Origin of the sequence: Roseobacter sp., assembly GCF_045106495.1 — a bacterium.
In the GTDB taxonomy this organism is placed as follows: domain Bacteria; phylum Pseudomonadota; class Alphaproteobacteria; order Rhodobacterales; family Rhodobacteraceae; genus Roseobacter.
The window spans coordinates 113,017-168,215 of the sequence record NZ_JBGCEQ010000011.1; the positions used below are offsets into that span (position 1 = coordinate 113,017).

The 55,199-nt window shown below is 57.5% G+C and carries 60 protein-coding genes (2 of these 60 only partly in view); 28 read left to right on the plus strand and 32 right to left on the minus strand.

Annotation, left to right across the window (positions count from 1 at the left end):
- On the plus strand, positions 1-95 hold the 3' portion of the coding sequence (locus AB8B75_RS09040) for a MarR family winged helix-turn-helix transcriptional regulator (protein WP_405361551.1). Its footprint begins 373 nt before the window's first position; the window shows 95 of its 468 coding nt (coding positions 374-468); the start codon falls outside the window, past its left edge; it ends in the stop codon at positions 93-95.
- A 21-nt stretch (positions 96-116) separates the two neighbouring features.
- On the opposite strand, the gene AB8B75_RS09045 is transcribed toward AB8B75_RS09040, so the two are convergent.
- Positions 117-950 (minus strand): spondin domain-containing protein, encoded by an 834-nt coding sequence (locus AB8B75_RS09045; RefSeq protein WP_405361552.1) that lies wholly within the window; start codon positions 948-950, stop codon positions 117-119.
- Positions 951-1,097: 147 nt separating this feature from the next.
- Complete coding sequence (locus tag AB8B75_RS09050; protein ID WP_405361553.1) at positions 1,098-1,907, minus strand: division plane positioning ATPase MipZ; 810 nt, start codon at positions 1,905-1,907, stop codon at positions 1,098-1,100.
- Between the two features lie 314 nt (positions 1,908-2,221).
- On the opposite strand from AB8B75_RS09050, the gene AB8B75_RS09055 reads away from it, so the two are divergent.
- On the plus strand, positions 2,222-3,049 hold the full coding sequence (locus tag AB8B75_RS09055) for an alpha/beta hydrolase family esterase (RefSeq protein ID WP_405361554.1): 828 nt from the start codon (positions 2,222-2,224) through the stop codon (positions 3,047-3,049).
- Between the two features lie 193 nt (positions 3,050-3,242).
- Here AB8B75_RS09055 and rpmE read toward each other — a convergent pair whose 3' ends face one another.
- Together rpmE and rplS are read right to left on the minus strand one after the other, a co-directional pair.
- Positions 3,243-3,464: a 50S ribosomal protein L31 gene (gene rpmE / locus AB8B75_RS09060; protein WP_298974744.1), complete on the minus strand. Its 222-nt coding sequence runs from the start codon at positions 3,462-3,464 to the stop codon at positions 3,243-3,245.
- 12 nt (positions 3,465-3,476) lie between these two features.
- On the minus strand, positions 3,477-3,860 hold the full coding sequence (rplS, locus tag AB8B75_RS09065; protein WP_405361555.1) for a 50S ribosomal protein L19: 384 nt from the start codon (positions 3,858-3,860) through the stop codon (positions 3,477-3,479).
- A gap of 424 nt (positions 3,861-4,284) precedes the next feature.
- Between rplS and trmD the strand changes: the two genes are divergently transcribed.
- Entirely contained in the window at positions 4,285-5,076 is a 792-nt protein-coding gene (trmD, locus tag AB8B75_RS09070; RefSeq protein ID WP_405361556.1) for a tRNA (guanosine(37)-N1)-methyltransferase TrmD, read from the plus strand.
- Between the two features lie 78 nt (positions 5,077-5,154).
- Here the strand turns inward: trmD and rimM are convergent, their stop codons facing one another.
- The 10 genes from rimM to AB8B75_RS09120 form a co-directional block, all read right to left on the minus strand.
- Positions 5,155-5,661, minus strand: coding sequence for a ribosome maturation factor RimM (rimM, locus tag AB8B75_RS09075; protein WP_405361558.1), 507 nt, complete (start codon positions 5,659-5,661; stop codon positions 5,155-5,157).
- The gene (locus AB8B75_RS09080; RefSeq protein WP_405361560.1) at positions 5,658-5,801 is read right to left on the minus strand and encodes a hypothetical protein; all 144 of its coding nucleotides are present in this window, start codon (positions 5,799-5,801) and stop codon (positions 5,658-5,660) included. Before AB8B75_RS09080 ends, rimM begins: the two co-directional genes overlap by 4 nt.
- A gap of 99 nt (positions 5,802-5,900) precedes the next feature.
- Entirely contained in the window at positions 5,901-6,266 is a 366-nt protein-coding gene (gene rpsP, locus AB8B75_RS09085) for a 30S ribosomal protein S16 (protein WP_405361562.1), read from the minus strand.
- 49 nt (positions 6,267-6,315) lie between these two features.
- Positions 6,316-6,612, minus strand: coding sequence for a chorismate mutase (locus AB8B75_RS09090; RefSeq protein ID WP_405361564.1), 297 nt, complete (start codon positions 6,610-6,612; stop codon positions 6,316-6,318).
- Positions 6,613-6,708: 96 nt separating this feature from the next.
- Positions 6,709-7,311 (minus strand): GNAT family N-acetyltransferase, encoded by a 603-nt coding sequence (locus AB8B75_RS09095; RefSeq protein ID WP_405361566.1) that lies wholly within the window; start codon positions 7,309-7,311, stop codon positions 6,709-6,711.
- On the minus strand, positions 7,308-7,832 hold the full coding sequence (locus tag AB8B75_RS09100) for a GNAT family N-acetyltransferase (protein WP_405361568.1): 525 nt from the start codon (positions 7,830-7,832) through the stop codon (positions 7,308-7,310). Before AB8B75_RS09100 ends, AB8B75_RS09095 begins: the two co-directional genes overlap by 4 nt.
- 2 nt (positions 7,833-7,834) lie before the next feature.
- Positions 7,835-8,170 (minus strand): NIPSNAP family protein, encoded by a 336-nt coding sequence (locus tag AB8B75_RS09105; RefSeq protein ID WP_405361570.1) that lies wholly within the window; start codon positions 8,168-8,170, stop codon positions 7,835-7,837.
- Complete coding sequence (locus AB8B75_RS09110) at positions 8,167-8,709, minus strand: GNAT family N-acetyltransferase (protein ID WP_405361572.1); 543 nt, start codon at positions 8,707-8,709, stop codon at positions 8,167-8,169. Before AB8B75_RS09110 ends, AB8B75_RS09105 begins: the two co-directional genes overlap by 4 nt.
- Entirely contained in the window at positions 8,706-10,205 is a 1,500-nt protein-coding gene (ffh, locus tag AB8B75_RS09115) for a signal recognition particle protein (RefSeq protein ID WP_405361573.1), read from the minus strand. The genes AB8B75_RS09110 and ffh overlap by 4 nt, the downstream gene beginning before the upstream one ends.
- A gap of 270 nt (positions 10,206-10,475) precedes the next feature.
- Positions 10,476-10,697 carry a hypothetical protein gene (locus AB8B75_RS09120; RefSeq protein ID WP_405361574.1) on the minus strand — a complete coding sequence of 74 codons (222 nt, stop codon included), beginning with the start codon at positions 10,695-10,697 and terminating at the stop codon, positions 10,476-10,478.
- A gap of 150 nt (positions 10,698-10,847) precedes the next feature.
- On the opposite strand from AB8B75_RS09120, the gene AB8B75_RS09125 reads away from it, so the two are divergent.
- On the plus strand, positions 10,848-11,402 hold the full coding sequence (locus AB8B75_RS09125) for a hypothetical protein (RefSeq protein WP_405361576.1): 555 nt from the start codon (positions 10,848-10,850) through the stop codon (positions 11,400-11,402).
- 45 nt (positions 11,403-11,447) lie between these two features.
- Here AB8B75_RS09125 and AB8B75_RS09130 read toward each other — a convergent pair whose 3' ends face one another.
- On the minus strand, positions 11,448-12,026 hold the full coding sequence (locus AB8B75_RS09130) for an FMN-dependent NADH-azoreductase (RefSeq protein WP_405361577.1): 579 nt from the start codon (positions 12,024-12,026) through the stop codon (positions 11,448-11,450).
- 130 nt (positions 12,027-12,156) lie between these two features.
- On the opposite strand from AB8B75_RS09130, the gene AB8B75_RS09135 reads away from it, so the two are divergent.
- Together AB8B75_RS09135 and AB8B75_RS09140 are read left to right on the plus strand one after the other, a co-directional pair.
- Complete coding sequence (locus tag AB8B75_RS09135; RefSeq protein WP_405361579.1) at positions 12,157-13,035, plus strand: LysR family transcriptional regulator; 879 nt, start codon at positions 12,157-12,159, stop codon at positions 13,033-13,035.
- Positions 13,032-13,949, plus strand: a complete 918-nt coding sequence (locus AB8B75_RS09140) for a DMT family transporter (RefSeq protein WP_405361581.1) — start codon at positions 13,032-13,034, stop codon at positions 13,947-13,949. The genes AB8B75_RS09135 and AB8B75_RS09140 overlap by 4 nt, the downstream gene beginning before the upstream one ends.
- Positions 13,950-14,024: 75 nt before the next feature.
- Here AB8B75_RS09140 and AB8B75_RS09145 read toward each other — a convergent pair whose 3' ends face one another.
- Positions 14,025-14,357: an ArsR/SmtB family transcription factor gene (locus AB8B75_RS09145; protein WP_405361583.1), complete on the minus strand. Its 333-nt coding sequence runs from the start codon at positions 14,355-14,357 to the stop codon at positions 14,025-14,027.
- A gap of 39 nt (positions 14,358-14,396) precedes the next feature.
- On the minus strand, positions 14,397-14,618 hold the full coding sequence (locus tag AB8B75_RS09150; protein WP_405361585.1) for a hypothetical protein: 222 nt from the start codon (positions 14,616-14,618) through the stop codon (positions 14,397-14,399).
- Between the two features lie 105 nt (positions 14,619-14,723).
- On the opposite strand from AB8B75_RS09150, the gene AB8B75_RS09155 reads away from it, so the two are divergent.
- The 6 genes from AB8B75_RS09155 to AB8B75_RS09180 all read left to right on the plus strand — a co-directional run bounded on the left by AB8B75_RS09155 (position 14,724) and on the right by AB8B75_RS09180 (position 18,385).
- Positions 14,724-15,617, plus strand: a complete 894-nt coding sequence (locus AB8B75_RS09155) for a LysR family transcriptional regulator (protein ID WP_405361586.1) — start codon at positions 14,724-14,726, stop codon at positions 15,615-15,617.
- 202 nt (positions 15,618-15,819) lie between these two features.
- Positions 15,820-16,152 (plus strand): AtpZ/AtpI family protein, encoded by a 333-nt coding sequence (locus AB8B75_RS09160; RefSeq protein ID WP_405361587.1) that lies wholly within the window; start codon positions 15,820-15,822, stop codon positions 16,150-16,152.
- 2 nt (positions 16,153-16,154) lie between these two features.
- A complete protein-coding gene (locus AB8B75_RS09165; protein WP_405361589.1) occupies positions 16,155-16,907 on the plus strand; it encodes a F0F1 ATP synthase subunit A in 753 nt (250 codons plus the stop codon).
- Between the two features lie 62 nt (positions 16,908-16,969).
- A complete protein-coding gene (locus AB8B75_RS09170; protein ID WP_011567586.1) occupies positions 16,970-17,194 on the plus strand; it encodes a F0F1 ATP synthase subunit C in 225 nt (74 codons plus the stop codon).
- Positions 17,195-17,279: 85 nt separating this feature from the next.
- Positions 17,280-17,810, plus strand: a complete 531-nt coding sequence (locus AB8B75_RS09175; protein ID WP_405361590.1) for a F0F1 ATP synthase subunit B' — start codon at positions 17,280-17,282, stop codon at positions 17,808-17,810.
- 5 nt (positions 17,811-17,815) lie between these two features.
- Positions 17,816-18,385 (plus strand): F0F1 ATP synthase subunit B, encoded by a 570-nt coding sequence (locus AB8B75_RS09180; RefSeq protein WP_405361591.1) that lies wholly within the window; start codon positions 17,816-17,818, stop codon positions 18,383-18,385.
- A gap of 82 nt (positions 18,386-18,467) precedes the next feature.
- Here the strand turns inward: AB8B75_RS09180 and AB8B75_RS09185 are convergent, their stop codons facing one another.
- On the minus strand, positions 18,468-18,944 hold the full coding sequence (locus AB8B75_RS09185) for a metal-dependent hydrolase (RefSeq protein ID WP_405361593.1): 477 nt from the start codon (positions 18,942-18,944) through the stop codon (positions 18,468-18,470).
- The gene (locus tag AB8B75_RS09190) at positions 18,944-19,714 is read right to left on the minus strand and encodes a FadR/GntR family transcriptional regulator (protein ID WP_405361595.1); all 771 of its coding nucleotides are present in this window, start codon (positions 19,712-19,714) and stop codon (positions 18,944-18,946) included. The genes AB8B75_RS09185 and AB8B75_RS09190 overlap by 1 nt, the downstream gene beginning before the upstream one ends.
- A gap of 255 nt (positions 19,715-19,969) precedes the next feature.
- Between AB8B75_RS09190 and smc the strand changes: the two genes are divergently transcribed.
- The gene (gene smc, locus AB8B75_RS09195; protein ID WP_405361596.1) at positions 19,970-23,425 is read left to right on the plus strand and encodes a chromosome segregation protein SMC; all 3,456 of its coding nucleotides are present in this window, start codon (positions 19,970-19,972) and stop codon (positions 23,423-23,425) included.
- Between the two features lie 92 nt (positions 23,426-23,517).
- Positions 23,518-23,874 carry a hypothetical protein gene (locus AB8B75_RS09200; protein WP_405361597.1) on the plus strand — a complete coding sequence of 119 codons (357 nt, stop codon included), beginning with the start codon at positions 23,518-23,520 and terminating at the stop codon, positions 23,872-23,874.
- Positions 23,875-23,998: 124 nt separating this feature from the next.
- On the opposite strand, the gene AB8B75_RS09205 is transcribed toward AB8B75_RS09200, so the two are convergent.
- From AB8B75_RS09205 to AB8B75_RS09215, 3 genes are read right to left on the minus strand one after another with little or no spacing between them, the layout of a single operon-like run.
- Positions 23,999-25,162 (minus strand): lytic murein transglycosylase, encoded by a 1,164-nt coding sequence (locus tag AB8B75_RS09205; RefSeq protein WP_405361598.1) that lies wholly within the window; start codon positions 25,160-25,162, stop codon positions 23,999-24,001.
- Between the two features lie 20 nt (positions 25,163-25,182).
- Positions 25,183-26,088: an adenosylcobinamide-phosphate synthase CbiB gene (gene cbiB, locus AB8B75_RS09210; RefSeq protein ID WP_405361600.1), complete on the minus strand. Its 906-nt coding sequence runs from the start codon at positions 26,086-26,088 to the stop codon at positions 25,183-25,185.
- On the minus strand, positions 26,085-27,038 hold the full coding sequence (locus AB8B75_RS09215) for a threonine-phosphate decarboxylase (RefSeq protein WP_405361957.1): 954 nt from the start codon (positions 27,036-27,038) through the stop codon (positions 26,085-26,087). Before AB8B75_RS09215 ends, cbiB begins: the two co-directional genes overlap by 4 nt.
- Positions 27,039-27,245: 207 nt before the next feature.
- On the opposite strand from AB8B75_RS09215, the gene AB8B75_RS09220 reads away from it, so the two are divergent.
- Positions 27,246-27,626, plus strand: coding sequence for a response regulator (locus AB8B75_RS09220; protein ID WP_405361601.1), 381 nt, complete (start codon positions 27,246-27,248; stop codon positions 27,624-27,626).
- A gap of 695 nt (positions 27,627-28,321) precedes the next feature.
- Positions 28,322-28,684 (plus strand): hypothetical protein, encoded by a 363-nt coding sequence (locus tag AB8B75_RS09225; protein ID WP_405361603.1) that lies wholly within the window; start codon positions 28,322-28,324, stop codon positions 28,682-28,684.
- Here AB8B75_RS09225 and AB8B75_RS09230 read toward each other — a convergent pair whose 3' ends face one another.
- On the minus strand, positions 28,685-29,869 hold the full coding sequence (locus AB8B75_RS09230) for a MalY/PatB family protein (RefSeq protein ID WP_405361604.1): 1,185 nt from the start codon (positions 29,867-29,869) through the stop codon (positions 28,685-28,687).
- A 100-nt stretch (positions 29,870-29,969) separates the two neighbouring features.
- On the opposite strand from AB8B75_RS09230, the gene def (AB8B75_RS09235) reads away from it, so the two are divergent.
- The 5 genes from def (AB8B75_RS09235) (at position 29,970) to AB8B75_RS09255 (ending at position 32,727) form a co-directional block, all read left to right on the plus strand.
- Positions 29,970-30,488, plus strand: coding sequence for a peptide deformylase (def, locus tag AB8B75_RS09235; protein WP_405361605.1), 519 nt, complete (start codon positions 29,970-29,972; stop codon positions 30,486-30,488).
- Entirely contained in the window at positions 30,485-30,988 is a 504-nt protein-coding gene (def, locus tag AB8B75_RS09240; RefSeq protein ID WP_405361606.1) for a peptide deformylase, read from the plus strand. The genes def (AB8B75_RS09235) and def (AB8B75_RS09240) overlap by 4 nt, the downstream gene beginning before the upstream one ends.
- Complete coding sequence (def, locus tag AB8B75_RS09245; protein ID WP_405361607.1) at positions 30,985-31,482, plus strand: peptide deformylase; 498 nt, start codon at positions 30,985-30,987, stop codon at positions 31,480-31,482. Before def (AB8B75_RS09240) ends, def (AB8B75_RS09245) begins: the two co-directional genes overlap by 4 nt.
- Before the next feature lie 89 nt (positions 31,483-31,571).
- Positions 31,572-32,477, plus strand: a complete 906-nt coding sequence (gene fmt / locus AB8B75_RS09250) for a methionyl-tRNA formyltransferase (RefSeq protein WP_405361608.1) — start codon at positions 31,572-31,574, stop codon at positions 32,475-32,477.
- Positions 32,478-32,490: 13 nt separating this feature from the next.
- Positions 32,491-32,727, plus strand: coding sequence for a hypothetical protein (locus tag AB8B75_RS09255; RefSeq protein ID WP_405361610.1), 237 nt, complete (start codon positions 32,491-32,493; stop codon positions 32,725-32,727).
- A gap of 1 nt (position 32,728) precedes the next feature.
- Here AB8B75_RS09255 and AB8B75_RS09260 read toward each other — a convergent pair whose 3' ends face one another.
- The 3 genes from AB8B75_RS09260 to AB8B75_RS09270 form a co-directional block, all read right to left on the minus strand.
- Positions 32,729-35,893, minus strand: coding sequence for an efflux RND transporter permease subunit (locus AB8B75_RS09260; protein ID WP_405361611.1), 3,165 nt, complete (start codon positions 35,891-35,893; stop codon positions 32,729-32,731).
- A 9-nt stretch (positions 35,894-35,902) separates the two neighbouring features.
- Positions 35,903-37,027: an efflux RND transporter periplasmic adaptor subunit gene (locus tag AB8B75_RS09265; protein WP_405361613.1), complete on the minus strand. Its 1,125-nt coding sequence runs from the start codon at positions 37,025-37,027 to the stop codon at positions 35,903-35,905.
- A 789-nt stretch (positions 37,028-37,816) separates the two neighbouring features.
- Positions 37,817-39,817, minus strand: coding sequence for a peroxidase family protein (locus AB8B75_RS09270; protein ID WP_405361615.1), 2,001 nt, complete (start codon positions 39,815-39,817; stop codon positions 37,817-37,819).
- A gap of 297 nt (positions 39,818-40,114) precedes the next feature.
- Here AB8B75_RS09270 and AB8B75_RS09275 point away from each other — a divergent pair, with 297 nt between their 5' ends.
- Entirely contained in the window at positions 40,115-41,185 is a 1,071-nt protein-coding gene (locus tag AB8B75_RS09275) for a saccharopine dehydrogenase family protein (protein ID WP_405361616.1), read from the plus strand.
- Between the two features lie 7 nt (positions 41,186-41,192).
- Here AB8B75_RS09275 and AB8B75_RS09280 read toward each other — a convergent pair whose 3' ends face one another.
- Positions 41,193-41,930 carry an aspartate/glutamate racemase family protein gene (locus tag AB8B75_RS09280; protein WP_405361618.1) on the minus strand — a complete coding sequence of 246 codons (738 nt, stop codon included), beginning with the start codon at positions 41,928-41,930 and terminating at the stop codon, positions 41,193-41,195.
- A 140-nt stretch (positions 41,931-42,070) separates the two neighbouring features.
- Between AB8B75_RS09280 and AB8B75_RS09285 the strand changes: the two genes are divergently transcribed.
- The 4 genes from AB8B75_RS09285 (at position 42,071) to AB8B75_RS09300 (ending at position 49,242) form a co-directional block, all read left to right on the plus strand.
- Positions 42,071-43,762 (plus strand): thiamine pyrophosphate-binding protein, encoded by a 1,692-nt coding sequence (locus AB8B75_RS09285; RefSeq protein ID WP_405361959.1) that lies wholly within the window; start codon positions 42,071-42,073, stop codon positions 43,760-43,762.
- Positions 43,763-43,873: 111 nt separating this feature from the next.
- Positions 43,874-45,118, plus strand: a complete 1,245-nt coding sequence (locus AB8B75_RS09290; protein WP_405361619.1) for an NAD(P)/FAD-dependent oxidoreductase — start codon at positions 43,874-43,876, stop codon at positions 45,116-45,118.
- A 507-nt stretch (positions 45,119-45,625) separates the two neighbouring features.
- The gene (locus tag AB8B75_RS09295) at positions 45,626-46,591 is read left to right on the plus strand and encodes a LysR family transcriptional regulator (protein ID WP_405361961.1); all 966 of its coding nucleotides are present in this window, start codon (positions 45,626-45,628) and stop codon (positions 46,589-46,591) included.
- Positions 46,592-46,821: 230 nt separating this feature from the next.
- Positions 46,822-49,242, plus strand: a complete 2,421-nt coding sequence (locus AB8B75_RS09300; protein WP_405361620.1) for an FAD-dependent oxidoreductase — start codon at positions 46,822-46,824, stop codon at positions 49,240-49,242.
- 48 nt (positions 49,243-49,290) lie between these two features.
- Here AB8B75_RS09300 and AB8B75_RS09305 read toward each other — a convergent pair whose 3' ends face one another.
- From AB8B75_RS09305 to AB8B75_RS09325, 5 genes are read right to left on the minus strand one after another with little or no spacing between them, the layout of a single operon-like run.
- Positions 49,291-49,590 (minus strand): DUF4387 family protein, encoded by a 300-nt coding sequence (locus tag AB8B75_RS09305; protein ID WP_405361621.1) that lies wholly within the window; start codon positions 49,588-49,590, stop codon positions 49,291-49,293.
- Positions 49,583-50,938: an acyclic terpene utilization AtuA family protein gene (locus tag AB8B75_RS09310; protein WP_405361622.1), complete on the minus strand. Its 1,356-nt coding sequence runs from the start codon at positions 50,936-50,938 to the stop codon at positions 49,583-49,585. The genes AB8B75_RS09305 and AB8B75_RS09310 overlap by 8 nt, the downstream gene beginning before the upstream one ends.
- Entirely contained in the window at positions 50,938-52,443 is a 1,506-nt protein-coding gene (locus AB8B75_RS09315) for a tripartite tricarboxylate transporter permease (protein WP_405361623.1), read from the minus strand. The genes AB8B75_RS09310 and AB8B75_RS09315 overlap by 1 nt, the downstream gene beginning before the upstream one ends.
- A gap of 1 nt (position 52,444) precedes the next feature.
- Complete coding sequence (locus tag AB8B75_RS09320) at positions 52,445-52,882, minus strand: tripartite tricarboxylate transporter TctB family protein (RefSeq protein ID WP_405361625.1); 438 nt, start codon at positions 52,880-52,882, stop codon at positions 52,445-52,447.
- The gene (locus tag AB8B75_RS09325; RefSeq protein WP_405361627.1) at positions 52,882-53,850 is read right to left on the minus strand and encodes a Bug family tripartite tricarboxylate transporter substrate binding protein; all 969 of its coding nucleotides are present in this window, start codon (positions 53,848-53,850) and stop codon (positions 52,882-52,884) included. The genes AB8B75_RS09320 and AB8B75_RS09325 overlap by 1 nt, the downstream gene beginning before the upstream one ends.
- 104 nt (positions 53,851-53,954) lie before the next feature.
- Here AB8B75_RS09325 and AB8B75_RS09330 point away from each other — a divergent pair, with 104 nt between their 5' ends.
- Positions 53,955-54,623 carry a response regulator transcription factor gene (locus tag AB8B75_RS09330; protein ID WP_405361629.1) on the plus strand — a complete coding sequence of 223 codons (669 nt, stop codon included), beginning with the start codon at positions 53,955-53,957 and terminating at the stop codon, positions 54,621-54,623.
- Positions 54,620-55,199: the start of a sensor histidine kinase N-terminal domain-containing protein gene (locus tag AB8B75_RS09335; RefSeq protein ID WP_405361630.1), read on the plus strand. Its footprint extends 803 nt past the window's final position; the window shows 580 of its 1,383 coding nt (coding positions 1-580); it begins with the start codon at positions 54,620-54,622; its stop codon lies beyond the right edge, outside the window. Before AB8B75_RS09330 ends, AB8B75_RS09335 begins: the two co-directional genes overlap by 4 nt.

A 55,199-nucleotide genomic window follows, 5' to 3' on the forward strand; every position in this document is an offset into this window, starting at 1 on the left:
GCAAACGCTTCGCGCCGGATGAGCTCATTGTATTGCGCAAGGCTCTGCGGGAACTGGCGCAGTTGCCGGTTGTGGGCAAATTGAAAGGCCCATGACTGGGCCTTTCATCTGTCGTTTTAGCTGCGCGTTTTGCGACGCTGGCGCCAAGCCAAAAAGCCCAAGGCGCCGAGCAACATGGGCGCACTTGCAGGAAGTGGCACCGGTGCGACCTTGCTGATCTCGATGGTCAGCAGATTGAAGGCACCCGGATCCGAATTGAAATCGATCAGAGCAGGGTTCAACGTATCGCCCGTTGCCAGCAAGACACCTGTTCCAAAGAGCTCGTTTGAAAGCGGCAAACCTTGCTGAATTCTGCCTTCGCCTGTGGGGCTGTCTGCAATGTCGACGCCTTGAATAAAGGCGGCGCCCTCTAACCCATTGGCTTCGGTTCCTGCGTCGTAGATCTGCTCGCCAGTCACGCTGATTTTGGTGTTTCCAGTGAAAGTACCGTTGGCGTCAAAGATCTGGTAAGCCAGCGGATTGTCGTTACCGATGAAATGGTCATTCGAAGGTAAGACCATGGAAAGGAAGGTGAAAAAGAGTTCCTCAGACGCATTCACGTCAATTGTGCCGGATACGCTTTCGCCTGGTTGGATCGGAGGCGGGCCGTCTGGGGATGCGAGAACGATAGGTTGGGAATCCGGGTCAATGGCCCGGCGTTCCGCCGCGATAGAAGAGGGCGCACCTGTTTCGGCAATTAGTTCCAAGCCTGGCGATGCAATGCCGCCCAAATCAAAAGCATCAAAGCTGCCGTCGTGGAAAGCGGTATATAGAGGCGTGATGGATAATCCTCCAGCCGCCTGATTGTTGGTTACTGTAATTTTCAGGGTGGCTGCATGCGCCGAGACGGCAAAGGTCGCCCCCGCGGCTGCCACAGCCAAAGCTAAAAGGTTTCTAGTTACAAATTTCATTTCTTACTCCTGTCAGGTGAGCCAGTCCCTAATGGATAGGCTGAGGCAGCCTAGGAGTCTGTGAGATCAACCTGTACTCACAGCTGCGTGAGAGACAGGTATCTACTCGTCTTGTGAAAAAAACTGAAATTTCCGTGAGGTAAAGCGTCAGAAGTCGATGGTCACACCGGGCAAATCCAATGCTTTCATCAGATCGCGCAGTTCCTGACGCGCGGCGACGTTGGAAATGTTCAACTGTTTCACGCCAATGTCCTTGAGATCAAGCAAGGTAAGCCCGCGCGGGAACAACTCGCGAAAAACCACGCGTTCGGAAAAGCCGGGTGCGATGCGAAAGCCAATGCGTTTGGAGAGGTTTCTGACCGCGCGTTCCATCTTTTCTTTGTTGACCATTCGCTGTGCGCCCATGCGATTGCGAACGACAACCCAGTCAATCGGCGCCAGCCCGGCCTGCGCACGCAGCTGACGTGCGTTCCAAACCATCTCGGAATAAACCGAAGGCCCAAGAATTTCGTCGCCAGTGGAATCCGTGTGCGCCAACAGGTCGAAATCAACAAAACTGTCATTGAGAGGCGTGATCAGCGTGTCCGCCAACGAATGAGCCACCTGGCTCAGCCGAGTGTGTGATCCGGGACAATCGATCAAGATGAAATCATTGTCTGGTCCCAGTGATGCAACTGCTGCTGACAAACGATGATCATAGATGTTTTCGTTCGGTTTCAAACTGTCTGCCGGGATGTCGGGCAATTCGTGAGTGTTCGGGCTGGCCAGATCCAATTCGGCATTTTTCAGAAACGCTTTGCGGTTCTCGGTATAGCGTCCGAAGGTACGTTGGCGTAAATCCAGATCCAGTGCGCTGACTTTGTGCCCCATGCGGACCAGCGCTGTTGCGACATGCATGGAAACGGTAGACTTTCCTGCGCCGCCTTTTTCATTTCCGACGACGATAATATGCGCCATTTGCCCGATCCTTTGCCCAGTTGCTTGGTGCAACCTTGTATTGCGGGATACTATATGTGGGGTTCGGTGTTTTGGGAAGATATCATCAGTCGGGAACCTCTGGAAATGTCCTTTAGGACAAAGTGTTGCAAGATGACCGATAAGGTATGTCACTGGCTGATGTCAGAGCTACGGCTTTCAGCATAAATGCCGAATAAACCTGCCTGCTTAGTAACCCACAGGTAGATTTGCAGCGCGTGCCGTGTTCTCGCAGAGGTGACTGGACTGTTGGCGCCCCTTCTGGCTGTTATGGCCACAGCATAGTGGAGCTTTCAATGCGCAACTGGATTTCAATTTTTCTGCTGACTGTTGTGATGGGACTGCCCGTCCGTGCACATGCATCCGCCGATACCTGTGGCAGTGCGGAAATACCCTGCATCGTTTCGACCGGTGATTACCATGTTCTGGTGCCACAGACAGATACGCCCAAGGGTATTGTGATGCATCTGCATGGGGGTGGTGGCACGGGCAAAGGCTTGTTGAAGTCAGGCATGGCGCGCGCTGCGCAGGCGCGAAACTACTTGTTTGTGGCGCCAACAGGATACCATCCCAATGCTCGATACAAGCGGAATTGGTCCGTACGCGCCGGTCAAATGCGATTTGAGCGCGATGACATCGTGTTTCTCAAAGAAGTGCTTTCGGATGTACGTGCGCGCCCCGGGATGGGCTCGGCTCCTGTTTTGCTGAGTGGCTTTTCACGCGGCGGTTCCATGGTCTGGGACATAGCATGCGCCGATCCGGAGTTTGCAGATGCCTATGCGCCCATGGCCGGTGCCTTTTGGGATGATTTGCCGACCTCCTGTGCCGGTCCGGTGAAATTGTTTCACACACATGGATGGAATGACCGCACGGTACCGCTCGAAGGGCGATCTTTTGCGGACGGCGCTATTGTCCAGGGTGATGTTTGGGCGTCTTTGAAGATTTTGCGCGAAACCAATGGGTGCCGAAATCGCCAACCCGAAAGCAGCAGTTATGAAGACGGATACTGGATGCGCCATTGGACAGATTGTGCGTCAGGGCAAATAGATCTGTTGTTGCACCAGGGCGGTCATGGTGCTCCGAAGGGGTGGTCGGAGCGGGTTCTGGATTGGTTTGAAGATTGATTGAGCGTGACGGTTCGCATGAGACATTTGTCGAATGCGCGTCAGCTCTAGTGGGTGCGATGCGGGTCGCGAAAAATATGTCAGATCATCTCTCCTCAATTCGGCTGCGGAATAGGTCCAACAAACGCAAGGCCAGAACCAAAAAGGCCGCCCTGAAAAGAGCGGCCCGATCTCATTCAATGGGGTGTCTGACTTAGAAGCCGAGACCTGCATATTTGTTTTTGAACTTGGAAACGCGACCACCTGTGTCCATCAAGCGCGATGTGCCGCCGGTCCAGGCAGGGTGCACCGACGGGTCGATGTCAAGCGACAGTTGGTCGCCCTCCTTGCCCCATGTCGACTTCATTTCCACGATCGTGCCGTCAGTCATTTTGACGTTGATTGTGTGATATTCGGGATGGGTATCAGCTTTCACGGGATAAGCTCCTTACGCGTCTTTTGCCGCAAGCGGCTTGTAGTTGGAATTCTCTGTGATACGTGCCGATTTACCGCGACGGCTGCGCAAATAGTAGAGCTTGGCGCGACGCACACGACCGCGGCGCACGACTGTGATGTTGTCAATGTTGGTGGAGTGCAGCGGGAACACACGTTCCACACCTTCGCCGAAGGAAATCTTGCGCACTGTAAAGGAGCCGGCAATGCCAGTGCCGTTGTTGCGTGCGATGCACACACCTTCGTAGTTCTGAACACGGGTCCGCGTGCCTTCGGTCACTTTAAAACCGACGCGGACAGTGTCGCCCGCGCGAAAGTCCGGGATCTCTTGCCCCAAAGCGGCGATTTGTTCCGCTTCAATCTCTGCAATCAGGTTCATCTGATCGTCTCCTATGATGCTCGTGGTTTGGCCACGAAGTTTTGCGCGTCTCAGAGCTTCCGGTCTGTTTTCGGGTCCGCGCATCGCGCCCGCCGGGAGAATTCAAACGTCTTTGCTTGCTTTGGTGTTCCGCATAAGCGGGGTATCCGAAGCCGCATAAGCGATTCCGAATTCGCGCGGTATAGGGGGGATTGGCTTTTGGATCAAGGGGCGTGTCCAGAACAATCACTAACTGGTCAGGGGCGAGACCCGGTTTCATTTGGTCAATCTTTCTGAAGCGGATGTCGAGTACGGCTGCTTGCAGGCATCAATGCGATCGACTTCTTTGAATTCGAGGCAGCAACCACTCCTGATTTCGATCTACAACCTTGTGTCTCAGGCTGCGAAACGCAATGAATGCGTAAAGAGGGCAGAACATTTCATTATGAGCGATACACCCAAATCATTTGGTCGAAAAACGATCCGCCCGATGCTGAAGCCGCGCGCTCTCATGGACACTGACGAAGCGCTGGTCGGGGTTTGGCAAGCCCGCGTTGTCACCCTGTTTCCGGATGCCTTTCCTGGTGTGCTGGGTCTGTCTCTGACGGGAAAAGCCTTGCAGGAGAACCGTTGGCAACTGCACACACATGATCTGCGCGAGCACGGGATCGGCAAACATCGCAACGTCGATGATACGCCTGCCGGCGGTGGCGCTGGCATGGTGCTACGTGCCGATGTCGTGGGCGACGCGCTGGCCGCGGCGCAGTCCTTTGCGCTTGGCCGGTGGCCGATTTTGTACATGTCGCCGCGGGGGCGCCCGTTTGATCAGACAATGGCGCAGGATTTGGCACGCTGTGACGGTGTGACCTTGCTATGTGGGCGCTTTGAGGGGGTTGATGAACGCGTTCTGGAACATTTCGGCATTACCGAAGTGTCATTGGGCGACTTTGTCATGACAGGGGGTGAACTGGCCGCGCAGGCCATGATCGACGCCACGGTAAGGCTGTTGCCCGGCGTTTTGGGAAATGCGGATAGTACCGTGGAAGAGAGCCACGCGCAGGGTTTGCTGGAACATCCGCAATACACACGCCCGGCCGTTTGGGAAGATCGGGCTATTCCAGATGTCTTGATGTCTGGCAACCACGCAGAGATCGCCAAGTGGCGGCGTGCCCGCTCAGAAGACCTGACAAAAGAGCGCCGGCCCGATTTGTGGCGCCGTCACGCCGGGGATGACTGAAGCGGATCAAATGAGACTGATGTAAAGGTCGGCCGCGCGTTTCGCGCGCCAAAATTCGTTTTATAACAAGCCAACGTCTTAAAAGAGCCCTTCCGGCGGATCCGCAATGATGCGTCCCGTGGCGAGATCAACCGTCGGGACTGCGGCCAGCGTAAACGGCAGCAGGACGGTCTCAGAAGAGTTGGGCCGCTGGATGTCCAACAGATCGCCCGCCCCATGGTCGAGTACGTTTTTCACCTGACCCAGCACGGTGCCGCCAGTGTCCATAACCGTCAACCCGATCAGATCCGTGTGGTAGTATTCATCATCTGGCAGAGAGGGTAACTGCGCGCGCTCCGCAAAGAGCTGGACGCCTTTCAAAGCATCCGCTTCTTCCTTAGTAGCGACCTCTGCTATGCGCGCGACAAACCCGTTTTTGATGGGGCGGATCAGGGCCAAATGAAACAAAGTCGTGCCATCTTCTGACGTTAAAGGGCTATATTTTTCAATATCTTCGGCCACTGCGCAAAAGCTCTTGATGCGCAGTTCTCCACGCACGCCATAAGACCCGCTGATTGCGCCGACACAGATCTTGTCTTCACTCATTCCTCTGCTCCAAAGCACAAACCTTCTGACATCTCGCCACCCCGATCAAGACATGTGTCGCGGTGCGCGGCCTGCTCAAAGAACATGCCCGCCACAAAGGCCACAAGGATCAGGATCAAAGATCGGATCGGTCTGAACATGAAGGGTCCCGGTCACAGTTGAAAATGGCGCTGACCCCATCAAGAGGTGTCGCGCCATTCTTGTCCAGCCCGAAGACCGGCTGGTTAGCCAGGGCCCGATTACTCGGCGCTGGCTTCCTCGGCTGGGGCGGCGGCTTTGGCCGCTTTCTCTTCTGCGCGCTCTTGCGCTTTCTTGCCAGGTGTTCCCTTGTTGGGGTTGTCACGCTTGGTTTTCTCTTTCAAACCAGCAGCTTCCAACATGCGGGACACACGGTCTGTGGGCTGTGCGCCTTGACCAAGCCAATGCTGGATGCGCTCCACGTCCATTTTCACACGCTCTTCGCTGTCTTTTGGCAGGAGCGGGTTGTAGGTGCCCAGTTTTTCGATGAAGCGACCGTCACGTGGCATGCGGCTGTCGGCTGCGACGATGCGATAAAACGGGCGCTTCTTGGAGCCGCCGCGGGCGAGACGAATTTTCATAGCCATGGTGTATTTCCTTTTGTGTTCAGTGCGTAAGGTGGGTTTCTGGCCACCTTCATTTTTGGTGTTTGTGGTGGTGCTGAATGACTTCAGCGATGATGAAGTTCAGAAACTTCTTGGCAAATTCCGGATCGAGATCCGCCCGGTTTGCCAAATCTTCGAGCCGCTCGATCTGCGCGGCTTCGCGCGCGGGATCTGAGGGGGGAAGGTCGTGGCTGGCTTTGAGTTTCCCCACCGCCTGCGTGTGTTTGAAGCGTTCGCCCAGCGTGTAGACGAGAATTGCATCCAGTCTGTCGATGGAGGCCCGGTGCTCCTTGAGCAGCTCGGCGGCGCGCGCAACGGCTTCGGTCATTTTGAGCCTCCTGACGGCGGAAATTCGCCATGCACAAAACGTGCACCACCTGTGCACAGGTTGTGCACCGCGCGGGTGCATTTGAATGGGATGAGATCAGTCAAGCGCCCATCCCTTTGGTTTGAAGAGCGGATCAGCGTAGTGGCTGATCTCCATGTCTATGCCATGGGCCAACTGGGTCCCGGCAAGCGCTTCGGGAGCCGGGTGGCGGTAGACTGAATCGTTGCCGTCGATGGTTGCGGCATCCGCGTCTTTGACCGCGCCAAGCCGTTCGGCCAGCCGGATGCTGTCCAGGTTTTTGGGGTCGATGTAGCTGACGGCCGTTTCCCAGCCCTTTTCGCCATAGAGATACCGGCGCACTGCATGGGTCGCCTCCAGCGCGTAGCCCTTGCCGTTCTTGTCAGGCCAGATCACCCAGGCGATCTCGGCTTCAGGCCATTTCGCTGGTTTCCAGCCACCGGCCATGCCATAGGTTTCATCCGTGTTCTGGTCGTGGATCATCCACATCCCGTAACCGCGGATCTGCCAATGGCCAATCTCGGCGGCATAGAGCATCCATGATTCATACGCATTCAGCGGCCCGCCCATAAAGCGCGCGCGATAGCTGGTGAAGGTCGCCTTGAAGTCCGGGTAATCCTCCGGCTCCGGGCCGCGTAGCACCAGACGTTTGGTCTCAAGCGTGGGGATCAGCGTGTTCATGCGATACCCTTGGGAAGGGGATGACGGTAGACAAATCCCGGGGTTTCAGGCTTGGGCTGCACCGCGTCTGTGTCCAGCACCGCGCCCAACCGTTCGGCCAGCGCGACGGATGCGTCATTGCCTTTGGCAATGTAGCTGACAATGATGTCCCATTTCAGCACGTCCCAGGCATGGGCGATGCAGGCTTGGGCGGCTTCAAAAGCAATGCCCTGACCCTCTGAGGCGGCATCAAACAGCACCCAGCCTACTTCTTTCTCCGGCCAGCCATGGGGATACCAATGCCCCACCATGCCCAGCGGCGCATCAGAGCCCTTGCGGGTGACGAAGAACATGCCAAAGCCGCGGATCTGCCAATGGCCGAATTCGGTGCCAAAGAAGTTCCACGCCTGCCGGGGCGTCATCGGGCCACCGGTATATTGCGACCGTTCGGTGGCGTAAAAACCCATGAAGGCTTCCGCATCTGACGGCTGTGGGCCGCGCAGGATCAATCGATCCGTGGTTATGGTGGGGATCTGGGTCACGATTACATCAGGCCCAGATCAGCAGGGCTTTCGCCTTCTAGCACGGGCCGGGTGAAATGGCGCTCATAACGGCGGATGCACTGGGTGCGTTCGGAATGGGCGTATGTGGCGATACAGGCGGGGTCACTTGCCATGGCCACGCGGTATTCTTCATAAGCCGCCAGCGAGGGGAAGCTGAAGCCGCACCACGCCAGATCTGAGGGGCCTTCAGAGGGCAGCCAATAGCCGTGATGAGTGCCGCCCAGCCGATTGACGTTATGAATCCACGCCTTGGCGTAGATTTCAAAATCCGCCAGTTTAGCCGGGTCAATTTCGTATTTCAGAAAGCAGGTGATCATACCGGCTCTCCAACTGCTGTAAGCTCAAATCCAAAGACATCGCGGCTGTGACCATCGGGGAAGGCGTCGCGGCGCAATTTCTTGCCACCTAGTCGCTCCACCAGACGTAGGGCGGCCGCATTTGTGTCACGCACATGGGTTTCCACGCGCGCCCATCCCAGCGTGTCGCGGGCATATTCAAGCACCGCGCGGGCGGCCTCGGAGGCGTATCCCTTGCCACGTTCAGTGCCAAGCAACCACCACGTCAGTTCATGGCTGGGCCAACCGTTCCAATGCACGATGCCGCAGCCGCCTAGAGGTTTTTGGCTGTCGCGCTCGATCATCACAAACTTGCCGAATCCATTCATCTGCCAATGTCCGATGTCAGCGGCCAGCCGCACGTTGGCCTGATCGGGCCGCAGTGGTCCGCCATAGAAATACCCGTCACCCGTCTGCGCATCAAAAAAATCCGCATAGAGTTGCCCGTCCTCGCGGCAAGGCCCGCGCAGCACAAGGCGCTGTGTCTCAAGGATAGGTATATCGATGACAAGCGTGGTCATTTTTTCTTGCCGAACCCTGACAGACCGGGGGGCAGAGCCATGCCGCCGCCACCCATGCCACCGAGACCACCGGGCAGTTTGCCGCCCATGGCCTTGGCCGCAGCCTCGAGTTGTTTGGGGTCCATCTGGCTGGGGTCCATGCCGCCCTTGCCCATCATGCCCTTCATCGCCTGTTTGAGCATGCCGCCCTTGCCCATTTTGCCCATCTTCTTCATCATGTCGCCCATCTGGCGCTGCATTTTCAGAAGCTTGTTGAGCTCGGAAACTTCCATGCCTGCGCCCTTGGCGATCCGCTTTTTGCGGCTGGCCTGCAGGATTTGCGGGTTGGCGCGTTCTTTTTTGGTCATCGACTGGATAAGCGCGATCTGGCGGGTCAGTACCTTGTCGTCGAAGCCTGCATTTTCGACCTGTTTGGCCATTTTACCCATGCCGGGCATCATGCCCATCATGCCTTGCATGCCGCCCATCTTGAGCATTTGTTCGAGCTGCATTTTCAGGTCGTTCATGTTGAACTGACCCTTGGCCATGCGTTTCATCATGCGCTCGGACTGTTCCAGCTCGAGCGTTTCCTGTGCCTTTTCGACCAAGGCGACAATGTCGCCCATGCCCAGAATCCGGCCCGCGATTCGTTCCGGCTCGAAGGTTTCGATGGCGTCCATCTTTTCGCCGAGGCCGACGAATTTGATCGGCTTGCCGGTCACCGCGCGCATGCTGAGCGCTGCACCGCCGCGCCCGTCGCCGTCCATCCGGGTGAGCACCACGCCGGAAACGCCGATCTTGTCGTCAAATTCGGTGGCCACATTGACCGCGTCCTGACCGGTGAGGCCATCGACCACCAGCAGCGTTTCGCGGGGATTGGCCACATCGCGCACGGCGGCGGCCTGGGCGATCAGGTCGGCGTCGATGTGCAAGCGGCCTGCAGTATCCAACATATAGACGTCATAACCGCCCAGACCCGCCTGGGTTTTGGCGCGTTTGGCGATCTGTACCGGATCTTCGCCCTTGACGATGGGCAGGGTGTCAACGCCGATTTGCATGCCCAAAATCGCAAGCTGTTCCATCGCCGCCGGGCGGTTGACATCGAGGGAGGCCATCAGCACGCGTTTGCCGTCGCGGTCCTTGAGGCGTTTGGCCAGTTTCGCCGTAGTGGTGGTTTTACCAGACCCCTGCAGGCCGACCATCAGAATCGGCGCTGGCGGGTTGTCGATTTTCAGTGCACCGGGCTCGCCTTCGCCCTTGAGCACGTCGATCAGCGCGTCGTGCACGATCTTGACGACCTGCTGGCCGGGGGTGATGGATTTGGTGACCGCCTGACCGGTGGCTTTTTCCTGGACTGCCTTGACGAAGTCGCGCGCCACGGGCAGCGAGACATCCGCCTCCAGCAGGGCCACGCGGACCTCGCGCAGGGCGGTTTTGACGTCCTCCTCGGAGAGGGCGCCTTGTTTTGTCAGCCGGTCAAAGACGCCAGAGAGGCGCTCGGAGAGATTTTCAAACATGGGCCAGGGCCCCCTTTGGTTTCGGTTGCGATCCCCTTTGATGTAGGGGCGCGCGGGTGTTTCACAATTACCCCTTGCCATGTTTTCCGAAGGCAAAACCGGGCGGTTCGTGCGATCCACCGTGTGCGGCGGGGCGAAAACCAAACAGTTCTGCCCCCGTGGGCGCAACGCGCGGACGGAGGGCGATCCCGGGACAGAGCCCAAGGGACCGGAAGGGATTAGCTTCCGGGGTTAGTGCGGCGTTTAAGCCTCCGTGCGGGGGGTGTCAAGTCAACCCAGCACCTTGGCCTCCAGCGCCTTGACGTGTTCCTCTAGGTGGCGAAAGCGCCGTTCGATTTCCTCGCTGGGCATGAAGGATGTGCGCGATGTGTCTTCTACCAGATTGCCCAGCACTTGCACAAAGCCAGGGTCATCGCGCAGCCGCATGTTCACCAAGCGCATCAGGTCGTGATGCTCGGCGGCAGTTCTGAGCGTCAGGTTCGGTAATGGCATCCTTGTCTCCCGTGCATACCCGATATTCGTATTGCGATTTGCCTATCATAACGTGTTGCATATGAAAAGGTCTCTCCCCATATCTGATGTATCACGAAACGCAATGCATTACGTATTGCGATGGACGTAATGATACGCGAGGAGACAGCGATGAAATACACTAAGATTGAAAACATGGGCGTGAATGAGGACGCCCCTCTGACTTACATGATCCACATTGACAACGGATCATCGCGGAACCTTTTTGTGGGGAGTTCGCCACGGGGCGGCGATCTGCCACGACAGGGTCAACTCTGGACGGCTGAGTCCCTTTTGCAGCGTGATCCCCCCTTTCCGGATTGGTTTTTCCGTTGCGAACGCGTTCACTTTGCCATGGCCGAGGCCTGGTTGCAGAACACCGCGATCAATCTTGTGATGCTGGGCAATGCGCGCATCTCACAATTGGAAGAGACCCGCCAGCAGCTGGCCACCACGATGCAGGCCGATCTTAATGCTGATATGCCCCGTGAAACTGGCGCCTTTGTCATTCGTCTGAGGATGCTGAAATTCAAGGCTCTGGATAAATTCAAGCGCGCGTCTGACCCTAGGGCCTTGAAATCCGATGCGCCGCATCTCTGGGAGGCCGCGTGCGAGGGCTATGCGGATATGCATGCAGTCCCGGTGCCCGTTGCGCATCAAACCCTGAGACGCAAGCTTTCGATCTGATGGTGCCGAAGGGGGCGGCAGTCGCGTCACCACCGCCCCTTTAAATCAAGCGGCCAAGGCCTCGATGCCGGCGTTGGCCTTGTCCAGTGCCTTGTCAGCATCCGCCATGACCCTGTCTGCTGCAATGATCTGCACGTCCGTAATGCCGATGAAACCCATGATGTGACGTAGATAGCCGGACGCAAAATCAATGTCGGAGCCGATCTCGGTGCCACCGCTGGCAAGGGCGATCACAGCACGTTTGCCTTCGAGCAGGCCTTTGGGCCCATTTTCCGTATAGGCAAATGTCACGCCAGCGCGGGCGATCAGGTCAACCCAGGCCTTAAGCGCGGCGGGCACGCCGAAGTTGTAAACCGGCACGCCAATGACCAGCACATCCGCTTCTTTGATCTCGGCGATCAGGATATCAGAAAGTGCCAGCGCCGCATTTTGGGCATCGCTGCGTTGATCGGCCGGTGTGAAGTTGGCATTGACCCATGTTTCGTCAATGTGCGGCAAAGCATTGGTCAGGTCGCGGCGGATGACGGTGCCGCCCAGTTTTTCAGCGATACGTCCTGTCAGATCACGGGTTGTCGAGCCTGCAAGCCGTGCCGACGCATCTATGTGCAGAAGGGTCTTGGTCATGTCAGTTGTCCTGTTATCAGTGGATCGGTTGTCTTGGTGAAAGTGAATATGGCTATTGCATTGGTGAACGCAATTAGTGTTAAATAACACCCAATGTGCATTGGTGCACATATTGGCCAGGCAGTGTGACATGGATAATTGGGACGAGATCAAAACCGCCTATCAGGTGGCGCGCATTGGGACGGTGAGCGGTGCAGCGGATGTGCTGGGTGTGCATCATGCCACGGTGATCCGCCACATCGACGCGTTGGAGCGGCGCCTCGGCGTCAAGCTGTTTCAACGCCATGCGCGGGGTTACACGGCGACCGAAGCCGGGCAAGACCTCTTGCGCGTAGCACAGGCCACGGATGATCAATTCAGCCAGTTGGTCGGTCGGATCAAGGGGCTGGGCGACGAGGTGTCCGGCGAATTGGTCGTTACCTCGCTGATCAGCCTGGCGCCGCGCATGGTGCCCATGCTGGTGCAGTTCCAAGCAAGGTATCCGGATGTGGTGGTGCGCTACCTGACCGGGGATCGCTTGTTTCGGCTCGAATATGGCGAGGCGCATATTGCGATCCGCGCAGGCGCCGCGCCCGAGCAGCCCGACAATGTGGTTCAGGCGTTTCACAATCAACAAATGGGGCTATTCGCTACCAAAGGCTATCTTCAGGCCAATGGCACGCCGCAGACGGTTGAGGACTTCGCCGGGCATCGCTTTGTCGGACATGATAATGACAACAGTCGCGCACCTTTCAACCGCTGGCTGCGCGCCACGATCCCCGCCGCGGCGTTGACGTTTCGGTCCACAGATAGCCATGCCATCGAGGAGGCGATCAAGGCCGGGGCTGGCATCGGGTTCATGCCGGTTGCCGTCGCGCGCAAGAGCCCGGACCTGGTCGAGGTCTTTGAACGTCAGGAAACCTGGGCCGCGCCGCTCTGGCTGGTGACCCACGTGGATTTGCACCGTACCACCAAGGTGCAGGCTTTTCTGACCTTCATAAAAGAGCAATCGAAAGACTGGAATTCATGACACCTGACCGGCAAGGTCATCTGGCGATGCTGGCGTTTTCGGCTCTGGTGGCGGGTTCATTCGCGCTGGGTGCGCGCGCTGCGAATGAAATTGACCCCGCCGTGATGAACGCGGTGCGGTTTGTTCTGGCAGCCGCCGTGATTGGGGCCGTAGCTGCGGCGACCACCGGATTGCCGCGTTCAGCGTTTCGGGCGCCTTGGCGCTATGTTGTTATGGGCGCAATTTTTGCGGCTTACTTCGTTTTGATGTTCGAGGGATTGAAAACGGCAGCACCGGTGAGCGCTGCTGCCGTTTTCACGCTGACCCCGGTGATGGCTGCGGGTTTCGGCTGGGTCTTGTTGCGCCAGATCACAACGCCTCGTATCGCTCTGGCGCTGGTCGTTGGCGGGGTGGGCGCACTTTGGGTCATCTTTCGTGCCGACTGGTCCGCTTTTCGGGCCTTTGAAGTGGGCCGTGGCGAGATGGTCTATTTTGTGGGCTGCATGGCCCATGCGTTTTACACGCCTTTGGTCCGAAAGTTGAACCGGGGCGAGCATGCGGTCGTGTTTTCCTTCGGTGTTCTGGTCGCAGGGGCGATTTTGCTGACGCTCTATGCCTGGTCCGAGATTTGGGCGACAGACTGGTTGGCCTTGCCGCCGATTGTCTGGATCACGCTGATTTACATCGCGTTTTTTGCCTCATCAGCGACCTTTGTTTTGTTGCAATTTGCGACGCTGCGGCTGCCCAGTGCCAAGGTCATGGCTTATACTTATCTGACGCCCAGTTGGGTGATCCTTTGGGAAATCGCTCTGGGCGGCAAAACGCCGGCTCTTGTGATTTTGGGGGGTGTGGCGCTGACGATGGCCGCACTTGTGCTTTTACTGCGTGATGAGAGCGGCAAGGAATTGGCATCCAAAGCGCAGGGCGCAGGATAGGGTTGCGTACTACGTATCGTGTTGTTTCACTGGTTGGGCTTGGGAAAGCGCGATGTGGGAGGTTTGGGTGCCGGGTCAGGCGTTGTCTTCGGGCAGTTCATGCGCGAGGAACCTCTCGAAAGCCTCCAGATTGACCGGCTCGAACTGTCCGAAGCCCTGCATCCAGACCGAGGCTGCCCGCAAGGCATCGGGCTCCAGCTTGCACCATTTGACCCGCCCGCGTTTTTCCTGAGAGATCAGGCCTGCGGCAGAAAGCACGCCAAGATGTTTCGAAATGGCCGCGAGCGACATCTCGAAGGGCTCCGCCACGTCCGTCACGGCCATATCATCTTCCAACAGCATGGTCAGAATGGCGCGCCGGGTTGGATCGGCGAGGGCGGCAAAAGCCTGATCGAGGTCGCGTGTCATGTCCTCTCATACCGCCCGCGCGATGCGAGGGAAAGCCGGTCACCCGCGCGGATGGTGATGGGTCTGGGACGGCAAGGTGAGCCGATGGCGCGCAATCTCGGCCTGCGACAGGCCGATGTCGCGCGCCAAATGGTCATTGATGCGACCAACATGCAGGGTTTTGGGTGCAGGCTTGAACCAGGCTGCACAGGCGTGCAGGCGGTTTTTAAGTGCCTTTATGGCAAGAAAGTAGCGATCGCCCAGGAGCGTCATATCGGTCATTTCATCATTCCTTATTGGTGGATTGAAGATAATATCCAAGATTTTGCAGCGGAAATCAAAATCAATTGCTTGACAATATACGTGCCAAAAAGTCACGTATCGCCTATGTCTCGTAACCTGCCGCCTCTTAATGCCCTGCGCGCTTTCGACGCCGCGGGCCGTCATGGCAGTTTCAGCGGTGCCGCAGAGGAGCTTGCCGTCAGTCACTCCGCAATCAGCCGCCATGTGCGGGGTCTGGAAAGCCGTCTTGGCCTCAAGCTTTTTCGGAAACTGGCCCGTGGCGTTGAGTTGACACAGGAGGGGCGCGCCTATCTGGACCGCATCCTGCCTGCGCTCGACCTGATCGCGGAAGCTACCGACGGTCTGGCCGCCACGCCGCGTGGGCGCGTCACCATCAACAGCGAGCCGCTTTTTGCAGAACGCTTCATCATCCCGCGTCTGGCAGGGTTTCAGACCGCCTACCCGGAGATTGACGTCCGGCTCGAGGCTTCCTCGCTGATTGCGGATGTCGAACGCTATGAAGCGGATATTGCCATCCGCTACACACATACGGGGGCTTTGGGGGGGCCGGGTGACCTGTTGAGCGCCGCGCCAATTTACCCGTACGCCAGCCCGGAACTGGCCCAGGGCCTCCGTCAGCCAGAGGATTTGCTGCATGTCACGCAACTGAGGGATCGGAGCAAGAACATCTGGCGTCAATGGTTTGCCGCCGTCGGAGTGCAGGCGGAATTGCCGGTGGACGACGGTTGGCGTCTGCGGTCGCGGCTTGCTTACGAGGCGGGGTTGAACGGCCTGGGCGTTTACATGGGATCGTCTGAATGTGTGTCGTTTGACGAGTCTCTGGGTCGGTTCGTGCGGTGCTTTGACACCGGTATTCGTGACGGCGCTTTTTTTCTGGTGCATGGCAGCACCGGGTTGCGTCGGACAGCCGTGAAACAGGTGCGTGCATGGCTGCTGGATGAAACCCAAGCGTTTCGTGTTTTGCCTGCAGAGACGTAAAATCAACCAGATGGTTGAATATCAGTTTTGTCCTTATGCCTCTTGAAACGCGACTACGACAGGTTGCCTCGAAGGACGAGAGGTCGATTAATATTTAATAATATCAATTGATTAAAGGTTCTCTGCGCAGCGCGCATCAGCAGTTGACTCACGGCGGTCTGCACAATAGCAAAAGCACAACCATCCAAAGGGGTGTTTCAACGTGACCGATGAGGACCAACAGCAGCGTTTGGAGCAGCTCGAGGCCCGGATCGCGGCGGCGAAACAGGCGCAAGCGCCGACACCCCGGGCGGATGAGCACTACTCTCAGGCGCAACACGCCTGGCGGATGGTGATCGAATTGGTGGCCGGTCTCGGGATCGGTTTTGGCATTGGATACGGGCTGGACTGGCTCTTGGGGACGATCCCCATCTTTCTGGTGCTGTTTACGATGCTGGGTCTGGCGGCGGGCATAAAGACGATGCTCCGTTCCGCGCAGGAGATGCAGGACAAGAGGGTGGCCGAAGAGGCCGACATGAAAGACGGGGAGCCCTGAGAATGGCGACAGAAGCAGCAGAGACAGGCGGTCTGGTTTTCCACCCGATGGATCAATTCATCATCAAACCCTTGTTTGGTGACGGCGCGATCTCCTGGTACACGCCGACCAACGCCACCTTGTGGATGGCCTTTGCAGTTGTTGCTGTCATTCTGCTGATGGTTTTGGGCAGTTCGAAACGGGCGATCGTCCCGTCGCGCGGACAGTCGGTTGCGGAACTCGCCTATGGGTTCATCTACAAGATGGTCGAAGACATCTGCGGCAAAGATGGCGTGAAATACTTCCCCTATATCATGACGCTGTTCATGTTCATCGTCTGCGCCAATTTTCTGGGTCTGATCCCTACGGCCTTTACCCCGACCTCGCATTTCGCCGTGACCGTTGTGCTGGCCATGGCGGTGTTCCTGACTGTGACCATCCTCGGATTTGTCAAGAACGGCGCCGGGTTTCTGAGCCTCTTTTGGGTTTCCTCGGCGCCTCTGGCCTTGCGACCGATCCTCGCGATCATCGAATTGATCTCTTATTTCGTGCGCCCGGTGAGCCATTCCATTCGTCTGGCGGGCAACGTCATGGCGGGCCACGCGGTGATCAAGGTCTTCGCAGGTTTTGCCGTAATCACATTGGTTAGCCCGGTCTCCGTGGTGGCGATCACCGCGATGTACGGTCTGGAGGTCCTTGTGTCCTTCATTCAGGCTTATGTTTTCACCATTCTGACATGCGTTTATCTGAAAGACGCGCTTCATCCACATCACTAACGTAGGGCGGTCTTCGGGCCGCTTTATCCGCATCTAAACTTCCAATCGTAAGGAGAATTCACATGGAAGGCGAACTCGCACACATCGGCGCAGGCCTGGCGGCAATCGGTTCCGGGGCAGCAGCCATCGGTGTTGGTAATGTTGCAGGCAACTATCTGGCAGGCGCATTGCGCAACCCCTCTGCCGCTGCATCCCAAACGGCTACACTCTTCATCGGTATCGCTTTTGCAGAAGCGCTGGGCATCTTTGCCTTCCTCGTCGCTCTGCTGTTGATGTTTGCCGTCTAAGACCTCTTTGACGACAATCCTTACGGTCGGGCGGTGCGTACCCACGCGCTGCCCGATGTAACGGCCCGCTTCGCAGGAGACAGACATGGCTACCGAAACTACAAGCGCTGACGCTGCCGCCTCTGCACCGGGCATGCCGCAGCTCGATTTTTCGACATGGGGCAACCAGATTTTCTGGCTGGTGATCACGCTGGTCGTGATTTACATGATCCTGTCGCGCGTGGCGCTGCCCCGGATCGCTGCCGTGCTGGCGGAACGTCAGGGTACCATTACCAATGACATTGCTGCGGCAGAAGACCTTAAGGCCAAGGCGCAGGAAGCCGAAGCCGCCTATGACAAGGCGCTGGTCGACGCGCGTGCCGAAGCCCACCGCATCGTCGGTGAGGCAAAAGCAGAAATTCAGGCGGATCTCAATGCCGCCATGGCGCAGGCGGATGCCGATATTTCCGTCAAAGCCGCCGAGTCCGAAAAGGCCATTGCCGAGATCAGAGCCGGCGCCTTGGACGCGATCAAAGAGGTTGCAGCCGACACGGCGCAAGAAATCGTTGTGGCAATGGGCGGGAAATCAGATGCGAAATCGGTTTCTTCCGCTGTTGCAGCCCGGTTGAAAGGATAAGCGATATGCGCACTCTTCCCTCCCTTTTGGCGGTCACTTTTGCGGCCAGCATTGCAAGCCCCGCTTTCGCAGCATCGGGCCCGTTCTTTTCGCTTGGCAACACGGATTTCGTGGTCTTGCTGGCATTTTTGCTCTTTATTGGGGTGCTGTTTTATTTCAATGTGCCGAGTCTTTTGGGCGGCATGTTGGACAAGCGGTCCGAAGACATCAAATCCGAACTGGAAGAAGCCCGCGCCTTGCGGGATGAGGCGCAAACGCTTCTGGCCAGCTACGAACGCAAGCAACGCGAAGTTCAGGAACAGGCGGATCGCATTGTGGCCGCAGCTAAGGAAGAGGCCACTGTCGCAGCCGAGCAGGCGCGTGCGGATCTGGCGATTTCACTGGAGCGCCGGATGGCCGCTGCAGAAGAGCAGATCGCAACGGCGCAGGCCTCTGCAGTCAAGGAAGTGCGTGATCAGTCCGTGAGCGTCGCCATCGCCGTGGCGCGCGAGGTGATTGCCAAGCAGATGACCGCGGCCCAGGGCAACAGCCTGATTGATGGCGCCATTGCCGAGGTCGACGCCAAGCTGCACTGAAGCGGCCATATTCCGGTACTATTTTTGAGAAACCCTGGCTGCGCGCCGGGGTTTTTCGTTTTTCTGTCTCGTGGGTTGTCTTTTATCGACCGTGGGTTCGCCGATAAACAAGTATCGCAATTGCGCATATGATCAGTTCATTCACAAACGTCCAATGCGTCAGAAATGACAGAACCCAATGGTTTTGTGTGGCTGGCACCTGCACGAGCGTTACGGGAAGGTCCAGCACCGGCCATCCCCAATCAATCTGCCCGGCGATGCTGTCGAGCATCAGATGCAGCAGAGCGCCTAACCCAAGCGCGATCAGGCAGGCACTGATTTTTCCTCTGCTGATGCGATGCCAGGCAAGGCCCACTCCAAGCACAATATACCAGAGCGCAGGGCGGTGAGTGATGTAGTTGTGGTGATGCACGGACGGGCCATCGACAAGGTAAAAGGCAAACATGTCGATGTCAGGCGCGATGCTGCCCACAAGGAAGGCGGCGACTGCAGCTCTGCTCAATCTCGGCGCACATAGCCGTCGCAGGAGATATGCTGCGGGTAAATGCGCAATGAACATCAGTGACGTTCTACTTCGTGGCTCAGCCGCTGCCGCGCTACGACCTCATTCTGATCGGTCTTGATCTGGTTGCGCAGGCAGGTTTCAACATAGTTCAAATGTGTCTCGACAGCCTGTTTTGCCCCGTCAGGATCATGCTTTTGTAAATTGGTATTGATGGCGCGGTGCTGGTCCAGCAAGACTTCGCGGGTGGCGCGCTGGCGGAACATGATCTGCCGGTTGTAAAAGACGCCTTCGCGCAGCAACTGGTACATGGATCGCATCATGTGCAGCATCACCACGTTGTGGCTGGCCTCGATGATGGCCATGTGAAACAGCGCATCCAGCTGCGCCTCATCCTCGGGATTGCGTTTGGCATGGGCCGCTTCCATCTTGTCGAAAACGGTTTGAACAACCTGCAAATCCGTGCGCGACCCGAGCCTTGCCGCGCGTTCTGCCGCCAACCCCTCCAGGTCCTTTCGAAAGGACAGATAGTCGAAAACGGCTTCGTCATGGCGCGCAAAAAGCTGCACCAAAGCGGGTGCAAAAGCCGAGCCCAGAACATCTGCGACAAACACGCCCGCCCCGGCGCGGGCTTCCAAAAGACCCTGTTCCTGCAAATTGCCAATGGCGTCCCGCAGGCTGGGACGTGACACATTCAGCCGTTCCGCCAGCTCCCTTTCGGCAGGCAGGCGTTCTCCTGGGCGCAGGATGCCACGCAGGATCAATTGCTCGATTTGATGCACAACTGCAGCGGAGAGTTTTTCCTGCTGGACCGGGCGAAAGGGCATGTGATCTCCTTATTGGTCAAATAATATGACCACTTTTGGGTGCGGTAAACCACTTTCGCCAATGTTCCCGTGGCCCCCTTTCGACCCGCGGCGCAATGTCAAACGATCCGGGGTATGCCTTTTCACACCTCGTTCAGGAGTGTCAATATCTTGTGGATAACTGCCCATTGGTCCCACCTTGTGGTGTGTTTCGGTTGACATACAGGCCCGAGACCCCGCAAGCTACTGCATCATAGGAATCACCGGAAACCCGATTTGCGCTTCTCAAAACTCAAGCTGACCGGCTTCAAAAGCTTTGTCGATCCCACAGATCTGATCATCGCGGATGGGTTGACCGGCGTTGTTGGGCCCAATGGCTGCGGCAAATCGAACCTGCTGGAAGCGCTGCGCTGGGTGATGGGCGAAAACCGCCCCACGGCCATGCGCGGCGGCGGCATGGAGGATGTGATCTTTGCTGGCGCTGCCACGCGTCCGGCGCGCAATTTTGCCGAAGTGGCCTTGCAGCTCGACAATTCCGAGCGGCTGGCCCCGGCGGGTTTCAACGATCATGATCAGCTGGACATTGTGCGGCGCATCACCCGCGATGTGGGCAGCGCCTATAAGGTCGGCATCAAGGATGTGCGCGCGCGCGATGTGCAGATGCTTTTTGCCGATGCCTCGACCGGGGCGCATAGCCCGGCCCTGGTGCGTCAGGGTCAGATTGCGGAGCTGATCAACGCCAAACCCAAAAGCCGTCGCCGGATTCTCGAAGAAGCGGCGGGCATCAGCGGGTTGTACCAGAGGCGGCATGAGGCGGAGTTGAAGCTGAGGGGCGCCGAAACCAATCTGGGGCGGGTTGATGACGTGATTGAGCAATTGGCCAATCAGCTGTCGCAATTGGCCCGGCAGGCGCGGCAAGCCGGACGTTACCGCGAGATCGGCAATGACTTGCGGCGCACCGAAGGCATGTTGCTCTATCGTCGTTGGCGCGAAGCCGACGATGCCCGCGCCAGTGCCGAGGAAAGCCTGCGCGCGCGGGTGACGGAGGCCGCACAATCCGAGGCTGCCGTGCGCAAGGTGGCAAAGCAACGCGAAGCGGCTGAGGTCGCATTGCCGCCTCTGCGCGAGGAAGAGGCCATTGCAGCGGCGGTGTTGCAGCGCCTATCGGTGGAGCGCGATACTTTAGCGGATCAGGAAACCCGGGCGCTGGCGTTGATTGAGACGCTGACGGGGCGGATTGCGCAATTGAGCCGGGACATCGAACGCGAAGGCGGATTGAACCGCGATGCGGGCGAGACCATCGAGCGGTTGGAATGGGAAGGTACGGAACTTGCCAAGGCCACAGAAGGCCATACGGAAAAGCTGAGCGAAGCCTCTGAGGTTGCGCGCGAAGCAGCGGTCGTCTTGCAGACGCGCGAAGGCGAAATGTCACAACAGACAGAGGATATGGCGCGCTTGTCGGCACGGCATGGGTCTGCGCAGCGGCTTTTGGAAGACAGCCGCAAGACGCAAGACAAGGCCGAAGCCGAAGCCAACAAAGCCCGCGATGCAGTGGCGCAGAGCCAGGCAGCTTTGACACAGGCGGGCATTGATTTTGCCGAAGCGCAAGCGGCTGAAACGGCGGCAGTCACGGCGGCGCAGGAGGCGGAAGACGCCTTGCTGGCAGCAGATGACGCCCGGGCGGAAACGCAGGCCCGCGAAGCGGAGGCGCGCGCGCACCGTTCTGAAGCCGAAGGCGAGATGAATGCGTTGCGCGCTGAAGCCGGGGCTTTGGCTAAGCTGGTGGATCGTGACACTGCCGAAGGCGGTCAGGTGTTGGATCAGCTGCAGGTTCAGACTGGATATGAAAAGGCGTTAGGGGCCGCTCTGGCGGATGATTTACGCGCACCGGAAGTAGGCGCAGAAGGCCCTTCCGGCTGGACGACATTGGCCGCATACGCCGAAGAGCAGCCGCTGCCCGAGGGCGTGCAACCCTTGTCGCAGTTTGTCGACGTGCCAGCGGTTCTGACGCGCCGGATCAGCCAGATCGGTCTGGTGGCGGCGGAACAGGGGCCGCGTTTGCAGGCGGCGTTGCGACCCGGACAGCGCTTGGTATCTTCTGAAGGCGATTTGTGGCGATGGGACGGGTTCCGCGCCTGGGCCGAGGATGCGCCATCGGCCGCGGCCTTGCGTTTGCAGCAGTTGAACCGGCTCGAGGAACTCAAGCAAAGTCTGGAGCAGGCCTCGCAGCGGGCTGATGGTGCGCGCGCCGCACATGAATACCTGGGCACGCAATTGGCGGACCTGACGCAGGCAGATGCCGCAGCCCGCGAAGCGCGCCGTGTCGCCGACCGCGCGGTGGCGGAAGCCGGGCGGCGCCTGAGCCGGGCGGAAGCGGATCGCAATCTGGCCGAAGGTCGGTTGGAATCACTGGGGCTTGCGGTGACGCGGCATGAAGAAGAAGCCATGGGCGCCCGTGCCCGGCTTTTGGAAGCGGAGCGCGCGCTCGAAGAGCTGGGTGATTTGGGCGAGGCCCGCGACATGGTCGAAGCGGTGCGCATGGCGGTTGAGGCCTCGCGCATCACGATGATGTCGCGCCGCTCGGCGCATGACGAGCTGCGCCGTGAAGGCGAGGCACGCACCAAACGCGCGCAAGAGGTGACCAAGGAAGTGAGCGGTTGGCGCCACCGTCTGGAGACTGCGGAGAAACGCAGCGCGGAGCTGGTCGAACGCAAAACCAGCGCAGAGGCGGAGCTTGCTGAGGCGCAGGCAGCCCCTGCGGGGATTGCCGCTAAACGGGCGGATATGAGTGAGGCCATTCGCACCGCTGAGGCGCGCAAGGCCCAAAGTGCCGATGCGCTGTCGTCGGCGGAAGGTGCTTTGCGCGAGGTGACCGCAGCCGAACGCGAGGCGGAACGTGTGGCCTCGGAGGCGCGCGAGGCGCGGGCACGGGCCGAGGCACGCAGCGATGCGGCGCGCGAAACCGTGGCCCTGGCCGCAGAACGTATTGCCGATGAAAACCAGACAACGCCAAGCCAGCTCTTGGGGCAGCTGGATGTAACGCCCGACCAGATGCCGGGTGCGGAGAGTTTGGAAGCGGATGTGAACCGTCTCAAGCGACAGCGCGATGCATTGGGTGCCGTAAACCTGCGGGCCGAAGAGGACGCGCTGGAAGTGCAGACTGAGTTCGACACGCTTTCCGGTGAAAAGGCCGATTTGGAAGAGGCGATCAAGACCCTGCGCGGTGGCATTGCCAGTCTGAACCGTGAAGGCCGTGAGCGGCTGTTGACCGCCTTTGAGCAGGTGAATTCGAATTTCTCGATGCTGTTCACGCATCTTTTTGGCGGTGGTGAGGCCAATTTGGTCATGGTTGAAAGCGACGATCCGCTGGAGGCCGGTCTGGAGATCATGTGCCAACCACCGGGCAAGAAGCTGTCTACCTTGAGCCTTCTGTCGGGCGGTGAGCAGACACTAACGGCCATGGCGCTGATCTTTGCGGTATTTCTGGCGAACCCGGCGCCGATTTGTGTGCTCGATGAGGTGGACGCGCCGTTGGATGACGCCAACGTCACGCGGTTTTGTGACCTGTTGGATGAAATGTGCCGCCAGACAGAGACGCGGTTTTTGATCATTACCCACCACGCGGTGACGATGGCCCGGATGGACCGGCTCTTTGGCGTGACCATGGCGGAGCAGGGCGTTAGCCAATTGGTATCTGTCGACCTGAAAAAAGCTGAAACGCTGGTTGCGTGACATCGGTGGGCTGTGTGCCCAGGCGGTGTACACGGTGCCGGGATCACGTGGTCGTGTATGCACTCAAGCGGTTCATTGGCTAAGGTGGGCAGATGATCGACAAGTTTGTCCTTTCCTTGTGCCTTTTCCTACCCGTGACGGTTGCCGCACAAGACTGGGCGTTGCGTGATAACGACCAGGTGTTGAATCAGGCTGAGGTTGATGACCTCACATCGGGTCAAACGCTGACGTTTTACGACAACGGCCAGTCCCGCTTTTCAGCTGGTGGCGCTTATTCATATACCTATGAAGGTGGGCGCTCGGCCTATGGGCAGTATACCGTGGGCCCGGACGGGACGGTCTGTATCGCATTTCAAAATGGTTTTGACCGATGTGATCGTTATGTCAAAAGCGGTGGGCGCATTGTGATGCTGACGCAAAAAGGCGAGCGTTTTCCTCTACGACCATGACGGCAGAATAGAGAAGACCCTGCTTCGCCGAAGCGCGCAGGGTCCAGTGGTGAAAAAACCTGAATGTAATTTTCGTCCGAGAATTTACGGTTTCAGCTGTAAAGAAAGGTTAACGGCGAGGGCGTCAAAGTCTCGATAACAGGGTCGGTGTTGGCCATGCATCTGCGGGCAAGCCGAGCCGCTTTTGTTCGGTTTGCACGGCATTGCGGGTGCGGGCACCAAGGATGCCGTCGACTTTGCCGACTTCGTGGCCGCGCGCTTGCAACTTGCGCTGAAGCTCTTTGGTCTGCTCGCCCGTCAGGCCAGGATCAGGGTTGCCTTCGGTGTAGATCGGCGCGCCTTGCAGGCGGGTTGCAAAGTATGCGGCAGTCATCACATAGGTAAAACTTTGATTCCATTCAAAATAAACATTGAAATTTGGATATGCGAGAAAGGCCGGCCCTTTATGCCCTTGGGGCAGGATCAACATGGCATCAAGGCCCTTCTCCAGTGATCCCTTGCGCGGCTTGACGCCCAGCCGCGCCCATTCCCGCACCGGCTTGGTGACGGTGAGACCGCTTTGCGACCAGTCGAAATTACCCGGCACCGCAACCTCTTGGATCCAGGGTTCACCCGCGCGCCACCCGAGGCTTTGCAGCATGGACCCCCCCGACATCAAGGCATCCGTGGGAGAGGTTTTTAACGAAACCTTACCGTCCCCATCCCCATCCACACCGTTTTCAATGATGTCGCGGGGCAGCATTTGAACCATGCCAATTTCACCCGCCCAGGCGCCGGTGGTTGTCTTGGGGTCAAGAGCACCACGCTCGTAGAGTTCCAGCGCGGCGAAAACCTGGGGGCGGAAGAGATCGGGCCGCCGGCAATCGTGGGACAGGGTCACCAGCGCGTTGACGGTGTTGAAATCACCTTGAAACCCGCCGTAGTCCGTCTCAAAAGCCCAGAAGGCCAGAAGTACGCCCCGGTCGACGCCATAGGATTGCTCGATCCGGTCGAAAACGGCGTCATACTTCTGGGCGTTGCTTTGCCCGCGTTTGAGCCGATCTGCCGAGATCAGACGTTTGGAGAAATCCAGAAACGGACGTTGAAAGACACCCTGTGCGCGGTCTGCCTTGATCACCTTTGGGTCCTGTTGAACGCCGGCAAAGAACTGGTTCACCGCGTTGCCATCATGCCCTTTTGCAATGGCTTCGGCCTTGAGATCATTGACGAAGCCGGAGAATGACCCGCCGCAGGCCTGGGCGGTCAGGGGAAGGGCAGCAAGGCAAAGGGCCATCAAGGGTAGTCGCATCAAGAATCTCCGGGGTCAGGTCATATGAAAACAAATATGGCGCAGAGGCCGAGAAACCCAGCCCAGGCGCGCCACAGCATCACAATACAGGCGTCGATGTCCAAAGGTGTTAACGCGCGCCGGCCATCGGCGTTGACCCATGGAAAGTCGCGCATTTGACCGTCATAGGCGCGGGGGCCCGACAGTGCGATGCCCAGGGCGCGTGACATGGCCGCTTCGGGCCAGCCAGCATTGGGCGAGCGGTGCAACCGGGCATCAGACCTGATGCCGGTCACGTCGTAGCATCGGGCAGGCAGGGCGATCAGCACCGCGGTCAGGCGCGCAGGTATCAGGTTGAGCCCGTCATCCAGACGCGCGGCGGCCCAGCCAAAATCCGCGTGGCGCGGGGTGCGGTAGCCGATCATGCTGTCGGCGGTGTTGACGAGCTTGTAGATGACCAGCCCCGGCAAACCTGCAATCAGGAACCAGAACGCGGGGGCGATGACACCGTCCGAGAGGTTTTCCGCGGCACTTTCGATGGCGGCGCGCGCGATTTGCGATGCTTCCATATTGGTGGTGTCGCGGCTGACAATGCGGGCGACCATGCGCCGCCCTTCGGGTAAGGACATGCGCAGCCCGTTCGCCACAAGTGCCACATGTTGCACCAGGGAACGCTGCGCTAAAAGAATAGCGGCGATGAGAACTTCGATGATAGGGCCCAAGGCCTGGAGGAGCAGGCCCGCCAGCCCGCCAACGCTAACCAGAAGCAGGGTGCAGAGGATGCCCTTGAATTTGCGGGCACCTCCCTGATTGAATTGGGTGTCCAGGGTGCCGACGAGTTTGCCCATAAGAACCGCAGGGTGCGGCAGGCGGGTCCAGAGCCATTTGGGTTCGCCCATCACCGCATCAATGAGCAGAGCACAGAGGATCAGCGCGCCGTGGCTCATGCCAGGGCCGCCTCAACGCGTGGCCAGTGTAGAGTGTGCGGCAGGCCGAGGCGCAGCCAGTTGGGCGCATAGGGGAAAATGCGGCTCCAGATCTGGTGCCGAGCCAGGCGGGTTTGCCAGCGGGCGGCGTCATCGACCTGGTAGAGGCGAAAGAGAGTGGTCCCGCCCAGCACTTTTGCCCCGGCGATCTGCATGCGTGCGTCGAGACGGGCGGCATCCTCTGCGAGGCGTTGGCGTGTGGTCTGTGCCCAGTCCTGATCGCGGAGGGCCTGCGTGCCAACGTGCAGGGCCGGTCCGGAGACCGCCCAGGGGCCCAAGGCGTCGCCCAGCTGCAGGATCAAGGCGGGATCGCCCGCAAGGAACCCCAACCTAAGCCCGGCCAGGCCCCAGAATTTACCAAAGCTCTTGAGCACCACCGTGCCAGGATGCCCGGCCCGTACGATGAGCGAGAGGGACGGGGAGACATCGCAGAAGCTTTCGTCGATGACTGTCAGGGTCGCGTCGCGGGTGGGCAAAGTGTCTGGCGTCCACAATTTACCATCGGGATTGTTTGGATGCACCACGACTTGCGCGTCGGCAGAGTTGTCTTCCGTCAGATCCCAGCCGCCAGCCTCGAATGCGGCGGCGTGTTCGTTATATGTGGGCGCAGGGATCGTCACGGACCCGCGCGGGACCAGCCGGGGCAGTTGTGCGATCAGAGCCGATGCGCCGGAAGCGGCGATGATGTGAGCGTTGTCGGGGATGCGCCAAAACTGACGTGCTGCAGCGATGAGATCCGCCTCGGCAGCCTTGTCTGGCAGGGCTGTCCAGGCGTCGGGGGGCAAGCGCGAGAGCAGGTAGGGATGGGGATTGATCCCCGTTGAAAGGTCGATCCACCCGATTCGCGTACCACCGAATCTGGCGATGGCAGAATCAAGCCCACCGCCATGATCGCGTTGGTTTTTCGTCAACAATCCACTCTCTTTTCCAAGACTGTGGCGCAAAACCGCGCCTTTGACGTATGCTAAAAGCGGAAACCAGCCGGTTGTTCAAGCCCACGGGTAAATGATAAAGATGTCGGCAAAAGCTTAATCGTTTGTTAAGCTTTAAGGCAGACCAAAGTATACCTAAGTATAGTGGTGCAAGAATATTTCAGCTCATGTTGAAATGGAGGGCGGATGAAGGTTCTGATTGTTGAGAGCCAAAAAGATCTGGCTATTTTGTGGAAGAGACATCTGGCTCGTATGGGCATGGATGTTACCTGCGCGGCTGGTCAAGCGGAAGCCATTGACCACCTGACCACGCATCAAACCGATGTGATCATCATGGATCTGGTGTTGGGCGAGGGGTCTGCGCTGGCCGTGGCTGACTATGCAAGCTACCGCTTGCCGCATGCACAGGTGATTTTCGTCACCAATACATCGTTCTTCTCCGATGGTTCTATTTTCCGTCATGCGACAAACGCCTGTGCCTTTGTTCAAAGTGCAACACCGCCGGAGGATCTGGCCGCCATGGTGGAGCATTACGGAATGGTGTCAGAGCAAAGTGGCGCAGCTTAGGCGGCCCTGAAATGTACCGGTTGCAGTGGAGACCTGCAACTGGTTGTCCCAACAATACAAGACCTTTCTCAGCAGCATAGCTAGTTCCAAGAGCCTTAACGCTTGCGGTCCACGTGTGCACGTGATGAACCAGATCTGAGCTTTTTTGTCTCGGCATCCGACTTCATCAGCTTTTGGAGGCGGCAAGAACTGGGTCGTAGGTACCGTTCTCATAAATACCACGATTATGGCCATTTGGAGGCCCGCGCGATTGGCACACCCTATTCGCCAGCGGCCGCGGGTCGTTTTGGCGATGCCGTGACGCACCGAATGCAATACCCGGGTCATTTTGTAGCCGTTTTAGACCGAAAGGGATGCGCTCCGAATCGGATTGAAATGCATCTGCTTTTCGACGGCGCGATGGCGCCAATTCGCGTCAGGAAATTGCGGAAATTCGCATCAACATGCTTAATTTTTCCAATGCGCTGGTTGTGTCATTCCAGTGTCCTGGCATGCTCCTTTGAACAGACGCACGACATCAAATCAGCCTGCTGTGTTGACCTATACTTATGTTTAGGGTCACGGAAGAAGGAGGTCCCGCCGCGCCCACCTGGGCGCTAGGACCCGGCATGAATGACCTCATGACATAAAAACTTAACTTGATTTTTAGCCAGTTGATGGTCTTGTTCTTTGGGGCATCTTTGATTGGTAATGATATGGAAGCGATTTTTTCCAAAGAAATTCAGGCAGGTTTGGACAAAGCACGCGTTGACTCGCTGAAAAGGGCGTCGCGTTTGAGGGTCGCTGTTGATGGCGACATGCAACCTGTTTTGCGCCTGTGGAAATCCGGCTTTGCGGTTGAAGAAAACGCGCCGACAATGCGCGGGTTGATCGATCTTTATGATGGCACTGTCCACCTGATGCAGTGTTTGATCATTGCGAGCGATGACGCTGCAGGCGAGCGTCGCTATGAATTCAAACGCGCGACGGCGGTGGCTGACAGGCCGCCCCTGGATTTCGAAGTCGCGGATCACGCTCCCGTTGGTCTGATTGAGGACGCACGAAAATCCGGCAAATGACTATTGCAGATCGCCGAACGCCGCTGTGAGCCTGCGACAGGCGTCCTGAATGGTGGCGCGAGGTGCGGCCAGATTGAACCGCAAAAATGTCTCTCCCCCTGCGCCAAACTCCGGGCCCGCGCTTGGGGCAATCCGCGCGTCTTTCAATACCCGCCGAGAAACCTCGTCATAGCTCATGCCTGTGCCGGAAAAATCCACCCATGCCAGATAGGTCGATCGCAAAGGTAGCGCATGCACACCGGGAATGGCGTCCATGGCAGCATCAAAAACTGCGCAATTGTCTGCGAGATAGGCGACCTGTGCGTCTACCCAGGCAGCACCTTCGGGAGAATAGGCGGCTTCGATCATCAGCAGGCTCAGGCCCGCAGGTTTGTAGTCCAGCGCGTTCAGACGGTTGTTCATGGCGGCACGCAGCGCAGCGTCTGGAATGATCATATTGCCGGTGCGTTGACCAGCGATGTTGAAGGTTTTCGAGGCCGAGGTCAGGATGACCATGCGGTCTGTGAACTCTGGCGCAGCAATATGCACGGGCACAAATGTGCTTCCTTTGTAAACCAGATCGTGATGCACCTCGTCCGAGACCAGAATGAGGTCGTTGCGCGCGGCGAAATCCGCGATTTGGCGCAACTCATCCGTGGTCCAGACCCGCCCGGAAGGGTTTTGCGGCGAACACCAGATCAGCATTTTTTCCTGCCCGGTTAGCCGGTCTTGAGCGTCCTCGAGATCAAGCACATAATTATCGCCCTCGCGCAGCAGCGGGCATTCTGTCACGCGTCTGCCTGCCTTTTCGATTTTGTTGCGGAATTCATGGTAGACCGGGCTGAAGATCACGATGTGATCATCCGGGGCGCTCCAGACATCCAGTGACATGGCGATGGCATGACCAAGCCCTTGTGTTGTGAGGATCCAATTGGTCTCGATTTCCCAATTGTGGCGTGTTTTCATCCACCACTGGGTGGCAGTCAGGTAGGCGTCGTTGATCGGGTAGTAGCCAAAAATACCGTGGTCTACGGCACGGCTCAGCGCATCAGTGACACAAGCTGGTGTTGGATAGTCGCTGTCTGCTGTCCACATCGCCAACCCGTCCTTGGGCGAGACGCCATAGTACTTCTCCATGTAATCCCATTTGCTCGACTGGGTGCCGCGCCGGTCCACAACAGTGTCAAAACGAGGGTCTGGCGGCATGGGAGGTCTCCTTTTGGTTGGCCTATAGCTAGCGAGATTTTAACAAGCTGCAAGCCCAGCGTTATTGCAGCCAGCGGGCGTGTGTCCTACATCAGTCTCCATGAAAAGAAATATTCTGCTGCATCCCGACCCGAGGCTGAAAAAACACGCCGACCCCGTTGCTGATCTGAGCGACGAATTGCGGAGTTTGGCGGATGATATGTTGGCGACCATGTATGAAGCACCGGGCATAGGTTTGGCAGCGCCGCAGGTCGGTGTTTTACAGCGCCTTGTGGTGATGGATTGTGTGAAGGGGGAAAACGAAAAACCGCGCCCCCTGGTCATGTTCAATCCCGAGATCATTTCGGTATCGGATGAAACAAATGTCTACGAGGAAGGTTGTTTGTCGATCCCGGAGCAGTTTGCCGATGTGACACGACCTGCAGAAGTTGAGGTGCGCTGGATCGATCGTGATGGCACCGAACACAAGGAGGCATTTGACGGCTTATGGGCCACTTGCGTTCAACGCGAAATCGATCATCTGGATGGCAAGCTCTTCATCGACTACCTTAAGCCGTTGAAGCGGCAGATGATCACGCGCAAGATGGTCAAGTACAAGCGTGAGTTGGCCCGCGCATGACGGCGCGGGACATTGTCCTTTGGCCTGATCCACGTTTGAAAACGGTCTGCAACCCGGTTGTGCAGGTGGATGCGGCAACGCGTGTTCTGGTGAGCGACATGCTGGAGACCATGTATGCCGCGCCGGGTCGCGGGCTGGCGGCGCCGCAGGTCGGTGCGCTGGTGCGGATTTTCGTCATGGATGTCGATTGGAAAGAGGGTGCGCGCGCGCCTGTCGTGTGCATCAATCCGGAAATTGAAAGTGAAAGTGATGATGTCGCAACACGCGGCGAGGGGTGTTTGTCGATCCCCGGCATCACTCTTGAGATCAGCCGCCCTGCAGCGGTCACACTGAGCTGGACCGATCTGGACGGCGCGCGGCGCAGCGACGTGTTTACAGGATTTGCGGCGGCCTGTGTACAGCATGAGTTGGATCACTTGAATGGCATCGTCACCTTTGACCATCTATCGCCGCAAGGGCGCGCGGACATGGAAGCTGAATACGCGGAGGTGACACAGTGACCGTGCGGACGTGTCTGCGGTGGCCGGATCTGCGCTTGCGCAAACCGGCGGCAGAGGTGCCGGAAATCACCGACGAGATCCGCGCGCTTTGGGATGACATGATCGACACAATGGATGCCATGCCCGGCGTGGGATTGGCCGCACCGCAAATCGGTGTGTTGCTGCGCGTGGCGGTGGTGGATGCGTCAGACACGCGCGATCGTCGCATCCGGATCGCAAACCCTGTTGTGCTCAATGCCTCGGCTGTCATGAACCACCATGAAGAGGCCAGCCCGAACCTGCCGGGTGTTTCCGCCCGCATTACGCGCCCTCGCGGGGTTTCGGTAAGGTTTATAGATGAGACGGGGGTTTATGTGCGGCGTGATTTTGTCGGGTTGGAAGCGACCAGTGTGCAGCATCAGATCGACCACCTTCAGGGCAAGATGTACTTTGATCGCCTCAGCAAGATGAAACGGGACATGCTATTGCGCAAGGCACGTAAAGCGCGCGCGTAGGGTGGCTTGAAACCCAACTTTCGGATATCCGGGCGCCGGTGGTACGCCACAAAGCAGGCTTCAAGCCACCGGTTGTGGGAGACAATGAAATGCGTGTGACATTTATGGGGACCCCGGCGTTTTCGGTTCCCGTTCTGAAGTCGTTGGTCGATGCCGGGCATGAGATTGCATGCGTCTACAGCCAGCCCCCGCGCCCTGCGGGACGCGGCAAGAAAGAGAGGCCAAGTCCAGTGCATGCCCATGCGACGGATTTGAGCTTGATGGTGCGCACGCCTGTCTCCTTCAAGGATCACGCGACGCGCGATGCTTTTCGCCAGTTGGATGCAGAGGTTGCCGTGGTGGTTGCCTATGGGTTGATCCTGCCGCAAGCGGTGCTGGACGCACCAAGGCTGGGTTGCCTCAACATCCATGCCAGTTTGTTGCCCCGTTGGCGCGGTGCTGCGCCCATTCATCGCGCGATCATGGCGGGCGATGCCAAAACGGGTGTCTGCATCATGCAGATGGAAGCAGGTCTGGACACCGGGCCGGTTTTGGCGCGGCGTGAAACGGAGATCGGGTCTGCGGAAACGACCGCGACATTACATGATCGGCTGAGTGAGATGGGGGCGTCTCTCCTGATCGAAACCCTATCCGATCTGGATGCAAAAACCGCGCATCCGCAATCGGCGATGGGCGTGACCTACGCGCATAAAATCGACAAATCCGAAGCCCGTGTCGACTGGACCAAAACCGCCACGGAAGTGGACCGGCAAATCCGCGGTCTGTCACCTTTTCCGGGGGCATGGACACTCGATGGCGAGACACGCATCAAGTTTCTGGCCTCCAAAACCGCGCAAGGCTCAGGTGCGCCGGGCACCGTGTTGCTGGACCCGCTGCGGGTGGTCTGCAGTGACGGTGCGGTAGAGCTTTTGCACCTGCAGCGCGCAGGCAAGGGCGTGCAGGATGCGGCGGAGTTTTTGCGCGGATGGCCTCTCAAAGAGGGTGTGCAGCTTTGAAAGGGGATGACATATGTTTCTGACGTTGTTTGGAACGGTGGTGATTGCGGGTATCGTGGGATACGCCTGCGAAAGGACCGGGTTTACCCATAACGGCATCCTGCCAAGCATGATCATATGCATCGGCGGCGCGTTCCTTTTCTATTTTATCCGGCTGATGTTCGGGTTCGGCTTTGCCAGTCCGGGGGTCAACGCGATTGCGGCGTCCATCGGGGCGCTGATTATCGTGCCGTTTCACTGGCGCAAGTAGCCTATTGCGCTGGCGTGCGGGACAAGGCCGCATCCTCATCAGGCTTGGGGGCACGAACGCACAGGCGCAGCAGCGGTGGCACGGTCAGCAGTGTCAGGAAGGCTGACATCGAAAGCCCGCCAACCACGACCGCGCCCAATCCACGATAAAGTTCGGCGCCTTCGCCATCAAATATGACCAGTGGCAACATGCCGAAAACGGAGGTGAGCGTGGACATGAAAATCGGACGGATCCTGTTACTGGTGGCCTCCTCGATGGCGGCCGCCGGTGTCATGCCTTCGTCTCGCAGGTGAAAAAGCGTTTGGTGCACGATCAGGATCGCGTTGTTGACGACGATGCCCACCAGAATGATGAAACCCAGGAGGGTCAGCATATCCAGAGGTTGCGCCTCAAAGACATTCAGCAATGCCAGCCCGCCCACACCGCCCGCTGCCGCCACAGGCACCGAGATCAGAATGACCAGTGGCAGCACGAAACTTTCAAAAAGGATGGCCATCACCAAAAAGACGATCACCAGCGCCACAGCGAGGTTGATCTGGATCGCGTCCCAGGTTTGGCTGAGCTGGTCCGCCGTGCCTGACACGGTAACGCGGATGCCATTGGGCAGGCCCCGTTCTTCGAGCACGGAGACCACTTCGGTTTGCAAAAGTTCGACCGCCGCCTCAAGCGGTAGGGCATCGGAGGGCCGCACTTCGAGCGTGACGGTACGCAACCGGTCACGGTGGCGAATTTCCGTGGGGCCCGCTGTGACAACCACATCTGAAAGGGCCGTCACGGGCACGATCTGGCCCGAGGGCGTCACCACCGGATAGTTGCCAATGTCTTGCGTGCGTTGGGCGGTCTGCAGGCCGGGGTCGCCTTTGAGAACCAGGTTCAGCCGTTCTGCACCGACTGTGATTTCAGCCACCCGCAGACCGTCATTGAAAGCGTCCACCGTGAGGGCGAGGTCGGATGCGGTAAGGCCCGCGTCGGCCAGCCTCAGCCGGTTCGGAACCAGCCGAACCTCTGGCGCGCCCAGCTCCAGCCCCGGAATGGGCCGGAACTGGTGACCTTCGGAGCGTGGCAGAAGCCCCGCAATGGTGCCTGCGGCCTGACCTGCGACGGAAAGGATGTCATCGAGGTTCTGACCGGAGATATTGAGTTCAATGGTGCGTCCGCCCCCGACACCGCGCCCAAAGAGCGACGGCTGGGTCATGAAACCGAACGTGCCGGGCTCGGCGAAGATCGGGCCAGAAAGGACGGGGATCAATTCACCGGCTCGGGAGCCATCCACTGCAGCTGCACCAACGAAACTGGCGCCGGGTCGCGCCACAAAGAAGAAGTTTTCGATGGTTGGCGTGCCGTCTTCCATTTCCGGCTCTGGGGCGGCTTCCCACAGTGGGCGCGCCACTTCTTCAATGCGCTGCGCGATGGTCTGGGTGGTGTCGAGATTGTAGCCGGGGGGCGGGATGATCAGGCCGAAAACCAGGTTTCGGTTGCCTTCGGGCAAGTATTCCAGGCGCGGCAGAAAAGCGATCGCTGCAATGCCCGCACCACCAGCAATGGCCGCAACCATGACCAGTCCGACGGCCCGAAATCGCACAGTCAGGCGCACGTATCGCATGACCAACCCGTGGAAGCCGCGTGCCAGATGGTCGAGGCCGGGGATGAAGACCTTGGTATGTTCACCCTGTTTGAGCAGGCGGCTGGCCAGCGCTGGAATGACGGTCACGGCGACCACCAGCGACAAGAGCACGGAGACCGAAATCGCCACGGCGATGTCGCGGAAAAGCTGCCCCGCTTCAAGCTGCATAATCAGGATCGGCACAAAAACCAGAACCGTTGTCAGCGCTGAAACGAGAATCGCGCCCCAGACCTGCTGCGCCCCATGATAGGCGGCCTCGCGTCGGGTTTTACCCTGTTCGCGCAATCGGTAAATGTTCTCCAAAACCACGATGGCAGCGTCTACGATCATACCCACCGCAAAGGCGATCCCAGCCAGTGAGATGACATTCAGCGTCCGCCCGGTCGCGGCCATGGCGACGAAGGTGGCCACGATGCTGACGGGAATGGCCAGCGAGACCACCAGCGTCGCGCGTGGACTGCGCAGGAACATCAACAGGATCAGCGCGGCCAACCCGCCACCGATCCAGATGTTTTGCGTCACCAGTCGAATGGCGCCGTTGATGTAGACGGTTTCATCATAGACCTGCCGCATGTGAAGGCCTGCGTCCGCGATCGGGCCTTCGCGCAGCTCGGTCAAAACGTCCTGAACGGCTTCCATTGTCTCAATGACATTGGCTCCGGGTTCGCGCACAATGTTGAACGCCAGACCAGGCTCGCCCCGAAAGCGCAAGCGCGCCGTGGGATCGCGGAACTCAAAGCTTACATTGGCCACATCGCCGACACGGACGCGGCCTGATCCCCCGGTGCTGAGTTCAGAACGCAGCACGACCTCCTGGATGGCGGCAACGGTATTGAGGTTGCCTTCGGCGCGCACCACATAGCGGCGTTTGCCCTCTTCCACATCGCCCGCAGAAAGGGAGATGTTTTCATTGCGCAAGGTCAGCACTACATCTGGCACCGTCAGTCCGAAACGGGCCAGTTGCCGGGGGTCGACGACCACCTGCAGTTCGCGCGTGACGCCGCCAAAGATGTTCACGGCGGAGACGCCTTCCACCCGCTCGACGCGGTCCTTAATGATGTCTTCGACAAAATCGCCATAGGTAGGCATGTCCCGCGTATTGCCCTCCTGCGCCGTCAGCAAGACCCAGGCGATTGGGCTGTCATCGCCACCGGAGGTGTTCAGCGAAGGCTCGCCCGCCTCGTCCGGGTAGTCACCCACACGGTCGAGCCGGTTCGAGACCAAGAGAAGAGATTGCCCCATATCGGTGCCAATTCCGAACTCGAGTGTGATCTCCGCCTCACCCGATTGCGAGCTGGATGTCATGATGTCGAGCCCCTCAAGGCCGCGCAGCGCCTCTTCTTGAGGGTTGACGATCTCGCGTTCAATCTCCGAGGGGGCGGCACCCGGCCATTCTGTCGTGATCACAACGATGGGTTTGCGCACGTCGGGTGCCAACTGAATGGGAATGCGAGTGACGGCAATGATCCCAAAGAGCACGGCCATGATCACCGCTGCCAGAACGGCCACGGGTCGGTCAATTGAAAACCGAATGAAGTCCATAACGTCCCCCTAGTTGCTGGCGCCCATTGGCGCGATTTCCTGGTCTGGACGCAGCCGTTCGTTGCCACGTGTCACCACAACGTCGCCCTCATTCAGACCCCCAAGAACCTCGAAACGGTCGCCAAGTGCCACCCCGATTTCCACCGTGCGTGGTTGGGCTTTGCCGTCCTCATTGACAAAGACCGTCCAGCCACCGCGCGCCTGCACCAGCGCATCTTTGGGAACCGACAACACGTCACGCGGTGCGCTGATCGGAATGAAAACCGTGATCGATTGTCCGATCGCGACGGTGTTTAGGTCAATCAATTCTGGGGAGGCAAACCGCACAGGCCGGGTCCGGGTTGATGCATCTTCCACCGGCAGGAGCACGCGCACTGCCAGATCCAGTTCTTCGCCGACTTCGGTGACGCCAGACACATGCAGCCCCGGTTCCAGAACCCGGATGTAGCGGGAGGGGACGCTTGCTTCGACTTCGAAGGACTGCGTGTCGAGCAGGGACACAACCGGCGCGCCGGAGCTGATAAATTCGCCGGGGTTTGTGTTGACGTCCAGCACGATGCCGGAAAAGGGCGCTCGGATCAGGGCACGATCAAGCTGATACCGCGTTTCTGCTTCGTTGGCTTCTGCCGTTTTTACACGTGCTTCGGCTTCGGCCAACTGCCCCCGTGCTTCGAAGAAATCGCTTTGCGCTTCGTCAAAACGGCTACTGGAAAAAGACGTGGTGCCACGCAGCCCTTCCACACGCGCCAGCGCCTTGGTTGAGCGGTCAACGCGGGATTTGGCCGTGGCGATTCCGGCACGGGCTTCTGCGAGCAGTGCTTCTGCCTGACGGTCCAGAATGTTCAAAAGTTCGGTGTCCAGTTCAGCAAGGATATCTCCTGAGGTTACTGGATCCCCCTCCAGAACATGCACCTTGAAAACGGTTCCCGCGATGCGACTGGCCACCGTGCCCTCGCGGGATGTCACAACCTCGGCAAAAAGCGGCACGGTTTCTGAAATGTTTTGATAGTTGACGGTTTCGACACCGACCGCGGCGGGGCCACGTTGTGCTTCTGCTCCGGATACCGCAGCCATTATCATCATAAGCGACAATGCCATAACACGCACAGAATGCAGAAAGAATGAAACTTTCATTGGACAAGCCTTCAAAGGTCGCGCGCTTGGGTCAACGCTACTCATATCATACGCCCACGCGACTCAGATAACACTTAAGTGCGCCAAGGCACACGTCTTTGTGTTGTTACTTTACGCAACGCCGCATTCTTTTTCGACCGTAGCGACCAAGTTCATCGCGCAAAGGTTTCCAGCTTCTATGGCGAGGGACTTTAGCCGGTAAAGTCCAGTAGATAAATGGGAATGAGTCGGCTGTGGTTTGCCGCCGAATCTGCGGCGGCGTATCTCCGCAGCCGATTTTAACGCGTTGGGCGACGCGCACGCGATCGCCTCCAGATGGGATTTGGCGTTGGGCGGATGTGATGGCCGCGAGCGCCTGCACTTTGTCACGAATCATCGCCCCATGAGCGCACCCTGTGTGACGATATTGACCCGCCCGACGTGGGCAAAAACAATCAGATACTCAGCCATTTGAATTTTACGCGCGCGGGGCGAATTGGTGTTGATGATTTTTCAGCGTCACATAGCGTCGATGCTGCGTGTTTACGCTCTGTGGCTCAGGGAGCGGCGGCACCATTTTTAATAGCGTCGAAGTGCCATGCCGGCTGGATCAACTCCCGGACGTCTTGTCTTCGTCCGGAGCTCCGCCCGCAAGCGAAAACTTGGCAAGAGTCGCCGCCACAATGTCGCGGCCAACCCAAACCATTTCCAGGCTTTCATCGACGCTGGCTTCAACGTCCTTTTGGGTCCTGTACGTAGCTGTGCGCGGACCTTGCTGAAAGTTTTTGGATCAATGGCCCGTATCCACAGTTATTCCCGTTGCCAACCGGTTTGGGTCATTCCCACAAAACCAAGGCTTTCTGGATTGGCGATGTTGCGTTGCACCAGATCGCGAACTGAACTGCAGGCGGAAATTTGTTCCCATCCGTAGCGCGAAAAAGTGGGGTGATCGGCCTCGGGATCGGTTGGGGGTTTGAAAACATGCTCCGACAACAACGGATTGGTCAGTGCCTGCGAGAAAGCGTCCAGTGCCACAAAGGAAAGGATTGTGCTTGGTAAAGGCGCGTTTTTCACACGGTCTTCGCAGAAAATACCCACAAAGAAGTCCACTTTCTCCACATCGCCGTAAGCTTCTTGCAACAAGGTAGCCACATCGCGATCGGAACTGATGCCGGACATGTTTTCAATCGGCATGCGTTCTAGGTACTCCAGATAGTCCGTGAAGGGTCGGATTTCGCAAAACCGACCCTGCTCAACGGAGGCTTCTTCTACATTCAGCAGAAATTTGGTTGTGTTCTGCGGCCCCAATTCGCCGGCTTTCTGTGCACTCATATCCTCGAAGGATTGCGCCAATCCGGTTTGGATCAAAGGCAGGTTGTTCAGGAAATAGGATGGGTTGGTCTTGTGTGTTGTATCACCCCATGTGATTTCATCCGGGATCAGTGCATGCCAACGATAAAGCAGGCTGAATTCGGTGGTGATCCAATTGGGTCGGTTCCATTTGGCTTTCCATGCGGCTTTGGGATCCGCTTTCATGCGAAACTCGGTCGGGGCAATGTGGTTGATGTAATCCTCCACCACAACTTTGATGAACTGCACCACGACGATATTGCGGGCGGTTTCAAACACCCGGTCGTCGTCCCATTTTGGATTTCGCTCACCCAGTTCGCGGGCCAATCTGTTGTGCTCGCGCAGCAGCAGGGTGTTGATCATCGCAGTCTGCGGCACCGAATTTGCGCGATCCCCGCCAAAAGCGAAAATGCGCCCCCGTTTTTCGCGCGCGGCTTTTGCAACTTTCGGCTTGCCGCTCGTGATGGCCGTATCGAGGTTTTCAACACCCAAAGGCGGGTCCAGAACTTCGAACTCTGGCTTGACGTGATCCCCGTCATAGAGAAATGGCGCGAATTCCTCGCCGTTTTCGATCTGACTTTTCAGTTTACCACGATCTTCCGGGTTTGGGCTTTGCACCCTCAAAGCGGCGGTTTGCTCTGCGGTTCGACCATAGAGCGGGCAGAGGTCGATGTTGTGGTTTGACGTGGTCTTTTTCAAACGATCAGGCACGTTTTCGTCGGTGACCGTCCGGATGAAGCCATCGGTCAAATACTGCGCAAAGGAGGGAAACAGGCAGGTCGATTTTGGGCATTTGCGTTGCGACGTCTGTGTGCGCGCAAAGAGCGGGCGCAGCTTTTCGAAGGGTGGCAGGGTGGTTTGGTCGATTGGCGATACACCCAGATGCCGCGCGCTCCAAGTCTTGTCGGTCAGGCTCGACCATGAGGTGTAGGAGGATTTCGTAGAGAACGGGTGCGGCCTATTGCGCACCTGATTTACAATGCGGTTGATCACGATGCGGTTGATCCAGGCATCCAGGGGTGGGATCATGCCAATAAGCTTCACGATCCAAGGCACGTTGAGCAAGCTCATCGCCGCATCCCCGATGGTGCCAAGCACCTTGCGGCGCATCAATTCCACCGGACGGGAGATTTTCAGGAAAGGATAGTGCGACCAGAAAGCCGCTGAAAAAACAAAGTGTATGAGGGTGTTACGCAGCCACGCGTCTTTTACGACAAAGATAAAGAGCGCTGCCGCCGCGATGTTCATGCCCGTGAGGAGCCAAAACCCATGCCGCCATCCGCGCCACATGGTGAATATGCCGTAGATGCCGACAAAATGGATCACGCCAAGCAGTCTGAGGGCGCCGTCTCCCGGGCGTTCGCTGATGAAAAGATAGCCGCGATAGGTCATCGCGAGTGCGACAATCAAACAGGTGATGATGAAAACGGTATTGCGTGACAGCGTGCTGCTGTTTGCCATCGTAAATCCTCCGGCTCAAATAAATGACTCATTAAAATACGAGCTATTGGACAACAAAATGCGGGAATTTTCTAGTATAGAGTGAGGTTGCGTCAGTTTTTTCAGGAAACGCCTGCCGGTTTTGTGTTGCGGTTTTCTGATCGGTATCAGAAATTTCAACCTATGGCGGTAGTGCGTCCTTACGTGCCATCGTGGTTGTGCGTGCAGAGAAACATGTGGCATTCGCGATTGAATTTCCAGTCAGAAGCCGCTTTGCATGAAAGCTGAGAAATATGTGCTGATAGCAAGGAAACCGTGATGAAACACATTGTTGTCCTGGGATTGGGAAAGGTCGGCACATTGGCGGGCGAGTTGTTGCACGGTGCCGGGTTCGACGTGACCGGTATCGACATGCGCGCGGCACCTTCCGATTTGCCGTTCATCACTAAAACCTGCGATCTTTCCAGCCCGTCGAGTTTCGAGGCGGATCTTGCGAAGCCGGACGCCGTTCTGTCTTGCTTGCCCTATCATTTGAATACGTCTGTGGCGACAGTTGCTCATGCGGCGGGCATTCATTATTTCGATTTAACCGAGGATGTGCCAACAACCAGAGCAATCATGGCCATGTCATCGGATTCCAAAGGCCTGATGGCGCCGCAATGCGGTCTGGCACCGGGTTTCGTCGGCATCGTCGGCGCAGATTTGATCGCACAGTTTTCAGACTGCCGCGCATGCAAGATGCGTGTGGGCGCGCTGCCGCAAAACCCGACGGGCTTGATGGGTTATTCGTTTAACTGGTCGCCCGAAGGGGTGGTGAACGAATACCTGAACGATTGCGAAGTGCTCGAAGACGGGCAGATCAAATCCGTCTCGCCGATGGAGTGGATCGAAAAGCTTTACATCGACGGCACAGAGTTGGAGGCCTTTACCACCTCGGGCGGTTTGGGCACCATGTGCGAGACCTATCTCGGGCGTGTGCCGAATATGGACTACAAAACAATGCGCTACCCTGGTCATGTTGGGCTGATGAATTTCTTTTTCCATGAGTTGCTGATGCGGGACCGTCGCCGCGAAGCCGGAGAAATCCTGGTGAATGCCAAGCCGCCGGTTGAGGATGACATCGTTTACGTGCATGTGTCCGCCGAAGGGTTGATCAATGAAAGGTTGGCCCGCCGCGAGTTTGTGCGAGGTTACAAACCGATCGAAGTAGCTGGGAAACGTCGTACGGCAATCGCCTGGACAACCGCATCTTCGGTTGTGGGGATCATTGAGATGGTGCGCGACGGTGGCTTGCCAAACAGCGGTTTTCTAAAGCAAGAGGATGTCCCACTTGCAGGTTTTCTGGCAACGACCACAGGGTCGTCTTATGAAGATTACGGCGCGTTTTGAGCGTGGTTCAGCGCGGATCATCAAGCTCGCCGGCGAAGCGGTGGGGCGACAGGGCCGACTGGAACCACTTCACCAGCGTGTAGATTGAATAAACCGGCAGCCCGGTCGCCATGCGGATGTCGCGCGCGTAGGGCACCATATTGGTGCATTCCAGCACGATGGCGCCGATGTTGTCGTGATCACTCACCAGCGCTTGGGCCGCGTCCATCATGTCCAGCTTACAGGCGTCAAAATCGATTTCTTGCCTGTCTGACAGGATTGCTTGGGAAAACTCGCGCCCGTTGTCCGTGCCCATGATGCGTGTGTCGAGGGGTGCGCCCGCGCCGCGCAGGTGATCAGGGCTGAGGCTATTTTTGGAAATGGTCAAGACACCCACGCGTTTTCCGTTGGGCAATGTTTGCGCAATCATCGGAATCTGCATCAAAGAGGAGGCGGCGACAGGGACGCCCAAGGCTGATTTGAGATCCTCTTGAATGATGGACAGAAACCCGCAGTTGGTCACAACCCCGTCGCATCCCATGCGCACCAGCGCTCGTGCCTCATGGATAAAGGCATCGCGCATCTGCCGCGCGTCCTGTCGCACGATACGATCCGGTGTTGCGCCTTCGACGACCCGGTAGTGCACCGGGAAAGGCCAGGTTGTCGCGTTGCCGATATCGCCGGGGATACGTGGAAAGCGTGTTTCCAGCATCAATATGCCAACGGTTGCGCCGTATATTGTTTTGCCACCTGCCTGAACGCTCATGTCATGCCTCTTCAAACTCCTACCTTTCAAGCACTGCAAATCTGTCGAAAAGTCCAGTCCTGGTTGGCAGAGAGATTGTGCAAAAATCTGTATACAGCTATGTCTGCAGCGGTCGGTTTGCGATGATGGGGGTGGCCGGGATGACCAACAGCCTGAATGGGGCCGAGGCCGTGATCCGCATGCTAGATGCGCATGGTGTGCGCCATGTGTTCGGTCTATGCGGCGATACCAGTCTGCCGCTCTATGACGCGATGCGCGGGTTGGACCACGGAATCACACATGTGTTGACGCGCGATGAACGATCGGCCGGATATATGGCGGATGGTTATGCCCGGGTCACGGGACGGCCTGGGGTCTGCGAGGGGCCGTCGGGCGGCGGTGCAACTTATATTCTGCCGGGGCTGATTGAAGCCAGCGAAAGCTCCTACGCGGTCTTAGGGATTACCACGGATATTTCCGTGGGCACATATGGCAAATATCCCTTGACGGAAGTGGATCAGGAAACACTGATGCGTCCGGTTACCAAGTGGAACACCGTGATCAAACAGGCGTCGCATGTGCCGCGTATGATGCGCGCGGCCTTTCGCGCGATGACGACAGGTCGGCCCGGGGCGGCGCATCTGGGCCTGCCTTATGACATCCAGTATGATCCCGTGGATGTCGATGACATCTGGGCAGATCCCGCGCACCAGAGTTATCCAGCCTATCCCGCGGCACCCGCGGCCGGTGCCGTGCAAGCCGCGATTGAGGCGATTTTATCGGCCAGCTCGCCGGTGATCGTTTGCGGTGGGGGCATTGTTATCGCAGGTGCCACGGATGAGTTGGACCGGCTGGCAACCCGGCTTGATATTCCGGTGGTTACGTCGATCTCCGGACAGGGATCACTGGCTGAGACGCATCCGCAGGCTGTGGGCGTGGTCGGTTCAAACGGGGGTACGGATGAAACCTGGGAAGCCATGGCGCAGGCGGATCTGGTGGTCTTTATGGGGTGCCGCGCCGGGTCTACAACCACCGCGCGCTGGGAAGCGCCGAAACCCGGCAGCAGGATTGTGCATTTTGACAGCGACCCGATGGTCATCGGTGCCAACTACCGTGCTGAGGTTGGCGTTGTCGCGGATGTGAAGCTGGCGTTGGCGGAAGCCAACGCAGTTTTGGACCGCATGGGGCAAGGGCAGGCGAGCTTTGGCGGCGCTGCGGCGGCAAAGGAAATAAAACGCCGAAAATTTGCGCGGTTTCACAAGCTCGCTCAAAGTGATGCGGCGCCGATCAAACCAGAACGGGTGATCGCGACTTTGCAAAGACTGTTACCTGAGGATGCCACGATCGTGTCCGACCCCGGTACCAGCTGCCCCTATTTCTCAGCCTACTATGAGCTGCCCCGAGCGGGGCGTTATTTTATCACCAACCGGGCGCATGGGGCTTTGGGTTACGCGATGTCGGCAGCTTTGGGCGCTTGGTATGGCAGGCCGGGATCCAAGATCGTGGCCATGATGGGAGACGGATCCTTTGGGTTTACCTGTGGCGAGTTGGAAACGGTATGCCGTGCACGCGCCAACATCACATATGTCGTCTTTTCGAACAGCAGCTTTGGCTGGATCAAGGCCAGCCAGAAGGACGACAAGGGCGCACGCTATCACAACGTGGATTTTACGCGGGTGGATCAAGCCGCCGTTGCGGCAGCCTACGGGGTCAAATCTTGGAAAGTCGAAGCGCCTCAGGATCTCGAAGCGATCCTGAGGTTGGCCATTTCTCACGACGGCCCAACCCTGGTGGATGTCATTACCCAACCGCTGGAAGACAGCAATGCTCCGGTGCGCCGCTGGATGGGTTAGCGTACGCATCTTGCGAAAACCGATTGACGAACCCGCCCCGAGCGTGATTGGTCAAGCCGGTCGGCCTCATTGCCCGACACATACCGCATATCCCGCTCATCAGGTAACCGAGTGACACAGAAAATCATCATCGTTGGGGCAGGTATTGTCGGCGTTTCCACCGGCATCTGGCTTAGACGCTTTGGCGCCGATGTTACGATTGTCGATCGTGGCGCACCCGGTCAGGGCACTTCCTATGGCAACGCCGGTATTTTGGCAGCCTGTGCGATGGTACCGGTCACGATGCCCGGTCTTGTGCCCAAAGCACCGGGCATGCTTTTCAATCCGGATTTTCCGCTCTTCCTGCGCTGGTCCTACTTTCCGAAACTGGCCCCTTGGCTGATGAAATACCTCGGCCATGCCAGTGATGCGGAGACCCGTAGGATAGCCCAAGGTTTGACGCCGATTGTGGCGGACACGGTGGAACAGCACAAAGCCTTGACCCATGGCACCGGGACCGAGCATTGGGTGACGGACAGCGACTATCACTTTGCTTATGCCAACCGAGCGGCTTTCGAGGCAGAACGCTACGTCTGGTCCTTACGCCAAGACGCGGGGTTTGTGCCCCACCTGCGCGAAGCGGCGGATGTGCAGCGCGCTGAGCCGAACCTTTCGACCGCCATTGGCTGTTTGGCCACGGTCAAAGATCATGGTTTCATACGTGACCCTGGCGGGTATGTCAGCGCCTTGGCTGATGTATTCAAGCAAATGGGCGGGCGTGTGCGCCAAACCGATGTGGTCGATTTTGACCTTTCAGGAGGCCGTATCACGTCTGTCGTGACCAAGGACGGGCCGATGCATTGTGATACGGTGGTCTTAGCCACGGGTGTATGGTCCAAACCCTTGATGAAAAAGCTAGGCATCACCGTGCCGCTGGAAAGCGAACGCGGGTATCATATCGTTTTCGAGGGGGCTGAGAACGGGCCGATCGCTCCCACAATGCTCGCGCGGGGGAAATTCGTTGCCACACCGATGGCGGCGGGTTTGAGGTGTGCTGGCATCGTGGAGTTCGGCGGGTTGGACGCGGGGCCTTCAAAAGCTCCCTTTGCTTTGCTGCGTCGACACGTCAAGGAAACCTATCCCAACCTGACGCATCTGCGCGAAGAGGAATGGATGGGGCACCGACCCGCGCCAGCCGACAGCCTTCCGTTGATTGGTGAAATTCAGAAAACGGGCGTGATGACGGCCTTCGGGCATCACCATATTGGCCTGACAGGCGGGCCCAAAACGGGTCGTTTGGTAGCGCAAATGCTGACAGGTCGTGCCCCTAATATCGACATGGAAACCTATACGCCAAATCGTTTCGCCACCTCGTAGTACTATTCTCGATGGTCGAATTTGATTGATTGTTCGCTCACGCTTTCAGCCGTTGTCCCGCCTTGTTCAGAAGGGTTTGCGACCTTTTGGTCACCCACCGGGTGAATTCGTACATCACGTTCGGACTTACGCGATTGAGAAGAACGATCAAATCGCGCGATCAGGTCGATAAAGAAAGTGGTTTCCTGATGTGAGCGGCACCCGTTTTCATTGTTCAGAACTTGGGCCGTCCAATCCAATTCGTGGTCCAACCAGATTTTTCGTATAGCTTTGCGGACATCGGAACGCCAGAAAGCAAATACAATGTTAATTAATTAACTCCCTTCTCAACTGGTCTTCTCGTTTTGTCACGCAATTCAAGGGCGAGCGTTGCGGCTCAGGATTGATTCCATTGCGTCTCTAGACGCGAGCAATGCTCTGCGATGCAATACTCATGGTGCAGCCGAGCGTTTGATCCTAACCTGTGACAATGGGCAGCAAACCAGAGCTTATATGAACATTGCGCAAATGAACCTCACCGCGCTGACAGTCTTCTGCAGAACAGCGGAGCATGGATCTGTGAGCCGTGCAGCGCGGGAAACGTCATTGTCTTCGAGCACGGCATCGCATCATCTGAGAAGCCTTGAAAAAACCATGGGTGTAGCGCTGTTTGATCACGCCCGCCGGCCGCTGGTATTGACGGCAGAAGGCGCAATTTTTTTGCCACGTGTCCGGGCAGCTCTTGCTGCGCTGGAGCAGGGTGCGACAGAGGCCCTATCAGGCAACATTTCTCAGACGCGCCAGTTGCGCTTGGCTGTGGTAGAAGACTTCGATAGCGAAATTTCTCCTGACTTGGCCCGACATCTGGCTACTGCTTTGCCAAATTGCACCTTTGAACATCTGACACGTCCCAGCCATGAGGTGATCAGTTTGATTCAGAAGCGAGAAATCGACGTAGGCGTCGGGACAGAGCCGAATTTTGGGTTAGCCGAAGTTGCACACTACCCATTGTTGCGCGATCCTTTTGTTTTGGTCGTTCCAAGGCAGTCTTCGCACGACGCAGAAGCCTATCTAGAAGATGGCACCGGGTTGCCGTTTTTGCGCTACAGTCATCGTTTGATCATGGGCACTCGCATCGAAACACAGCTCAAACGTATGCGCTTGGATCTGCCGCAACGTTTTGAATTTGAGAGCAATCAATCGCTTCTGGGGTTGGTCGCCGACGGGGCAGGTTGGACAATCACAACGCCTACCAACTATTTGAGGGCGAGGCGTTTTCATGGGCAGATTGCGCTTTTGCCATTCCCGGGCAAGGATTTTGGACGCGATCTGACGCTCTATATGGCCAAAGGATATTCAAGCGATGTGCTATCCTTGATTGACACCTCGTTACGCCGCCTGATCGAGACCAAGGCAATTGAACCTCTTATCAAAAGTCACCCATGGCTGCGCGAAAAATTCCGATTGCTGCCGGGCTCTTTCCCGGAGGTTTGATTTAGGCTCTTTGACGCCATCACAGAGCAAAATCGATTGCGTAAGGTTCAGTGAAACTTCTTGGCTGCGTCAGTTTCAGCTTTCCATTTCTGAAGGTATTCCTAAATCTTTGCCACTCTGGAAGAAGCGAATATTTGACATCTACTTTTCGACATTTTGAAAAGTAAGAGCTTCGACTTGACCTTGATGCGCCTGATGCGCTTGGACTTGCCAAAGCAAAAGGGGTGACAATGAAAACGCAGTGCAAAGCGGTTGTGATTGGCGGTGGGATTGCAGGCTGTTCCACGCTCTATCATCTGACGCAGGAGGGATGGACAGACGTTGTCCTGGTGGAGCGCAATGAGTTGACCAGCGGAACCACCTGGCATTCTGCAGCACAGGTCACAAATTTCGGCATGACGCAAACCATGGTGGGCCTGAAAAGTCATTCCATAGCGCTATACAAGGAACTCGCGGAGGATACTGATTATCCGATCAACTATCACTATGCAGATGGCGGCATCCGCTTGGCCAACACCGAAGCGCAAATGGACGGGTATCGCCAATTTGCGTCTATGGCACGCGGGATGGGCGTTGAGTTCGAAGTCATCGATGCGGCCGAGTGCGCGCGCCGTCACCCTTTGATTTCTACCGACAACCTCCTTGGTGGATTGTGGGACCCGTTGGATGGTGACATTGATCCGGCACAGCTTTGTCAGGCGTTGGCGCGTCGTTCGCGCAAAGCCGGTGCTGAAGTGTATCGCGACACGCCGGTGACCGGATTGACACAGAAACGTGACGATAGCTGGATTGTGCATACGGAAAACGGCGACATTTCTTGTGAGGTAGTCGTCAATGCGGGGGGCTATAGAGTCAACGAAGTGGGTGCGATGATGGGGGTGCAGCACCCGGTCACGTCAATGGAGCACCAATATTTCCTAACCGAAGAGATCCCTGCCATTCGCGACGCTGATCACCGCATGCCACTTTTGCGTTGCCCGATCAGCGACTATTATTGCCGCCAGGAGAAGCAAGGTTTGTTGGTCGGGTTTTATGAACAGTCCTGCAAAACCTGGGGCATGGACGGTATCGATCCGAATTTTGTCAATGCTCTGTGCCCGGATGATCTCGATCGTGTCACGGATGTGTTAGAAGGTGCTTTTGCCCGCATGCCAGCACTGATGGAAACGGGTATCCATACGGTAGTGAATGGTCCAATCACCTACACTATTGATGGCGCGCCGCTGGTAGGACCCATCCCTGGCAAGCGCAATGCTTATTGCATTATTGGACTGCGCGCTGGAGTAGGCGAAGGTGGAGGACACGGCTGGCTGCTGGCGCAACAGATCGTGCATGGTGAGGCTTGCTATGACACATGGGTCATCGATCCGCGTCGGTTCACGGGGCACGCCACCGTAGAACTCACGGCATTAAAAGCTATTGAAGATTACCAAAACGAGTTTCGCTTTCATTTCCCGCACGAACATCGCCCAGCCGGCCGGCCCATGAAAACAACACCTTTAACGCCTGTTCTGGCCGCGGAAGGCGCGTCTTTTGCGGTAGTCAACGGCTGGGAGCGCCTGGACTACATCAAACCCACGGCTGACTTCCAAGAAACCCATGGCTTTCGCTTCAACGAGACTTTTGATGTCATCGCTGGCGAAGTCGCGACGGTACAAAACGCTGTCGGGTTGACGGAGGTCAACGGCTTCAACCGCATCGAACTCACGGGTCGTGATGTGCATGATTTTCTGGACAGAATGATCTGTGGACATGTTACGCGTAAAACGGGCAGAGTTGGCCTTGGCTATTTGCTGAACCACCACGGATGCCTCAAATCGGAGGCAACCATCGCGAATTTACCGGACGGTAGCGTATGGTATGGCTCTGCTGCAGCTTCGGAATTCCACGATCGGGATTGGTTGATTTCTCACATCCGCGATGAGGAAGACGTTCGGATCAAGACCCTGACCAACGACTGGACGATCTTGGTTCTTGCCGGACCAAAGTCGCGGGATGTCCTCAGTGCCGTATCGCGCGACGATTGGTCTAAAGAGGCTTTTCCATGGCTTCGCGTGCGTCCGACGACGATTGGCATCGCGCCAGCGATGGTCATGTCCGTTAGTTTTTCGGGCGAGCTGGCTTATGAGATCCAGGTTCCGAATGCGCACCTTTATGCCGCGTATCTGGCGCTGCGACAGGCAGGGGAAGCACATGGTATGCGTCTCTTTGGCACTCGTGCAGTTGAATCGATGCGCATGGAAAAGGGGTATCTGCATTGGAAGGCCGACATTCTCACCGAATTTGACCCTTACGAGACTGGTCTGGAGCGTTTCGTAAAATTGAACAAGGGCGATTTCATCGGGCGCACGGAACTGATCGCGCGCAAAGAGGCAGAGGAGCGCAAAAAACGGGTGATATTGCGCATTGATGCCCGTAACGCGCCTGCGCATGCCGGCGCATCGGTGATGCAAAATGGCTTTGTTGTGGGTACAGTAACTTCCGGCGACTGGGGTCACCGCGTGGGCGCCAATCTGGCCTACGCTTTTGTCGATCGGAGTGTCCTATCCAATTCCGACGGACTGACGGTGGACATACTCGGCACCGCCTTTGCGGCGGTGTTGGAAACCACGCCGCTTTATGACCCTGACAACCTGCTTGTTCGATCTTAGAAGTCAGACGCAGCAGTCGCGAAACCACGCCTTTCGTAGCGGGATAACTTAGATTTCCAGATCACCGAGAAGAGCCGCCCAGGATGCGCCATGCATGTCCCGATCCCCGATGGCGCCCTGAACGGTCGGTCGCGGCAAGGAAAACTTGACAACGTTCAATTGCGGAATATCGAAACGCTTAATGGATTGACCGTCTGTGTCGAAGATTTCGGCGACGCGTGTCGTGCTCAGGCCTTGTGAGACCTGCGCATAAGCCGCATCCGATCCGCAGAAGATGTCAATGGTCAGCCAAAAGGGACCAGCATTTTTGCTGCGCAGTTTGCTAACGAGGCTGCGCAGTTCAGGCAAGATCAATCACCTCAAGCTTGAAGGCGGACATCGGATCATTGAGGCGCAGAACGTGGTTTAATGCGAATTCATAGACCTGACCTTGATGCATTTCCGGCGGCGAAAAAAGGAAGGCAAACGTCGGTTGCTCTTCTTCCTGTGTGAGCGGGTGATGCAAAAGGTATGGGTTCAACAGCTTTCCGATCTCTGCGGCCTGGGCTTCGGAAGGTGCCGTGATGATGCCGATGACACCAATCTCCAGCGGGGCCGCAGCCCTAGCCTCCAAGGCACCAAAGCTGGCCGAATGACCAATAAGGCGCAATTCCAAAGCGAAGTCATCGACCGAGAGATCCATGCGTTGACTCACTTTGGTGCGGCATTTGTCGACGATATCATCCGCCCATTGCTGCGCATTGGTCACGTAGTGCGGGTCCCGCAGCAAAGCCATGATCACGGTTCGGAATCCAGCTGGGCGCGCGCCTTCCAGTTTCACGGTATACCGGTCTGACGGCACCCATTTGGAGCCTTCCACCCGAACAGATGTGTCATCCAATGCAACATATTCCGCGCCAGTCACATCCAGATGCCCGCCCCGTTCATAAAGGATGAAAGGATCCGAGTTTTCGTAGAGCATGTGAGCAGAAACTGTATGAGGGCTGGCATGCGCACCATCTGCAAGCGGGGTGACAGTGAATCCTGTCTCGTCAAAGTCGATCAAGATCACACCGGATTGTGGGTTCGTTGCACAAAGCGCGCCGCATTCACCAATCTTGGCGCCATGCCACGCGCCACCGGAATGACAGCCGTGCATCAAGGGTAAGGCGGCAATGATCGCCGTATCCGTTGTGCGACCTGCGATGATGACATCGGCACCGGTTTGCAAGGCCGCTTCGATTTGCTCAGCTCCCGCGAGGGCTACGATGTTGGAACAACTGCGGATCGTTTCTGATGTCACCTCGGGCGCATTTGCCAAAGGTGTGACTTGGCCCGCGTCAAAAGCTTGCGCGATCAGGTCACCGTCTTGCGAACTGCGCAAGACAGCAATTTTGAGAGGTCGTCCTTGTTCCGCTGCGATTTCGCGGGTGATGTCGAGCATCCAATCGACGGCTGTGTCCGCGCCGCAAGTTCCCGCTGTGCCGATCACCAAGGGCACTCCTGCCTGCGCGCGCGCTTGCATCAGACCGGCCCACTCCAACTTGGTCGAGGCGCGCGCATATTTTGATACGCCGCGCCCCAGGTATGAGGGCCCACTGTCCGTGGATCCGCCGTCAATTGCGATGATGTCAGGCTTTGCTGCGATCCCGCGCTGCAAGGCGTCTGCATCGTAGTTTAACCCCAATGCCCCGGAAGGGATCAAAACACGTACCATCAATCCGCTACCTTCTGAGGTTTGGTCAGAACGTTGCGCAGAAACATCGGTGCGACGAAACCCGCGATTGCAGCAATCCATAGACCGATTGAAATGGGTGTTGAGAAAAGGAAGGTGAAGTCGCCGTCGGACAACACCATGGCCCGGCGCAGCGCATCTTCCATATTGCCGCCTAGTAGGATCCCTAGAATGACCGGTACGGTTGGAATATCCAGCTTGCGCAACAGGTAACCAAGCACGCCGAAACCCACCATCAACAGCAGATCAAAGTAGCTGCCTGACAAAGAGTAAATGCCGACAAAGGAGATCATCGTCACACCTGGCAGCAGCACCCAGGCAGGCACCATCAGTATTTTCACGAAAATCTTTACCATCGGTACATTCATCAACAGCAGGACGATGTTGGCGATAAGCAGGGAGGCAATAAGACCCCAGACCACTTCGGGCCGATCGGTAAAGAGCGTCGGGCCTGGCGTGATGTTAAGCGTCATCAGAAGTGCCAGCAGTACTGCCGTGGTACCAGACCCTGGTACACCGAGCGTCAACATCGGTACCAGCGCGCCGCCAGCGGCCGCGTTATTGCCCGCTTCCGGTGCCGCGACGCCTTTGGCGACACCGGTCCCGAAGCCGCCTTTTTCCCCGGCAATCGATTTTTCCGACATATAGGCCAGGAACGAGCCGAGCGAGGCGCCAGCACCTGGCAGAATACCCGCGACAAAACCAACCCCGGAAGCCCTGAGCATTGTCCATTTGCAGTGCAAAATGTCTTTCCAGGGAATGGAGACTTTGTCTAGTTTGACGCCGATTGACGATCCTTTGCCGTGGCTTTCAATGAAAAAGAACACTTCGGCGATGGCGAAAAGACCAACGATGGCGACCAGAAAATCGATGCCGTCATAAAGGTGCAGGTTGCCGCCCGTCAGGCGCGGTAAGCCAGATGATGAATCCACACCGATCATTGCGATGCCGAGCCCGATACAGGAGGCAAGAGCGGCTTTGGCCTGATTGTTTGATGCCATGCCGCCCAGTGTGCAAAATGCCAGCAGATAGAGTGCAAAATATTCGGCAGGGCCAAAGAGATAGGCGACACGCGCCAGCATCGGTGCCAGCAGCATCAAGCCGATTGTGGCCAGAAACGCTCCGACAAAAGAGGCTACCCCCGATAGCACCAACGCATCACCCGCTCGCCCTTGTTTGGCCATGGGGTAGCCGTCCAGCGTGGTCATGAGCGCGGGCTCATCACCGGGAATGTTGAGCAGAATCGACGATATACGACCACCATACATGGCTCCGTAGTAGACCGACGTCATCAACACGAGAGCAGAAGTCGCATCAAGCCCCATTGTGAAGGTCAAAGGGATCAGGATCGCCACGCCGTTCGACGGCCCCAGCCCCGGCAATGCGCCGATGATCGTGCCCAGAAAACACCCGGCAACAGCCAGCATCAACGTAAAGGGTGATAAGGCAACGCCAAAACCGAGCGCAAGATTTGCAAACATCTCCATGTCAGAACCACCCCTTTGGGAAAGCGACAAGACCCAAACCCAATACAAATTTGAAAAGAATAAAGAGGCCAACTGACAGCCCGATGCCCGAAGCCAAAGCGGGTTTGGGACGCGGAGAAATCTGATAACTCAGAATACCCGCTGCGAAAGCGGTCGGGATCACGAAACCCAGTGGTTTCAGAGCGTAAGCATAGCAGATCAGAACAATTACGGCGATTGCCAGCGCGCCCCATGTTCGCATCACGGGCCAATCAGGATCGGGATCAGGTTTGAGGATCATCACCAACGCGCAAATGGCTGCAACAGCACCGATCATGATGGGAAATGCTTTGGGACCGACGGGATCGCTCAAAAAACTGGTCTGAATCTGGGTGGCGCTCGCGATATATGCGAGCGCCACAAAGAGCGTGACCAGACCAAAAATCCGGTCACTTGCCATTACTGGATCACTCCCAGTTCTTTGGACATGGTGTTGATCTCGGCGACGAGACCATCAACATAAGATTGGAAGTCACCGCCGACTTTGGTGAACGGCGCCAGACCGTTGGCGACCATGGCTTCTTTCCATTCGTCGCTGTCTGCTACTTGCTGCAGTTTGCCAGCCCATTCATCGAATTTGGCTTCCGGAATGTCCTTGGGGACATACAGGCCACGCCAGTTCACGGCCACAACATCCAGACCCTGTTCCTTGGCGGTCGGGATGTCTTCAAAGCCCGGCACGCGCTCTTCGGTCAGAACCGCTATCACGCGAATTTCGCCCGCTTTCAGAAATCCGACAACTTCCGACATATCGCCGGTCATCGCTTGCGTGAAACCGCCAACGGTCTGGGTGATCGCATCCGCGCCACCATCCACGCCGATGTATTTTACCTTTTTAATGTCGGTAAATCCCGCACGCTGCAGGATCATCAGCGGTTTGATATGGTCAAATCCACCCACGGCGGAGCCGCCAGCAAAGGCAACGGAACCTGGGTCTGCTTTGATTGCATCCACCAGATCGGTCAACGACTGATAGGGACTGTCAGCGGCGACTGCAATCACGCCTGGATCCGCCCCGATGGCACCCACAAAGCGAACCTGATCTGCAGTCATGCCCGCATAGGCATTTTGCGCCAGACGCGTGGATGTCGCGGTGGATGCGGCGACGATCAGGTCTTCATCCGATCCGCGCTCGGCGACAACGTGGTTGTAGGCAAGTCCACCGCCGGCACCAGCCATATTGGTGACTTGTACTGGTTGATCGACCGCACCGATATCATACATGATTTTGCCGATCTGGCGGCAGGTGAAATCCCAGCCGCCGCCGGGGTTGGCGGGTGCGATACATTCCGCAGCGGTTGCACCACCTGCGACACCTACAGAAAGCACGGCACCGGAAATCAGCGCCTTGAAAAAGCGTTTTGTCATTGGATCCTCCCATTTGACTTGACGGGCCTCCACCCGTTTCATGTCGTGACAAGACTTTAGGAACCTGACACCAACCTGTCACGCATCAAGAGTAACGCGCCGCCATGAGATTTTTGCTGGTTGAAGACAATGCTGATCTGGCCCGTGCTTTGGTTGGTCGCTTTGCGGTGAATGGGCACGTTGTCGACCATAGCGTTTGTTTGGAGGATGCAGAACTGGCCACGCGTACGGTGTCTTATGATCTGATTTTATTGGATATTATGTTACCAGACGGGGACGGGCGTGAGTTTTTGCGGCGCCACCGCGCGCAGGATGATCCGACCCCAGTTATTGTTCTGACTGCGCGTTCGGAGGTATCCGACAGGGTCGGGATATTGGACTTGGGCGCAGATGATTATATCACCAAACCCTTCGAATTTGCCGAACTGGAGGCCCGCGCGCGGGCTGTCATGCGTCGATTGGGGGGGGCAGCAGGAAACACGCGCGAATTTGCAGGCCTCGTTTTTGATTCGACCGCAGGCATGATTTCAACCCCGGATTGGTCAGAGCAACTGCGCAACCGCGAATTGCGCTTGTTGGAGGTCTTCTTTAGCGCGCCGGGGCAAATATTCTCGAAGTCACACCTGATGGACAGATTGTTTTCGTTTTCCGATGATGTTTCCGAGAACGCCATTGAGGTTTACGTAGGACGACTACGTCGGAAACTCAGCGCTTCGCATGCACACATAGAAACAGTGCGCGGCGTGGGATACCGCATGGTGCGGCGGGAATGAAAGCTGCGGGCTCCCCCGGCTCCATCCGTCGCAGACTGGTGGCACAACTGGCCCTTGTGGCAGCGGTTTTGTCCGTCGCTTTCTTCTTTTCGCTGCGTGTTGTGGCCGAGCGTGCAACCGAGGCAACTCAGGACAACATTCTTGCAGCATCGGCCACCTCTATTGCCGATGCCGTTTATTCAGACGCCGGTGAAGTCCGCGTGGAAATTCCCTATTCTGCGCTTTCGATGCTGGGAGCGGTGTCCCAGGACCGAGTGTTTTACCGCGTAATACTCGATGGTCAGACGTTGACGGGCTACAATGATTTACCCATTCCGCAAGGACGAAATGTCGGACGCTCTGCGATATTTGCCACCAATGCCTACCGCGACGATACGTTTCGAACTGTCATGGTGACGCGCCTGTTCAGTACCGCCAATCAAGCACGCACGGTGCAGGTTGTCGTAGCGCAGACACGGCTTGGGCTGGCGGCAATTTCAGCGCGTATTACCACCACGGCGACGGCCATCGGCGTTGCGTTTTTTCTGGTCGCCACAGCTTTGAGCGCGTTTGCGGCGCAAAACGCTTTGTCACCGC

What these genes read in the sequence shown, in the direction of transcription:
- fmt (WP_405361608.1), top strand. Translation starts at nt 31,572, where the DNA reads ATGCGTGTGACATTTATGGGGACCCCGGCGTTTTCGGTTCCCGTTCTG.
- AB8B75_RS09285 (WP_405361959.1), top strand. Translation starts at nt 42,071, where the DNA reads ATGACCAACAGCCTGAATGGGGCCGAGGCCGTGATCCGCATGCTAGAT.
- AB8B75_RS09140 (WP_405361581.1), top strand. Translation starts at nt 13,032, where the DNA reads ATGACACCTGACCGGCAAGGTCATCTGGCGATGCTGGCGTTTTCGGCT.
- AB8B75_RS09090 (WP_405361564.1), bottom strand. Translation starts at nt 6,612, where the DNA reads ATGACCGAAGCCGTTGCGCGCGCCGCCGAGCTGCTCAAGGAGCACCGG.
- AB8B75_RS09260 (WP_405361611.1), bottom strand. Translation starts at nt 35,893, where the DNA reads ATGGACTTCATTCGGTTTTCAATTGACCGACCCGTGGCCGTTCTGGCA.
- AB8B75_RS09315 (WP_405361623.1), bottom strand. Translation starts at nt 52,443, where the DNA reads ATGGAGATGTTTGCAAATCTTGCGCTCGGTTTTGGCGTTGCCTTATCA.
- AB8B75_RS09045 (WP_405361552.1), bottom strand. Translation starts at nt 950, where the DNA reads ATGAAATTTGTAACTAGAAACCTTTTAGCTTTGGCTGTGGCAGCCGCG.
- AB8B75_RS09120 (WP_405361574.1), bottom strand. Translation starts at nt 10,697, where the DNA reads ATGCCATTACCGAACCTGACGCTCAGAACTGCCGCCGAGCATCACGAC.
- AB8B75_RS09050 (WP_405361553.1), bottom strand. Translation starts at nt 1,907, where the DNA reads ATGGCGCATATTATCGTCGTCGGAAATGAAAAAGGCGGCGCAGGAAAG.
- def (WP_405361606.1), top strand. Translation starts at nt 30,485, where the DNA reads ATGACGGCGCGGGACATTGTCCTTTGGCCTGATCCACGTTTGAAAACG.
- AB8B75_RS09190 (WP_405361595.1), bottom strand. Translation starts at nt 19,714, where the DNA reads ATGCCCTTTCGCCCGGTCCAGCAGGAAAAACTCTCCGCTGCAGTTGTG.
- AB8B75_RS09330 (WP_405361629.1), top strand. Translation starts at nt 53,955, where the DNA reads ATGAGATTTTTGCTGGTTGAAGACAATGCTGATCTGGCCCGTGCTTTG.
- AB8B75_RS09270 (WP_405361615.1), bottom strand. Translation starts at nt 39,817, where the DNA reads ATGGCAAACAGCAGCACGCTGTCACGCAATACCGTTTTCATCATCACC.
- AB8B75_RS09095 (WP_405361566.1), bottom strand. Translation starts at nt 7,311, where the DNA reads ATGAACACGCTGATCCCCACGCTTGAGACCAAACGTCTGGTGCTACGC.
- AB8B75_RS09110 (WP_405361572.1), bottom strand. Translation starts at nt 8,709, where the DNA reads ATGACCACGCTTGTCATCGATATACCTATCCTTGAGACACAGCGCCTT.
- rplS (WP_405361555.1), bottom strand. Translation starts at nt 3,860, where the DNA reads ATGAACCTGATTGCAGAGATTGAAGCGGAACAAATCGCCGCTTTGGGG.
- AB8B75_RS09255 (WP_405361610.1), top strand. Translation starts at nt 32,491, where the DNA reads ATGTTTCTGACGTTGTTTGGAACGGTGGTGATTGCGGGTATCGTGGGA.
- AB8B75_RS09125 (WP_405361576.1), top strand. Translation starts at nt 10,848, where the DNA reads ATGAAATACACTAAGATTGAAAACATGGGCGTGAATGAGGACGCCCCT.
- AB8B75_RS09080 (WP_405361560.1), bottom strand. Translation starts at nt 5,801, where the DNA reads ATGTTCAGACCGATCCGATCTTTGATCCTGATCCTTGTGGCCTTTGTG.
- AB8B75_RS09155 (WP_405361586.1), top strand. Translation starts at nt 14,724, where the DNA reads ATGTCTCGTAACCTGCCGCCTCTTAATGCCCTGCGCGCTTTCGACGCC.
- AB8B75_RS09280 (WP_405361618.1), bottom strand. Translation starts at nt 41,930, where the DNA reads ATGAGCGTTCAGGCAGGTGGCAAAACAATATACGGCGCAACCGTTGGC.
- AB8B75_RS09185 (WP_405361593.1), bottom strand. Translation starts at nt 18,944, where the DNA reads ATGTTCATTGCGCATTTACCCGCAGCATATCTCCTGCGACGGCTATGT.
- rimM (WP_405361558.1), bottom strand. Translation starts at nt 5,661, where the DNA reads ATGAGTGAAGACAAGATCTGTGTCGGCGCAATCAGCGGGTCTTATGGC.
- def (WP_405361605.1), top strand. Translation starts at nt 29,970, where the DNA reads ATGAAAAGAAATATTCTGCTGCATCCCGACCCGAGGCTGAAAAAACAC.
- cbiB (WP_405361600.1), bottom strand. Translation starts at nt 26,088, where the DNA reads ATGAGCCACGGCGCGCTGATCCTCTGTGCTCTGCTCATTGATGCGGTG.
- AB8B75_RS09220 (WP_405361601.1), top strand. Translation starts at nt 27,246, where the DNA reads ATGAAGGTTCTGATTGTTGAGAGCCAAAAAGATCTGGCTATTTTGTGG.
- ffh (WP_405361573.1), bottom strand. Translation starts at nt 10,205, where the DNA reads ATGTTTGAAAATCTCTCCGAGCGCCTCTCTGGCGTCTTTGACCGGCTG.
- AB8B75_RS09165 (WP_405361589.1), top strand. Translation starts at nt 16,155, where the DNA reads ATGGCGACAGAAGCAGCAGAGACAGGCGGTCTGGTTTTCCACCCGATG.
- AB8B75_RS09225 (WP_405361603.1), top strand. Translation starts at nt 28,322, where the DNA reads ATGGAAGCGATTTTTTCCAAAGAAATTCAGGCAGGTTTGGACAAAGCA.
- AB8B75_RS09180 (WP_405361591.1), top strand. Translation starts at nt 17,816, where the DNA reads ATGCGCACTCTTCCCTCCCTTTTGGCGGTCACTTTTGCGGCCAGCATT.
- AB8B75_RS09205 (WP_405361598.1), bottom strand. Translation starts at nt 25,162, where the DNA reads ATGCGACTACCCTTGATGGCCCTTTGCCTTGCTGCCCTTCCCCTGACC.
- AB8B75_RS09105 (WP_405361570.1), bottom strand. Translation starts at nt 8,170, where the DNA reads ATGATCACCTGCTTTCTGAAATACGAAATTGACCCGGCTAAACTGGCG.
- AB8B75_RS09200 (WP_405361597.1), top strand. Translation starts at nt 23,518, where the DNA reads ATGATCGACAAGTTTGTCCTTTCCTTGTGCCTTTTCCTACCCGTGACG.
- AB8B75_RS09150 (WP_405361585.1), bottom strand. Translation starts at nt 14,618, where the DNA reads ATGACCGATATGACGCTCCTGGGCGATCGCTACTTTCTTGCCATAAAG.
- AB8B75_RS09130 (WP_405361577.1), bottom strand. Translation starts at nt 12,026, where the DNA reads ATGACCAAGACCCTTCTGCACATAGATGCGTCGGCACGGCTTGCAGGC.
- AB8B75_RS09055 (WP_405361554.1), top strand. Translation starts at nt 2,222, where the DNA reads ATGCGCAACTGGATTTCAATTTTTCTGCTGACTGTTGTGATGGGACTG.
- AB8B75_RS09135 (WP_405361579.1), top strand. Translation starts at nt 12,157, where the DNA reads ATGGATAATTGGGACGAGATCAAAACCGCCTATCAGGTGGCGCGCATT.
- rpsP (WP_405361562.1), bottom strand. Translation starts at nt 6,266, where the DNA reads ATGGCTATGAAAATTCGTCTCGCCCGCGGCGGCTCCAAGAAGCGCCCG.
- AB8B75_RS09170 (WP_011567586.1), top strand. Translation starts at nt 16,970, where the DNA reads ATGGAAGGCGAACTCGCACACATCGGCGCAGGCCTGGCGGCAATCGGT.
- AB8B75_RS09265 (WP_405361613.1), bottom strand. Translation starts at nt 37,027, where the DNA reads ATGAAAGTTTCATTCTTTCTGCATTCTGTGCGTGTTATGGCATTGTCG.
- AB8B75_RS09325 (WP_405361627.1), bottom strand. Translation starts at nt 53,850, where the DNA reads ATGACAAAACGCTTTTTCAAGGCGCTGATTTCCGGTGCCGTGCTTTCT.
- AB8B75_RS09175 (WP_405361590.1), top strand. Translation starts at nt 17,280, where the DNA reads ATGGCTACCGAAACTACAAGCGCTGACGCTGCCGCCTCTGCACCGGGC.
- trmD (WP_405361556.1), top strand. Translation starts at nt 4,285, where the DNA reads ATGAGCGATACACCCAAATCATTTGGTCGAAAAACGATCCGCCCGATG.
- AB8B75_RS09320 (WP_405361625.1), bottom strand. Translation starts at nt 52,882, where the DNA reads ATGGCAAGTGACCGGATTTTTGGTCTGGTCACGCTCTTTGTGGCGCTC.
- AB8B75_RS09145 (WP_405361583.1), bottom strand. Translation starts at nt 14,357, where the DNA reads ATGACACGCGACCTCGATCAGGCTTTTGCCGCCCTCGCCGATCCAACC.
- AB8B75_RS09300 (WP_405361620.1), top strand. Translation starts at nt 46,822, where the DNA reads ATGAAAACGCAGTGCAAAGCGGTTGTGATTGGCGGTGGGATTGCAGGC.
- AB8B75_RS09230 (WP_405361604.1), bottom strand. Translation starts at nt 29,869, where the DNA reads ATGCCGCCAGACCCTCGTTTTGACACTGTTGTGGACCGGCGCGGCACC.
- AB8B75_RS09310 (WP_405361622.1), bottom strand. Translation starts at nt 50,938, where the DNA reads ATGGTACGTGTTTTGATCCCTTCCGGGGCATTGGGGTTAAACTACGAT.
- AB8B75_RS09275 (WP_405361616.1), top strand. Translation starts at nt 40,115, where the DNA reads ATGAAACACATTGTTGTCCTGGGATTGGGAAAGGTCGGCACATTGGCG.
- AB8B75_RS09295 (WP_405361961.1), top strand. Translation starts at nt 45,626, where the DNA reads ATGAACCTCACCGCGCTGACAGTCTTCTGCAGAACAGCGGAGCATGGA.